We start from the raw sequence: 57671 nt of genomic DNA on the forward strand, positions 1-57671 counted from the left end.
AGGCCAAGCCGTCCATCGCGCCCAAGGGCCTGGCCATGAAGTCCGGCCTCAAGCGCCCCGGCCCGAAGGCTCCGGGCGCTGCGGCTCCGGCCGCTGCTCCGGCTCCGGAAGCGCCTGCGGCTGAGGCGGATTCGGCTCCGGCCGAGACCGCTCCGGCTCAGGTCGCCGAGCCCGCCGCTGCGGCCGCTCCGGCGGCTCCGGAGGGCAATGGCACCTCGGAGGGCAATGGCGCGGCCGAGCCGCCGACCGCCAAGCCGGGCGGCCTGGGGTTCAAGTCGGGGATGAAGGCGCCGGGCCGGAAGAACTAGGCCCCGGCCCGAAACAGCGGGCAGCCGAACCTGATCGACGAGGGCGGCGCTACCAACCCGGTAGCGCCGCCTTCGTCGTTCCCGCCGCGTACCAGCCCGTTCGTGCCGATTCGGCGGGCGCTTCGGCGGCAATTCACGGGCCATTCGCAGCCCGTTGGCTAATCTCAGGCAACATGACGGGCCGGAGTTCGCCATACTGCAAGGTATGACGGATGCGCGGGCGGTGCGGGTCGAGATCGGGGTGGAGTCTCTGGGCGGGGTCCGGATCGCCGAACAGGCGGGGGCCGCACGGGTGGAATTGTGTACGGGGCTGACGGTCGGGGGACTCACGCCCGGGCCGTCGCTCATCGAGGCGGCGGTCGAGGCGGCGGGGCACACCCAGGTGCACGTGCTGATCCGGCCCCGGCCGGGCGACTTCCGCTACTCGGCCGACGAGGTGGCGCTGATGCGCACCGATATCGAGCGGGTGCGGGCGGCGGGCGCGCACGGGGTGGTGATCGGCGTCCTCGACGAGGACGGCCATGTCGATCCGGCCGCCAATACCGAGCTGCTGGCCGCCGCGGACGAACTGGAGGTCACCTTCCACCGCGCGTTCGATGTGTGCGCGGATCCGTATGCGGGTTTCGACCAATTGCTGGAGCTGGGCTTCACCCGGTTGCTCACCTCGGGCCGCCAGGAGTCGGTGCTCGACGGCGCAGCCCTGATCGGCCGGCTGGTGACGCTGGCCGACGGCCGCATCGACGTGATGGCGTGTGGCGGCCTGCGGGCGGACAATGCCCGCCGGGTGATCGAGCTGACCGGAACTCGCGATCTGCATGCGGCCGTGCGCATTCCGGTGCCCGGCCGCCCGCAGTCCGACTCCGAGGTCTCCTTCGCCGAATTCGGAGTGCCCAGTGGCTTCGATCATTTCGTCACGGACGCCGACGGCGTATCGGCGCTCTGCGAGGCGGCGCGGAACACACACTGACGGTCGCCGCCGGAATCAGGGCCGGGAGTGCCGTCCGCCACGCGGCGGCTCGGGCGGCCACCCCTGATCATCGGAGTAGCCCTGATCCTGCTGCCACCCCTGATCCTGCTGCCGGGCCTGGCCCCGCGTTCCCGAATCCGACCACGGCTCGCTCGGATTGAACCACGACGAGGTCGTGTACTGCCGCTCCTCCGGCGGATTCGGATTCGGCTGCACCACACCGGTTCTCGGCACGGTCGGCGGCTCACTCCCACCGGGCTGCGCGCCGGTTCGCGCCACGGGCTGTTCCCCGGACCACGAATCCCGCTGTTGCGCACCGGTTCTCGGCACCGCCTGCTGTTCCCCACTGTACGGTCCGCTCTGCTGAGCACCTCGGCGCACCACAGGTTGCGATCCCGAGGGGTACTCGCCGGTGCGCGGGCCGCCGGTCTCCCCTGCGCGCCGCGCGACCGGCTGAGATCCGCTGCGCGACACGGCCGCCTGGTCGCCGGTGCGCGGATCACCGGCACGACGCATCGCGGGCTGGGATCCGGTGCGCGGCCCACCCGCGCGGCGCGGCGTATTCCGTTGCGCCCCCGCACTTCGCGTCCGCTTGGCGCCCGCACCCGCGCGCACCTCGGCCGGCTTGGCGCCCAGTGGCCGGGCCAGCAGCACCGCGATGGCGGTGGTGAGCGGCACCGACAGGGCCAGCGCGATACCGCCGACCGCCGACCGCGCGATCTCGATGCCCACCGCGTCGCCGGTCAGCACGTCCCGGATGGGCCGCCCGGCCACGCTGAACAGCAGCAGCAGCGGCAGCGCCCCACCGGCGTAGGCGAGCACCAGGGTGTAGACGGTGCTCGCGATATGGTCGCGGCCGACCCGCATGGCCGCGGAGAAGATGCTGCGGCGGTTGGCCTTCTGGTCCAGCGCCGCCAGCTCGAAGGCGGCCGAGGCCTGGGTGATGGTGACATCGTTGAGCACACCGAGCGAGCCGATGATGAATCCGGCCAGCAGCAGCCCGGTAATGCTCACGTGCTGGATATAGGCGGCGACATTGGTGTTCTGCTCTTCGGACAACCCGGTGAGGTGGGTGGCCTCCAACGACGCCCACGACAGCACCGCCGCCAGCACCATCGAGGTCAGCGTCCCCAGCAATGCCGAGCTGGTGCGCAGATTCACCCCGTGCGCCAGATACAACACGGAGTAGAGGATCACCGCCCCCGCGACCAACGCCACCGGTATCGCCGGTTTCCCGTCCAGCAGCGCCGGCAGCAGGAACATCACCAGCACGCCGAACGCGATGACGAGCCCGATCAACGCCCGCAATCCCCGCCACCGCGCCACCGCGATGATGACCACCGCGAAAACGATCCCGATGATGCTCAACGGCAGCCCACGCGCGAAATCATCGAAGGAGTACAGCGTCGCCCCACCCGGATCCTGCGGCGTCTTCGGCGCCGCCTGCGGCACGATCCGAATCTTGTCCCCCACCCTCAAATTCGGCTGATCCGGCGTGGGCGAATTGACGAAGACCGTCCAACTCCCCTTGTCCGCCCCCGAATCGATCGAGATCACACTCCGCGCACACTGCCGCTGAGCCGCCGCGAGCAACTCCGGCTCAACAGTGAAGACCTTCCCATTCGACACATCCCCACAAGGCCCGAGATCCTGCTTGACCACAGTCCCCGCCTCGGAGTGCACCGCACCCCCGCCCCCGTTCTGCATGGGCAACGGAATATCGATGTGCTGAGAACTGGGCCAAAGCCACACCAGCCCGACGACCACCGCCACCCCGATCACCGCCAATAGCCCGACAACGACCCGGGCCGCATTGGTCCCAATAGCAATGGGTCCGGAGTGGTCGTGATGGTGATGATGAGAGTGCTGGTGATCGCTCACCCGCCGAGCCTAAACGAAAACCATTCCTGACATGCTGAGAGGTTCTCCCCGCCCGTCAAACGAAGGTTTCTTCCCGATCCCCAAGGCGACAACTGATTTCGCAATGTTTGGGGGTAACTCACCGGGTACCCCCAAAATCGTCTCGCCTCCCAACGCAGGCACGGATACGAAACCGGCGATGGCTCCAAGCCGTCCGCTGAAGGCCCGGGGAGGCGGGAGTGGGAAGTTTGGGAGGGGCGGCGGAGAGCAGGGGGATGTCTCCGCCGCCCGGGTCAGCGGCCCAGGGGGGGTAGGCCGGCTAACCAGGGCCGGACGGCCCAGGGGGGGTAGGCGGTCCGACCGGGCACTCTGAGTGCCGAGGACCACTGTACACAAAAGACGGTTCTTTGCGCTAGCTAAGTCTCTAAAAACCCAACTTTTTCGTACCAGCGGTTTGTTTTAGCCAGGGTCTCACCCGCGCCATCCACCCCGAGCGCGGGTGTCCACAACCGGACAAGACCGATCAACCGCAGGTCAGACCGGGTATTCGCGAAGGCGCGCCGGTACCACAGCGTACCCCGCGCGTACCCGGTGATCGAGAATTTCCGGCTGGAACTACTGGCGATAGCTCGCCAGGAAGTTCCCGAATCGCTCGATGGCGACCGAGAGATCGCGGGCCCAGGGCAGCGTGACGATGCGCAAGTGATCGTGATGCGGCCAGTTGAACCCGGTCCCCTGCACCATCAGGATCTTCTCCTGCAGCAGCAGATCCAGCACCAGCTTCGAATCGTCGTGGATCTCATGGACTTCCGGGTCCAGCCGCGGGAACGCGTACAGCGCGCCGGTGGGCTTCACGCACGAGACGCCCGGAATGGTATTGAGCTTCTCCCAGGCCACATCCCGCTGCTCGAGCAGCCGCCCGCCCGGCAGCACCAGGTCGTCGATGCTCTGATGTCCGCCCAGCGCCACCTGAATGGCATGCTGCGCGGGCACATTCGGGCACAGCCGGGTGGAGGCCAGCAGGTCGATGCCCTCCAGGAAGCCGCCCGCGTGCTCCTTGGGACCGGTGATGACCAGCCAGCCCGAGCGGTAGCCCGCCACCCGGTACGCCTTGGACAGGCCGTTGAAGGTGAGGCACAGCAGGTCCGGGGCGAGCGTCGCCAGCGAGACGTGCTTGGCGCCGTCGTAGAGGATCTTGTCGTAGATCTCGTCGGCCAGCAGCAGCAGCTGATGCTTGCGGGCCAGGTCCACCACCTGTTGCAGCACCTCGGCGGAGTACACCGCACCGGTGGGGTTGTTGGGGTTGATCACGACAATCGCCTTGGTCTTGTCGGTGATCTTGGATTCCATGTCGGCGATGTCCGGCTGCCAGTCGTTGGACTCGTCGCACAGGTAGTGCACCGGGGTGCCGCCCGCGAGCGAGGTCATGGCCGTCCACAGCGGGTAATCCGGCGCGGGGATGAGCACCTCGTCGCCATTGTCGAGCAGCGCCTGCATGACGATGGTGATCAGCTCGGAGACGCCGTTGCCCAGGTAGACGTCGTCCACATCGAATTCCGGGAAGCCGGGCACCAATTCGTAGCGGGTGAAGATGGCCCGCCGCGCCGGCAGGATGCCCTTGGACTCCGAGTAGCCCTGCGCGTAGGGCAGCGCCGCGATGATGTCGCGCATGATGACGTCGGGCGCGTCGAATCCGAACGGCGCGGGATTGCCGATGTTCAGCTTCAGAATCCGGTGACCCTCGGCCTCCAACCGTGCCGCGTGCGCGTGTACCGGACCCCGGATCTCGTAGAGCACGTTCTGGAGTTTGGTGGACTGTTCCAGGACGCGGGGGGACCGATGCGGAAGGTGACTCGATGGGCTCACCCCGTTAATGGTGCCATTCGCCCGCAACCAGGTTTCTTCGTGTCCAGCACAGGGCTACCGGACGGTAGCGGGGCGGCTACCTCGAGGTATCGGGCGGCAGCACGCTGCGTGCGGCGGTGGAGCCGCAGAATTCCTCGATCCTCTCGTCCAGGTCCTGCGCTTCAGCGGCGTCCCGGAACTCCGGGCCGGCCAGCCGCTGGCGCAGCGCCCTGAGCCGTTCCTCCAACTGCGCGATCCGCTTGTCCTCGTCGAGTTCCAGCACCGGCTCCAGCGCGGCGGCGGCGCCGTCGAGGCTGCCGTTGATCAGGTGGGCGGCCGCATTGTCCACCCGGGCCAGCGACTCCGCGCCGTAGGAGCGCTTGTCGGTCGGGCCGTTCACGTACAGGTCGATGGCCCGGCTGGTGGCGTCCAGGGCGGGCTCGGCCTGGCCCAGGTGGATATAGGTGGCGCCGGCGTAGTAGTGACTCTTGGGCTGGTTGAACCCGAACACGCCGCCGACGTCGTCGTGCAGGTTGTCGCTGGATTCGCTGTCGCGGGCGTCGTCGGCGGCGCGGATGCAGCGCTCGGTGTCGGCGGTGCTGCCCAGCCGCGACCAGATGCGGGCCTCGATGTTCAGCAGCCGCACCCGCGAGGTCGCGGATTCGGCGTAGCGCTGGCCGCTCTGGGCCAGCAGGACCGCGCGGCGCGGCCGCTCGGACCGATACTCGATGAGCGCCTGCATGCCGCGGGTCCAGGCGCGCAGCGGATCGTGCTCGCACAGTTCGGCGTAAGCCCAAGCGGCCCTTGCCTGTTCACCGGCCGCGTCGAAATAGCCCAGATCCGTACTGGCATTCGCCAGCAGACCGGACAGGGTGCCGGCCAGAAGGTACAGGTGGGCCGTATCGGACGGACGCTGATGGCCTTCCAGCAAGCGGTAGACCCGACGCCGCACCCGCAGCATCTCCACCATCATCGGCACCGGCGGCATGTGTACGTAATCGTTGGCGATGCGCGTGACATCCGCATCGAGCTGTTCCAGCAGGGTCGCACCCACATTGGTGCCCTCGGCCCTCCCCGCGTGCTCGCTTGCTTCGTGAGCAGCCGCCATGATCAGATCCCTCTCCGAAATCGCCGCTAACGCATCGCCCCTCATCGCACCCGTATCGACGAGTGCCAGCAGTTCCGCGTCGCTGGAATAACTGGCCTGCGCCGGCATCCCGCTCCGAAACTCGGAACCGCCTTGGCGCACATCGAAACCGGGAACGGCGGGGCGGTCGATCAAGGGCTGGTCGATCAAGGCCGCGAACCGTGCCCGCACAACATCGTCGGACCTGGCAAGGGAAGTATCGAGGGCGGCCTGATTGATGGGACGGGGATGCACCCGATCGCCCCCGGCCTCCCATTTCGAGACCAGTCGTTCGTGCACACCCAGGTGGGCGGCGAACTCCCGGATACTCATGCGTTTGGCATCGCGGAGGGCCCGGGCCTCTTTGCCTGACCAGTGCCGGACCACGGTGCCATCCCTTCCGAACGAACTCCGAACTCCAGGGTACGAGCGGAAAGTGGCCGCGACCACATCCGAAACCTTCTCGGTACCAGGCGTTATACGCACCGGTAATAGTGGCGGCGGAAAGGCAGCGGAATGCGGGTGTGCGGGCGTTCTCACCGCGGCCCCCGGCACGCGACCCTGGTGACCAGGGGAAGGAGGCGGGGACATGAACGCGGACAGGCTCAGAACAGTCGAAGACTGGGTTTCCTACTACCGGCACGAGTTCGGGCTGCCGGTCATCGAACGCGGCGGATTCGTCATGCTTCCCGTCACCGCGCAGATCGGGGTGGTGCACCTACCGGTCGCGCGGGCCGAAATGCTGCGCGGCGCACTGCAACAGCAGCGCCGCGGCGGGCCCATGCTGGCCCGGCAGATTCGCTGGAGCTTTCTGGCCGAACCGGATTCGCGGCCCGGCGACCAGATCATGATGGCGCTCAACCGCCTCGATATCGGCATTCCGGCCATCGGCAGCGCGGTCATGCTCCCCACCGGCCTCGGCCGCTGGACGCGCGAGGGCTGCCACTGGGTGACGCCACCCGCACGTGATTCCAAACTCCCACCCCTGTCGGCGATCATCACGACAGCTCTGGCGGTGGGAGCGGAAAGCGAGGACTGAACGCAGCCGGTCCTCGCGCCACCGAGTCCGCCCCACCTGGCAGTCGACGGGGCGGACTCGGCTCTTTCGATGAGTCTGGCCCACAACGGCTTTCGAGCTCGGCAGGGAGCGTCAGCGCGCTTGCTGGGGCGGGGCGGGTGGGAAGAGCGGAGGGAGGGTGGGAACGACCACGGGTGGGAGGCCCGGGATGATCGTGATGGTGTTCGGGCCGGGCGTGGTGGTGGGGGCCTCGGTGGTGGTGGTGTAGGTGTGGGGCTGGGGTGCGGCCAGGGACTCGTTGGTGGCGTCGGTGGTGGTGGGCGACGCGACCGCCGGTTCGGTGGAGGGGCGGGTGGTGCTGGCCGGGACCGAGCTGGTGACGGCGTCCTGGCGCTGCGAATCATGGGTCAGGACTTGGGATCCCCAGCCGAGGGTGATGCCGATGGCGGCCACCACGACGAGAGCGCCGACGGCGACGCCGGCCAGGCTGACCTCGCGGCGGCGGCCGAATTTCTCCGCCTCACCCGGCCGAGCCGGCCAGGACTGGCTGGGCTCCGGGGGTGCGGGTACGGCGTCCTCGCGCGGGGCGGTGGGGAAGGGCGCGGGTGCGGGCCGGTGCAGGACCGGGCGGGCCAGCATGGCCGCGCCGCGGGTGACCACGGTGTCGGGGGCGGCCGGGACGATGACGGGGACGCCCAGCCAGCGTCGCAAAACCTTTGCCACCAGCGGAATCTGAGCGCAGCCGCCGAGCAGGGCGACCGCCTGCACCGGCTGCTCGGAGCGCAGGATGACATCGCGTGTCATGCGAGCGGAGGATTCGACGGCCAGCATGATGAGGGCCTCGAAGTTCTCCTGCGACAGCAGTACCAGGCCCTCGGTGGAGGGCAGTGCCACCGCGCTGCTGCTGGAGAGCTGCTCCTTGGCCTCGCGGCAGAGCTTGTCGAGCGCGATGAGCCCGGTGTGGTCCGGCGGATGGGCGATCCGCCCGGAGGCGATCTGCTGTTCGCGGATCAGCGCGTCGAGGTAGTCGCCGCTGATATCGCTGGTGCGTTCGCTGAAGCAGACCTGCCGGGTGCCGGTATCGACGACCGTCACCGACAACCCGGACGCGCCTAGGTCATAGAGCGCGACGGTGCCGAAACCCTGCAGCTCCCCGGAGTATTCGAGGAATTCCAGCGCCGCCACCACGTCGGGCACCAGCTCGTAATTGGTGAACTGCCGCCGCGCCAGCTCGGCCCGGATGGCCCGCGCGTGATTCTCGTCCCGGTAGGCGATGGCGGTGGCGCTGATCCGCGAATCCGCGGCGAGCACCGCCCCGACCGCGTCGGCGACCAGCTCGTCGACCCGGCGTTCCCCGACCGGCACCGCCTGCACGTCGAACGCGTCCGGCGGGCCGTCGAATCCGCTGCGGGCCCGGGCGTATCGCTGCTGTGGGGGTGCGCCGACATTGCGTGCGGCCTGTTCGGCGGAATCGCCGGTGAACGGACGTGCGACGCGAACCGCACCCGCCCCCACCGAAACTCCCAGAACCGAACTCATCCGCTGCCCATCTCGTCGACACACACCCGTCGTCGCCACCTTACGACGTACCGGGCCATCCGTACACCCGCTGTACCCGCCCATCGGACGGCGTATTCGCGCCACGGACGACGGTCAACTGTCCAGGCAGCGGCCGAATTACGCCGCGCGCCGGATCGAAACCGCTACCCCGTAATGCAACTCACTTGGACACGGGAAAATTCAGATAGGCCCGCGACGGTGTCGGCCCCCGCTGACCCTGATATTTCGAGCCCGCCGCGGCACTGCCGTACGGGTGCTCGGCCGGGCTGGTGAGCCGGATAAGACACAGCTGCCCGATTTTCATGCCGGGCCACAGGGTGATCGGGAGATTCGCCACATTCGACAGCTCCAGCGTGATGTGCCCGCTGAATCCGGGGTCGATGAAGCCCGCGGTGGAGTGGGTCAGCAGGCCCAGCCGACCCAGGCTGGACTTGCCCTCCAGCCGGCCGGCCAGATCGTCGGGCAGCGAGCACACCTCGAGCGTGGAGCCGAGCACGAATTCACCGGGATGCAGCACGAACGGCTCCCCCTCGGCGGGCTCCACCAGGGTGGTCAGCTCGTCCTGCCGCTGCGCCGGATCGATATGCGTATAGCGGGTGTTGTTGAACACCCGGAAGAGACTGTCCAGCCGCACATCGATACTCGACGGCTGCACCAGCTTCTCGTCGAACGGCTCGACCCCGAGACGTCCATTGGCGATTTCCTTACGGATGTCGCGATCACTAAGCAGCACCGTGCCATTTTGCCCTCCGCTTCGCTCCGGGCGGTTCGCGGCCCCCAAGGTCTCGTTCTTCCCTCCCTGGGCTCCTCCGCTGCGCTCCGTCGCTCCGCTCAGTCCAGAACGAGACGGGCCGCGAACTTTCAGTGCTCCACCGGCGGGTTTTCCGGCGCGAACACCTCGATGACCTGTTTCGGTTTACGCAGACCCCAGGTGGCGTGAGCCTCGGCGCGCATGCGGGGGACCATGTGCGGGTAATGCAGTTCGAATGCCGGGCGCTCGGAGCGGATGCGCGGCAGTTCGTAGAAGTTGTGCCGGGGCGGCGGGCAGGTGGTGGCCCATTCCAGGGAATTGCCGTAACCCCACGGGTCGTCGACGGTCACCACTTCGCCGTAGCGGTAGCTCTTGAAGACATTCCACACGAACGTGACCATCGAGAATCCGAGAATGAACGAGCCGATGGTGGAAATGGTGTTGAGCGTGGCGAATCCGTCGCTCGGCAGGTAATCCGCGTAGCGGCGCGGCATGCCCTGGTTACCCAACCAGTGCTGCACCAGGAACGTGGTGTGGAAACCCAGGAACGTGGTCCAGAAATGCAGTTTCCCGAGCCGCTCGTCCAGCAGCCGCCCGGTCATCTTGGGGAACCAGAAGTAAATGCCGGCGAAGGTGGCGAACACGATGGTGCCGAACAGCACGTAATGGAAATGCGCCACAACGAAATACGTGTCCGAGACGTGGAAGTCCAGCGGCGGCGAGGCCAGGATGACGCCCGAGAGCCCGCCGAACAGGAATGTCACCAGGAAGCCCACCGAGAACAGCATGGGTGTCTCGAAGGTCAGCTGCCCGCGCCACATGGTGCCCACCCAGTTGAAGAACTTCACCCCCGTCGGCACCGCGATGAGGAAGGTCATGAACGAGAAGAACGGCAGCAGCACCGATCCCGTCGCGTACATGTGGTGCGCCCACACCGCGATGGACAGCGCGCCGATGGCCAGCGTCGCGTACACCAGCGTGGTGTAGCCGAACAGCGGTTTGCGGCTGAACACCGGGAAGATCTCGGTCACGATGCCGAAGAACGGCAGCGCCACGATATAGACCTCGGGATGCCCGAAGAACCAGAACAGATGCTGGTAGAGGATGGCCCCGCCATTGGCCGAGTCGTAGATGTGCCCGCCGAGGTGCCGGTCCACCTCCAGGCCCATGAGCGCCGCGGTGAGGATCGGAAACGCCAGCAGCACAAGCACACTCGTGACCAGGATGTTCCAGGTGAAGATGGGCATGCGCCACATGGTCATGCCGGGGCAGCGCAGGCAGATGACGGTGGTGATCATGTTGACCCCGCCCAGGATGGTGCCGACGCCGGACACCGCGACGCCCATGATCCACAGGTCCGCGCCCACGCCCGGTGCGTGTTCGGCCAGGCTGAGCGGGGTGTAGGCGGTCCAGCCGAAGTCCGCCGCGCCGCCCGGCGTGATGAATCCGGCGGTCGCCATGGTGGCCCCGAACAGGTAGAGCCAGTAGCTGAGCGCGTTCAACCGCGGAAAGGCGACATCCGGCGCGCCGATCTGGAGCGGCAGCACCGCATTGGCGAATCCGAAGACGATGGGCGTCGCGTAGAACAGCAGCATGATGGTGCCGTGCATGGTGAACAGCTGGTTGAACTGTTCCGGTGTCAGGAACTGCATGCCCGGCCGCGCCAGCTCGGCGCGCATGAGCAGCGCCATCAGGCCGCCGACCAGGAAGAACGCCATGGCCGTGAACAGGTACATGTTCCCGAGCATTTTGGGATCGGTGGTGGTGATGGCCTTCCACAGATACGACCCCCGGGGTCCCATCCGCCGTGGAAATGGCCGCACGGGTTCGAGCTCGGGAACGTCACGAGCGGGCACCGCGGTCATACGTCCTCCTCGACCGCCGAGCAGGAGCACCGAGCGCACGCTTCAGCTAACGTTCAGCGCATCCAAACTTCCTGTGGTGGACGGGTTTTCGACCCTGCGGGCCAGTCTACGACCGCCCGTAGGCGGAACCAGCTGCTTCCGCGAAAGAGCTCCGCGATCTTCGGCGCGTCGCCTCCGACACGGGGAACCGCCGGGGCCGGACACACCCGCGCTCACTCACCCGCGACCTGCGAGGAGATCCGAGAATTTGCACCGGGCGCGAAGTGGTCTGATAGAGTCGCGTGCGCAAGCAGGACCGCGCCGGTGTGGTGTAGTGGCAACACGCTACCTTCCCAAGGTCGAATTGCGGGTTCGATTCCCGTCACCGGCTCCACAAGGAAAGGCCCCCGTCCATCGGACGGGGGCCTTTCACATGCCACGGCAGGACTTTCCGCATGTCATCGCACTACTTGACGCACTCCGTGGCGATTCGCTTGGTGGCCTTGCCCGCCTTGATCAGATCCTCGGTGCCGAGGCTGACCTTGGCCGGGTTGGTGCCGTTGGCGCTGTCGACGATCTTCTGGATGCCGCTGTCGGACAGGCCTTCCTGAAGGTAGACATTGGCCACGCAATCCGCGGTCTGCTGACTGAGTTTGCCCTTGTCCTGCAAGGCTTTCGAGATCTGCTCGGCGGTCAGCGCGCCGCCGCCCGGGCTGGTGGCCGCCCCCGCCGAGGTGGCCGGCGCGCCGGACACGCTGGTCGCGGCCGCCGAGGTGGCCGTCACCGCGGGCGCGGTCGTGGTGGCGGGGGTGGCCGATTGCTGGTCATTGCTGCACGCGGACAGCAACGGCAGCGCCAGCAGCGCCACCACGACGACGGATTTCCGCATTTGTGATCCCTCCCGGACGCCGGGCCGATCCCGGTCGATTCTGAGATTGCACACCGGCACCCGGGAGTTAACAAGCGGAGATCGAAAACCGCGGGCCGCCAAGGCCCCCGGCGATCGCGGTGACGATCGCGCTACCGCGGTGACCGCCGCGCTACTGCGCCGACTGCATGCAGGCGGTGACGATCTTGGTGGCCGCGGCCTGCGCCTTGTCCGTGTCGTCCTTGCTCATGCCGGCCGACTCCATGTCCGTCACATTGCCGGACTTGGCGTCGTTCTTGATCATGCGACGCAGTCCGTCCTGCGAAATGCCCTGATCCACGAAGACTTTCGCGGCGCAGTCGGCGAACTTGGCTTCGAGACCACCGGCCTGCAGGGATTTGGACACATCAGCCTGGGTGACATCGGCGGGCTTGTCGCCGCTGCCGCCGCACGCGGCCAGCAGGGGAAGCGCGACGAGCGCGGCGGCCAACAAGGAAATGCGCACTGGTGCCTCTACTCTCGAGGTTCGACGGGAGAACTGCCGCAGGCACCCTCTCACAGATCCATGGCGGCGCGCAGCGCTGTGTCGATTCGCTCGGCCGTTTCGCTGTCGACGTCGGCGATGCGACGCTCCAACCAGCCACGATAGATGCGGCCCAGATTGCCGGCGTGGACCCAGCCGTGGCCGGGAATGGGCACGGCCAGGATGTCCCCGGGATCCCCGGCCTCGACCTCGGCGGCGATCAGCCAGGGGCGCGGCGACTCGTTGATGCCGTCGCTCGAGATGAGGATGATGGTGCGGGTTCGGGTGGTGCCGTGCGGGTGGTAGACCCAGAGTTCACCCCTGCGCACGCAGCTCCTTTTCGGCGGCGAGCTTTTCCGCCTCGTCGGCCGCGGCGAGTTCGACCGGGTCCGGCACCGGGCCGCACCCCAGCCGCACGGCTTCGCGGCGCGCGGCGCGGGAAATCCACGCCGACGGCGACATGCCCGCGCGGGCGGCGGCGTCCTGTGCATAGGACCAGGCCGCCTCGTCCAGCGACAGTGTCACTTTCCGGGTTGCCATACCTTTTATCGTACCGCCGGAGCAGAATTTTCCCGCCTGTTGGCGACACGTCAACGACTGTAGGGTGAGATTCGCAGGGATCAGGACAGGGGAGAGTCACGCATGACGAAGTTGAACCATCACCGGACCGGCAGCGGCGACCCTCTCGTGCTCGTGCACGGCGTCGGCAGCCGCTGGCAGGTCTGGGAGCCGATCATCGGAGCCCTGGCCGAATCCTTCGACGTGATCGCGGTGGACCTGCCCGGATTCGGCGACAGCGCACCGATCGAGCACACCACCGTCTCCACCCTCGCCGATGCCCTGGTCGATTTCCTCGATGCCGAGGGCATCGAGAATCCGCATCTGGCAGGCAATTCCATGGGCGGTGGCATCGTGCTGGACCTGGCCGCACGGGGCCTGGCACGCTCGGTCACCGCCTACTCCCCCATCGCGTTCTGGGACACCGCGGGCCGCGTCTGGTGCCAGCAGGCGCTGGGCCGCGCCAAACAGCTCTCCAGGGCGCTGCATCCGGCCGTGCCCGCGGTGCTCGGAAACATCGTCGGCCGTTCCACTTTCCTCGGGCTGGTGTTCGGCAAGCCCTGGGCGATCGACACCCAGGTGGCCGTGGACACCGTCGAGGGCCTGCTCGGCGCGGCGGGATTCGATGCCGCGCTGGCCTCCTTCACCGACTTCCGGCTCCCCGACCGCACCGCCCTCGGCGACATCCCGATCACCATCGCCTGGGGCAACCGTGACATTCTGCTCACGTACGCCACACAGTCCCGGCGCGCCCGCGCGGAACTGCCCGGCGCGCGGCACGTCACCCTGCACGGCAGCGGCCATACGCCCTTCTTCGACGATCCGGCCGGCTGCGCGCGCCTGCTCCTGGACCAGCTCGGATAAGGAGAGACCGTGAGCCACAACGTTTCCCTCACCTTCGACGGCGACCGGGCGTACGTGGCCCTGGACCGGCCGGACAAGCACAACGGCCTGACCATCGACATGCTGAACGAGCTGGTCCGGGTTGCCGGGATCATCGGGAAGCGCACCGACATTCGCGCCGTCATCCTGTCCGGCAACGGGCCCAGCTTCAGCTCCGGCCTGGATATCGCCAAGGCCATGGGCAACCCGCTCGACGTGGTGCGCAACTTCGTGCCGCTGCCCTGGCGCGGCACCAATACCTTCCAGGAGGCCTGCTGGGCCTGGCGGCGACTGCCGCAGCCGGTGATCGCCGTGGTGCACGGGCGCTGCTACGGCGGCGGATTGCAGATCGCGCTGGCCGCCGATTTCCGGTTCGTCACACCGGATTCGGAGTTCGCGGTCATGGAGGCCAAGCACGGGCTGATCCCGGACATGACCGGCGCGGCCACCCTGTCCCGGCTCATCGGCCTCGATCAGGCGCTGCTGCTCACCATGACCGCCGACCCGGTCGACGCCGCCTACGCCGAGCGCATCGGCCTGGTCACCGAGGTCACCGCCGACCCGCGCGCGGCCGCCGAGAAACTGGCCGACCGCATCGCCGCCCGCTCCCCGCAGGCGGTGGCGAGCGCCAAGAAACTGTTCGACCGCTCCTGGCACGCGTCGGTGCGCCGGACCCTCGCGGTGGAACGCGCCACGCAGCTGCCGCTCATCCTGAAGCAGGCGCTCGACCATGGTAGGAATGGAAAGTAAGCCAATTCACGGCAAATAACTCGGTTTGCAAGCCCCGAATTTCGGGTATGGCTGTTAGCATTTTCACACTTTGCCAACGAGTCGAACGCATTGTGCGGCCCGTCACATACGGTGTGGTCCGCGCATTATTCGGCGAGACCCGGAGGAAGCACCGCATTGACCAAGACCGCCCCGCTGCTGCTTTCCGCGATAGCAGGTGCCACGGCCTTGCTCCTTACCGTGACCATGCCGGCTGCAGCCAATCCGAATGCAATCAACCCGATTCCGGTGCTGAACGGCTCGAACGGTTTGCCGCAGCTGCCGGGCCGCACCAAGGCGGTCTTCCAGGTCACCGGAATGGCCAGCCCCAACAACACCCAGACCTACAACGTGCTCGGGACCGACCTGGGCATCATGTGGGACGACGGAAACGGCGAGATGCTCACCGCATTCGGTGACACCGCCGGCCTGGGCCTGCCGAATCTGCTCGTCGGTAGCACCTGGGCGTGGCGTTCGAACATCCTGCTGCGCTCACACACCCAGGACCCTGCGAACGGCATCTACTTCGACTCGGTGGTGCGCGACATCTTCGGCCAGGCAAGGGATCTGATCCCCAGCCCGAAGATCCCGTTCATCGAGATCAGCCGCATCCCCACCGCGGGCATCTCGGTCGGCGGCACCCAGATCATGAGCCTGATGTCGGTGAAGAGCTGGGACGACGTGGGCGAGTGGACCACCAACTACTCCAGCCTCGCGGTGTCCGGCGACAACGGCGAGAACTGGGTGGAGCTGCCCGCCACCCGCCGCCCCGACGACGGCGGCAACGGGAACTTCCAGATGAACGCCTTCGCCAAGCGCGACGGGTTCCTCTACGAGTTCGGCACCGCATCCGGCCGCAACCACCCGGCATACGTCGCCCGCGTTCCCGAAGGGGCGGTCACCGATATGGGCGCGTACGAGTACTGGGACGGCGGCAAGTGGCAGAAGGACGTCAATGCGGCGCAGCCGGTGATCGGCGGCGGCGTGGCGGAGATGTCGGTGCAGTGGAACGACTACCTGGGCCAGTACGTCATGCTCACCACGGATCCGTGGAACTCGGTGGTCATGTACACCTCGCCGAGTCCCGAAGGTCCCTGGAGCGCACCGTCGGTGCTCATCGACACGCGGGAACTGCCGACGGCGTACGCGCCGTACATCTTCCCGTACCAGACCGGGCGTGACCTGTACTTCCTCACCACGGTCCACAGCCAGTACAACGTGCTGCTGATGCACACCACGCTGTAGAAAAATCAATTCTCGGGGAACCCCGATGCGACACTCGGCCGCGAACGCCTCCGCGTTCGCGGCCGAACTCGTCTCGGCGCACAGCTCATAGACTCGTCCCCATGGATGCCGCCGAATGGGACGAGCACTACGCCAATACCGAATTGGTGTGGGGCGCACCTCCGAATGCCACGGTGGTCGAACAGGTCTTCGGGCTGGAGCGGCGGGCGCCGGTCGGCGGCGGGATCGGCGAGCCGCGGCCGGAGCTGCCGCGGGTGCTGGACCTGGGGTGCGGTGAGGGCCGGAACGCGCTGTGGCTGGCCACCCACGGCTGGCAGGTGGACGCCGTCGACTTCTCCCAGACCGGCATCGACAAGGGCCGGACCGTCGCCTCGCGGCTGTCGCGCTCGGTGCGCGGGCGCATCCACTGGATCCACGCGAATGTCATGCACCTGGACGTCGCCGGCATCACCGGACCCTACGAGCTCATCCTGCTCGCCTTCCTGCACCTGCCCGCCGCGGACCGCCGCGCCCTGCTGCTGCGCGCGACCGAGATGCTCTCCCCCGAGGGCACCCTGCTGGTGATCGGCAATGACACCCTGAACCTGGCGGAAGGCTATGGCGGCGAGCAGGATCCGGCCCGGACCTTCACCCCGGCCGACATCCTCGCCGACCTGTCCCCCGCCGAGCCCGATATCCGCATCCGCATCGCCGACCGCGTGCACCGCCCCACCGAGGACCGCGACGCCATCGACGCCCTGGTGGTGGCGACCAGGCTCGCGCCGGAACCCCAGGACGAGCCGCTCGCCCTCGAAGCCCCGCAGCCGCCGGCGCTCGACCTCTCCTGACGGCACCCCGCGCCAGCTGCGGACGCCAATTCCGGTGCTCTGCAGGCCCGGTCGGACAGGCGCAGCGCGATGCGGCGTTCAGCTCGCGGACCAGCGCTCCAGCCACGGCGTGAGCACGGCGACGATCTCCTCGAACCCCGCCCGATACGAATGTGCCTGTCCCGCAATGACATGCACCTCGGCCGCGTCGGCGGCCTCCGGGATGCCGAACGGGTCGCGGGCGCCGTTGACCACGACGACCTCGATATCCCCGGGAGCGAGCAGCTCCTCGCGCCGCGACTTCTCGGGCTTGCCCGGCGGATGCAGGGGGAACGACAGCGCGACCACGCCCCGCGCCCCTGCCGCCCGCGCGGTCCGGCACGCCACCCGCGCGCCATTGCTGCGCCCGCCCTGGACCAGCGGCACCCCGCGCACCTTCTTCCGCAGTGCCGCAATGATTTCCAGCCACGCCGCGTCCTGCACGTCGGCCTTGCCCGGCGCGCGCCGCCCCGCGACCCGGTACGGCTGGGTCACCAGCGCCACCGCGCCGCCCATTTCCACCGCCGAATCCCGCAGGACCAGTATGTCTTTCGCCTCGACGCCGCCACCGGCGCCATGGGTGAGCACGAGCAGGAACCGGGGCTTCGCCCGCCCGCGCCGCTCGATCTCCACCTCCGCCGGTCCGGCACTCGTCTCGATGCGCATGGAGGCACCGTAATCAGAGGCACGGACCGGGCTCGCGCGGCACACCGGCGGATCGCGCCGCCGCCGCCGGACCTCGATCGACCAGGCCGCGATCACCCCGGCCAACCCCGGGTCCCGGCAACTCGCGTGCTTTCAGTCACATTCGGCCGTGATGACCTTGGCGCACCTCTTACCGGTCGGTAACATGGCGCATAAGTTACCCGCCAGTAGCGCTGCTTTACGGTGTCTACCCGGTGGAGACCTAACGGGCGGGAACGGCACACACCGAACCGCACCCATCTCAATGGAGAGTGAGTACGACCATGGGTCACTACAAGAGCAACGTTCGCGACCTCGAGTTCAACCTCTTCGAGTTCCTCGGCATCCAGAAGCTGCTCGACGCGGGCGCCTACGGCGACCTCGACGCCGACACCGTCAAGGAGATGCTGAACGAGGTCCGTCGTCTGGCCGAGGGCCCGCTGGCGGATTCGTTCGTCGACGGCGACCGCAACCCGCCGACCTTCGACCCGGAGACCCACACGGTCACCCTCCCCGACTCCTTCAAGAAGTCCTACCGCGCCCTCGAGGACGGCGGCTGGTCCAAGGTTCCGGTCCGCGAGGAGCTCGGTGGCCTCGGCGCCCCGTCCGTCATCGGCTGGGCCCTGGGCGAGATGATCCTCGGCGCCAACCCGCCGGCCCAGATGTACGCCGCCGGTGCGGGTTTCGCGCAGGTCTTCTACAACAACGGCACCGATGAGCAGAAGAAGTGGGCTCAGAAGATCGCCGACCGCAACTGGGGCGCCACCATGGTGCTGACCGAGCCCGACGCGGGCTCCGACGTCGGCGCCGGCCGCACCAAGGCGATCCAGCAGGAGGACGGCTCCTGGCACATCGAGGGCGTCAAGCGCTTCATCACCTCGGGCGACTCCGACGACCTGTTCGAGAACATCATGCACCTTGTGCTGGCCCGCCCCGAGGGCGCCGGCCCGGGCACCAAGGGCCTGTCGCTGTTCTACGTGCCGAAGTTCCACTTCGACTTCGACACCGACACCCTGGGTGAGCGCAACGGCGTGTTCGTCACCAATGTCGAGCACAAGATGGGCATCAAGGTCTCGGCCACCTGTGAGGTCACCTTCGGCGGCCACGGCGTTCCGGCCAAGGGCTGGCTGGTGGGCGAGGTCCACAACGGCATCGCGCAGATGTTCGACGTCATCGAGAACGCGCGAATGATGGTGGGCACCAAGGCCATCGCCACCCTGTCGACCGGTTACCTGAACGCGCTCGAGTACGCCAAGACCCGTGTGCAGGGCGCCGACCTGACCCAGATGACCGACAAGAGCGCCCCGCGCGTCACCATCACCCACCACCCGGACGTGCGTCGTTCGCTGGCCATGCAGAAGGCGTACGCCGAGGGCCTGCGCGCGGTGTACCTGTACACCGCCGCGCACCAGAACGCCGACATCGCCGAGCTGGTCTCGGGCGCCGACAAGGACACCGCGTTCCGCGTCAACGACCTGCTGCTGCCGATCGTCAAGGGTGTCGGTTCCGAGCGGGCCTACCAGTACCTGACCGACTCGCTGCAGACCTTCGGTGGCTCCGGCTTCCTGCAGGACTACCCGATCGAGCAGTACATCCGCGACGCCAAGATCGACTCGCTGTACGAGGGCACCACCGCCATCCAGGCGCAGGACTTCTTCTTCCGCAAGATCGCCCGCGACCGCGGCGTGGCGCTGGCCCACGTGGCCGGCCAGGTGCAGAAGTTCATCGAGCGTGAGGGTGGCAACGGCCGCCTGAAGGCCGAGCGCAAGCTGCTGGCCACCGCCCTCGAGGACGTGCAGGGCATGGCCGCCACCCTGACCGGGCACCTGATGGGCGCCCAGCAGGACCCGAAGGAGCTCTACAAGGTCGGCCTGGGCTCGGTCCGCTTCCTGCTGGCAGTCGGCGACCTGATCATCGGCTGGCTGCTGCTGGCCCAGGCCGAGGTCGCCATCAACGCCCTCGACAACGGCTCCAACGAGCCGTTCTACCAGGGCAAGATCGCCACCGCGCAGTTCTTCGCCCGCAACGTGCTGCCGGAGCTGACCTCGATCCGCACCGTCCTGTCCAACCTGGACAACGACATCATGGAGCTGGACGAAGCGGCCTTCTGACGCAGGGTCCCGGGGGCTGTGCCCCCGAACCCCCAGTACCACAGCGATGCGGCCCGGAATCTTCCGGGCCGCATCGCTTTCGGCGTTTCTTCGGAGGCGGCCTACCAGTGCTCACCCGAGGCGGAGGCCGAGATGGTGCTGATGAAGCCGAGGATGAAGTGAGCCAGCCAGTCCATGAGGTACCCGTCTGTCGTACTGAAAAATGAATGCCTCAGAACGCTGTCCACAACCGATGCCGAACGGTTGCCCCGAACTTCCCGGGCATGAACCTCACGGCTGCTCGGTCGATGCGGCATCCGATTCCCGCCGCGACCGACAGCACACTGTCGGCAATCTCAATGCGGTGGGCGGTTTTCGTGTTCAGAAGTCAACGAATGCCAGGAGCCCAACGGCTCGCGACCATCCCATTCAGCTGTCAGCGAATTTTCTGCAACGATAGCTGGGGGCAAAAATAGAGCTCCGTGCGGTTGCCGGGTCGGGGGTCTGGCAACAGCACGGAGCCATCCCTTCTATCGACACCCATTCCAGGGCGTTACACACCCGTTCCGCCCGAATGGAAAAAATTTCGCGGCCCACCGCCGGGAGGACAATCGAGACGGATCGAAACCGTACGACGCGAGGAGACCACTCATGGAGCTCGGAATGATCGGACTCGGCCGGATGGGCGCGAATATCGTGCGCCGGATCGTGCGGGACGGGCATACCGCCGTCGGCTACGAACGCCACCCGGAGCACATCGAGGAACTCTCCGCCGAACTGGGCGACAGTTTCCAGGGCAGCACCGAACTCCCCAAGTTCGTGGCCATGCTCACCGCCCCGCGCGTGGTGTGGGTGATGATCCCGGCGGGCGCCACCGGCGCGGTCATCGACACGCTGGCCGGGCTGCTGGAACCCGGCGACATCATCATCGACGGCGGCAACAGCCGCTACCACGAGGACATCGCGCGGGCGAAGGCCCTGCGGCCCAAGGGCATCCACTACGTGGACATCGGCACCTCGGGCGGCGTGTTCGGGCTCGAGCGCGGCTTCTGCCTGATGATCGGCGGCGAGAACGACACCGTCGCCCACCTGGACCCGCTGCTGAAGTCGATCGCGCCCGGCGTGGACGCCGCGCCGCGCACCCCCGGCCGCACCGGTACGCCCTCCACCGCCGAACAGGGCTACCTGCACTGCGGCCCCGCGGGTGCGGGGCACTTCGTGAAGATGGTGCACAACGGGATCGAGTACGGCGCGATGGCCGCGTACGCGGAGGGCCTCAACATCCTCCACCGGGCCGATGCCGGCGAGCACCAGGACACCGAGCACTCCGCGGAGGTCACCCCGCTCGAACACCCCGAGTACTACCGCTACGACATCGACGTACCCGAGGTCACCGAGGTGTGGCGGCGCGGTTCGGTGGTCGCCTCCTGGCTGCTCGACCTCACCGCCGCCGAACTCTACGCCGACCCGAACCTCGATTCCTTCGGCGGCCGCGTCTCCGATTCGGGCGAGGGTCGCTGGACCCTCGATGCCGCCATCGATGAGGGCGTGCCCGCCCCCGTCCTGTCCGCGGCCCTGTTCCAGCGCTTTTCCTCCCGCGGCGAGGGGCTCTACGCCGACAAGATCCTTTCCGCCATGCGCCAGGCCTTCGGCGGGCACCACGAATTGCCGAAACCATGACTGGGATACGAAGGGCGACAACTGATCTCGTAAGTTCGGGGTAACTCGCCGGGTACGCCCCAAATCGGTTCGGCATCCAACCGCCGGCACGGGTGCGAAACAGGCAACGGCCGTCAGCGGGCCGCTAGAGTCGCGGGGAGGCGGAGGAGCTACGGTCGGGACATGCGCCTTGTACCGGGAATCGTCATCGCGGTGACCGCACTCGTGCTGTCCGGCTGTTCCAGCAGCGACAACTCGTCCACTCAATCCGCGCAGACCAGCAGCGGATCCCCGAACAGCACCACCACCATCGCCGCACCGCCGCCGACGACTCCGGCGCAGCAGGATTGCGCGGCCGGCTACCTGTCGCAGTTCACCCTGCGGCAGAAGCTGGCGCAGCTGCTCACCGTCGGCGTCACCGGCGAGGCCGATGCCGAGAACGTGGTGAAGACCGAGCAGATCGGCGGCATCTTCATCGGCAGCTGGACCGACAAGGCCATGCTGGCCCAGCACCAGGTGGACGCGGTCCAGAAGGCCTCGCGGACCCCGCTCATGGTGACCATCGACGAGGAGGGCGGGCGGGTCTCGCGCGCCAAGGACCTGATCGGGGTCGCGCCCTCGTCCCGGGTGATCGCGCAGACCATGAGCCCGGACGAGTTCTACACCTTCAGCCTGGACCGGGCGCAGAAACTGAAGGCGCTCGGCGTGACCGTGGACTTCGCGCCCGACGCCGATGTCAGCAGCCAGCCCGACGATTCGGTGATCGGCGACCGCTCCTTCTCCGACGACCCGGACGTGGTGGTGCAGTACGCGGGGGCGTTCATCCGGGCCTTCAAGGACGCCGGGGTGGGCAGCGTCATGAAGCACTTCCCGGGCCACGGCTCGGGCTCGGGCGACTCGCACACCGGCGCGGTGCAGACCCCGCCGCTGGATCAGCTGCAGAACAAGGACCTGGTGCCGTTCCGGCAGCTGGTCGATTCGGGTGCGGCGGTCATGGTCGGCCACCTGGATGTGCCCGGGCTCACCACCCCGAATGTGCCGGCCAGTATCAGCCCGCAGGCCATGGCACTGCTGCGGCAGGGCACCGGCTACGGCGCAGCACCCTTCGACGGCGTCATCTTCACCGACGATCTGGGCGGCATGGCGGCCATCGCCAACCGCATGAGCATCGAGGACGCGGTGGAGGCCGCCCTGATCGCGGGCGCCGACAACGCGCTGTGGATCACCACGGACGCGGTGCCGAAGGTGCTCGACCGGCTCGTCGACGCGGTCAGCAGCGGCCGCCTACCGGGAGCCCAGGTGGATGCCTCGGTGCTTCGCATGGCAAAGTTCAAGGGCTCCGCGCCGCACTGCTGAGCAAACTTCCGGTTTCGAGTACATCTCACGGATCGGCCCGCCGCGGCGCGAAAGCGCTGTTGAGCGCGGTATTGGCGATGACCGGCAATTCACGCTCATGGAACTTACCATGGAGTAAGATAAGGACTTCGACGCTCGTCGAGAGCGTCGACTGTCCGGTCTTAGGAGAGTGAATGGCAGGCGGAACGAAACGGCTTCCTCGCGCGGTGCGCGAGCAGCAGATGCTCGACGCCGCCGTGGAGGTCTTCTCGCGCAAGGGGTACCACGACACCTCCATGGACGCCATCGCCGCCGAGGCGAAGATCTCCAAGCCGATGCTGTACCTCTACTACGGATCCAAGGACGAGCTCTTCCGCGCCTGCATCCACCGCGAGAGCATGCGGTTCATCGAGGCGGTCGCGGTCGCTGGCAACCCCAAGCTCACCCCGCACGAGCAGCTGCGCGCGGGCCTGGAGGCCTTCCTGTCCTACGTGGACCAGAACCGACTGTCCTGGCAGGTCCTCTACCGGCAGGCACTGGGCCAGCAGCCCTTCGCCTCCGAGATCGCCAACAGCCGCGACCGGGTCATCGAACTCACCGCCAAGCTGCTCGAATCCAGCGCCAAATACGCCGAACCGGGCACCAATTTCGAGGTGGTGTCGGTGGCCGTGATCGGCGCGGGCGAGGCCATCGCCGACCGGGTCGCCAGCGGGCAGATCGATATGGCCGAGGCCGTTGATCTGCTCGACGATCTGGCCTGGCGCGGTCTGTCCGGCAGCAAGAAGAAGACCGAACCGGTCTGACCGGCGTCCGGGCCGTCCGTCGCCCGGCCGACTTGCCGCCACGCCCCTCGCCTGCCACAGTTCGCTGCGATCGTGTTGCAGGACGGCCGCTTCGGCCGGGGATGGGGATCGTCGTTGTTCGGCTTGCTGAAGCCGTGTGCGCACAGTGCGGTGCGGCACGGTATCGACCCGTCGGCCTGGCAGACCCACCTGTGCGGTCTCTGCCTGGGTTTGCGTGACGGCCACGGCCAGCTCGCGCGCGCGGCGACCAATACCGATGCCATCGTCCTCGAAATACTCACCGAGGCACAGCAATCCGAGCCGGCCGCCCGCACCGCCGCGGGTCCCTGCCCGTTGCGCGGCATGCGCCGCGCCGAGGTGGTCGCCGCCGACGCGCCCGGCGTGCGCCTCGCCGCGACCGCCTCACTGCTGCTGGGCGCGGCCAAGATTCGCGACCATGTCGACGACGGCGATGCCCACCGCCTGGCGCGCCGCCCGCTCACCCGCGTCTCCACCCGGTGGCACACCCGGGCGCGCGCCGCCGCCGAGCCCCTCGGTCTCGACGTCGAACCGCTGATCACCGCGATCGAGTCGCAGCTGCGGCTGGAGAATTCGCCCGAGAGCACCCTCGCCGAGCTGACCGCGCCGACCCAGCTCTGCGCGGCGGAATTGTTCGCGCACACCGCGGTTCTCGCGAACCGGCCCGAGAACACCGACGCCCTGCGTGAGGCGGGATGGCATTTCGGCCGGATCGCGCACCTGGCCGACGCGCTCGAGGACCTCGACGCGGACAACGCCCAGGGCCACTTCAACCCGCTGTCGGCCACCGGAACCACCCGGGAACAGGCGCACGCCCTGGTCGCCGAATCGAATTCACTCCTGCGCGCGGCCCTCGCCCGCGTCGCCCTGGACCGCGCCGCCACGGTCCGCTGGATCCTGCTCGACCCGCTGGGAGGCGTGGTCCGCAAGCTGGGCCGGGCCGCGGGCATCGCGCACACCTGCACCACCCACACCTGCCGCACCCACTCCGCGACGGCATCCGAGGCGGCACCGCGCGGTGAGCAGCCCTGGCAGCCGGGCGCGCCGTTCACGCCGCAGCCGGGGCTGGTGCCGCCCGGGCCGGGAGGACCGCCGACACAGCGGCCGAACCCGCTCGAGGGGCTGGGGATCATCGGCGCCCAGTACTGCACCGGCTACGCGTGTTTCAAGTGGCACACCCGCCCGTGCAGCGGGCATCGCAAGGCGCCGTGGATCGATCGCTGCGACTGCGACTGCTGCGATGGCTGCGGCAACTGCAACTGCGGCGGCGGCCATCACCACGCCGCGGGCGGCGGTGGCGGCTGCTGCGACGGCTGCTGCGATTGCGGCGGGTGTGATTGCGATTGCTGCGACTGTGACTGCTGCGACTGTGACTGCAGCTGCTGAACATCGCGAGCCGAGACCGGCGCGGCCGACCCTTCTGGGTCGTGTGATCGCCGTGCAAGGGGCGTGCAAGCGGTCGTGCCCAGGCTGGGGGCATGACAACGGCACATGTTCCGGTCCTGGTGGCCGGCGGCGGTCTGGTCGGATTGTCCGCCGCACTGTTCCTCGAATACCACGGCGTCCCTTACGTTCTGGTGGAGCGGCGAGCGACCGCGTCGCCGCTGCCGCGTTCCCGGGGGCTGCACACCCGCACCGGTGAGATGTACCGGCAGGCCGGGGTCGAGGCGCAGATCCTGAAGGCTGCGGCGAGCGCGTTGCGGGCGGGGAAGTTCGGCGGCGCGTGGACCGGCGAGTCGGTGCGGACCGCGGAGTCGCTGGATCTGTCGGGGCTGGGCGCGGCCATGGCGGCCGCGGATCCGAGTCCGTCGCAGTTCGTGTTCCTGCCGCAGGTGGAGCTCGAACCGGTGCTCGCGCAGGCCGCCCGGAAGCGCGGCGGCGACCTCCGATTCGGCACGGAGCTGGTGGAATTCGAGCAGGACAGGACGGGTGTCAGCGCACTGCTGCGGGACGCCTCGGGTGCGCGGTCGCTGCTGCGGGCCGATTACCTGATCGCGGCGGACGGTGCGGGGAGTCCGATCCGCCGGGCGCTGGGCATCACCGGCCGGGAGCTGCCGCCGACCCACCACTATCTGAATGTGTTCGCCCGCACCGACCTCACCGGCCTGCTCGACGGCCGCGCCTTCAGCCAGTGCGAGATCACCGGACCGGCGGTGCGCGGACTCGTGTTGTCCAAGAACAACACCGACGAATGGTCCTTCCACATCGAATACGACCCGGCCACCGAATCGCCCGCCGACTGGCCGGATGCGCGCTGTGTCGCGGCCATTCGCGCCATGGTCGGCGCACCCGATCTCGAGGCGCGGATCCTGGCCCGCAGCGCCTGGGACACCGGCACTTTCGTGGCCGACGAGTACCGCCGCGATCGAATCTTCCTGGTCGGCGATGCGGCGCACCGCCACGCGCCCTGGGGCGGCTACGGCGGCAACACCGGCGTCGCCGACGCGCACAATCTGATCTGGAAACTGGCGGCCACCCTGCACGGGAACGCTGGTCCGGCGCTGCTGGATTCCTACGCGGCCGAGCGCCGCCCGCGCGCCGAGTTGGCGGTCGAGCAGTCGCGTCTGGGCACCGACTTCCGGACCCGCTACGGCATCGAAACCCCCGGCAATGCCGACGATCTGGCCCGCAGGCTGGATACGGCGACGGTGATGACCCGCTACCGCTATACCTCGACGGCCGTCCTCACCGCGCCCGGCGCAGCCCCGCATGTCGCGACTCTGCAGGGCCGGACGGGAACCCGCCTCCCGCACTGGTGCGTCGACGCCGGCTGGTGGACCCCCTCCACCCTGGACCTGTGCGGCCCCGGTTTCACCCTGCTGGTGGCGGGTCCGGCCGGGGCGTGGCGCACGGCCGCCGCACAGGCGCGGCGCGCCACCGGCATCGACCTGGCCGTGCACGCCCTGCCCGCGGCCGACTGCGCGGCGCATGCCGGGCTGGCCGCCGGCGAGGCCCTGCTGGTCCGGCCGGATCACCACATCGCGGCCGGTCCCGATTCCGGGCTGACGCCGGACTGGCTCGGTGACGTGCTGACGCTGCTGGTGGACGGCAGCCGTGCGCCGATGCGCTCGCCCATCGCCTGACCCGCTCCGGAAATACAAGAGCCGCACACTGTTTCGGGCCGGATGTAGAAACCCCTGCGTGGCGACATCCGAATTCGAAACAGTGTGCGGCTCTTCACCCCCGTCGGGCGGACCGCCGGATGGCGGCCGCGCCCGAACCTTCGGGTGTCAGGCTCGACACTCCCTCGCACTGCGGGTTTTCGACCCTACCCGCGCGGCGAGGTTTCAGCGCAGCGTAGCGGTCAGGTGCGGGTAGCCCTTCTTCGGGTGCTTCAAGGACAGGTCCCACCCACCGGACACCTGGTCCGCGTACAGGTTCACCGTGGACGGCAGGAAGATCGGCTTGCCGAACTTCACCCCGTAGGTGACCTGGTCGGGGATCCGGCCCTCGAGCGCGCCGAGCACGGTGGCGGCCGACCACATGCCGTGCGCGATCGGCTTCGGGAACCCGAAGGCCTTGGCGCCCAATGCCGAGGTGTGGATCGGGTTGTGATCGCCCGAGGCGCCCGCGTAGCGGTTGATCATCTTCTGATCGACGCGCAGCGCGCGCAGCGGCGGGGGCGGCACCTCGTCCGGCTTGGGCTCCGGCTTGGGCCCGCCCGACAGCGAGGTGCGCTGCTGGTGCAGGAAGGTGGTGACCTGACGCCACACCAGCTCCCGGCCCACACTGACCTCCGTGACGGCGTCCACCAGCAGGCCCTTGGGGTGCTCGCGCAGGTTCTCGATGTGGGTCGCGAAGTCCAGCGGCTCGGACACCGAGATCTCACGGGTGCGCTCGATGACGTTCTCCGCGTGCACCGCGCCCACGGCCACGAACGGGAAGTCGCGGGCGACGACCAGCTGCATGGCCAGCGGGAAGCTGAGCACGAACGGGTAGGTCAGCGGCAGTGCGTCGCCGAAGCGCAGGCCGGTGGCCCGGCAGTAGGCGGCGAGGTGGTCCGGGTCGACCTTGAAGCCCTCGAGCCGGACACTGCGGTCCGGCAGGGTGGACTTGCGGGCCGACAGACCCGGCACGGGCAGCGCGCCCAGGGCGGCCTTGACGAACAGGCCGCTGTTCTTGGGCACCTCGGTGAGGTTGATGGTCTGCGTCATCATGCTCCGATCAGGGCCTGGCCGCAGACGCGAACGATATTGCCGGACACCGCGTTCGACGCCGGGGAGGCGAAGTAGGCGATGGTCTCGGCGACGTCCACGGTCTGACCGCCCTGCAGCAGCGAGGACAGCAGGCGCCCGCCCTCGCGGGTGGCCAGCGGGATGGCGGCGGTCATGGCGGTCTCGATGAAACCGGGGGCCACCGCGTTGATGGTGATGCCCTGCTCGGCCAGCTTCGGGGCCTCGGCGTTCACCATGCCGATGACACCGGCCTTGGAGGCGCCGTAGTTGGTCTGGCCGCGGTTGCCGGCGATGCCCGCGATGGAGGACACGTCGATGACCCGGCCACCCGTGCGGAGCGCGCCCGCGGCCACCAGACCCTCGGTAATGCGGTGCGGCGCGGCCAGGTTCACGTTGATGACCGAGTTCCAGCGGCCCTCGTCCATATTGGCGAGCAACTTGTCGCGGGTGATGCCGGCGTTGTGGACGACGATGTCGATGCCGCCGAAGCGCTCGGTGGCGAAGGCGGCCAGCTTCTCGGCGGCGTCGGCGGCGGTGACGTCGAGGGCGAACGCGGTGGCGCCGACCTTGTTGGCGGTCTCCGACAGCGCCTCGCCGGCGGCCGGGATGTCGGCCACGATCACGGTCGCGCCGTCCCGGGCGAAGACCTCGGCGATGGTGGCGCCGATGCCGCGGGCGGCACCGGTGACCACGGCGACCTTGCCCTCCAGGGGCTTGTCCCAGGAGGCCGGGGCGGTCGAGTCGTCCTTGCCGACCCGGAAGACCTGACCGTCGACGAACGCCGACTTGCCGGACAGCACGAAGCGCAGGGTGGACTCCAGACCCGTTGCGGCCGTGGCGGCCTCGGGGTGCAGGTAGACCAGGTTGCTGGTGGCGCCGCGCAGCAGCTCCTTGCCGACCGAGCGGGTGAAGCCCTCCAGCGCGCGCTGCGCGATCTGGGCGTCGACCGAATCGGTGAGCTCGGGGGTGGTGCCGATGACCAGCACGCGGCCGGAGGCGGCGATGCTGCGCATCGCGGGCTGGAAGAACTCGAACAGCTGCTGCAGTTCCTCGATGGTGCGGATGCCGGTGGCGTCGAAGACCAGCGCGCCGAACTTCACGCCCGGGGTGACTGCATCCACGAAGGTGTAGTCGCTCAGCAGGTTCCGCACGGCGTCGGCGACGCGGCCTTTGCCGCCCAGCAGCACCGGGCCCGGGAGCGCGGCCTCGCCGGCCCGGTAGCGGCGCAGCGTCTCCGGCTGCGGCAGGCCCAGTTTCGAGGCCAGGAACGCGCCCGGCGCGGAGTGAACGAACGATCCGTACAGGTTGGGAGCGCCCTTGCTCTTGCTGGCAGCCACGTTTCCTACCTTCTCTTGTGTGGGTGAGTGGTCCTCGCCCGCTCGGGCCTTGCGCACCGGCCTCGGGAGCGGTGTTGCGCACATGTGCGGGGTACGGTGTCGACAATGAACTTACTCCAGAGTAAGTTTAATGTAAACCGAGTGGCGCGCATCCACCGGGATCGCGCGTGCCGGAAATCCCACCGACGAGACACTGGAGACTCGAGTGACCACCAAAGCCCGTTCGGCGAAGGCCGCGGCCAAGACCACCAAGCAGGCGCGCCCGGTTGCCATCCTCGGCGGTAACCGCATCCCGTTCGCTCGTTCCGACGGCAAGTACGCCCACGCGTCCAACCAGGACATGTTCACCGCGGCCCTGAACGGCCTGGTCGCCCGCTTCGGCCTGCAGGGCGAGCGCCTGGGCCTGGTCGTCGGCGGCGCGGTCCTCAAGCGCGTCGGCGAGCACGGCATGATCCGCGAGAGCGTGCTCGGCTCCACCCTGTCGCCCTACACCGCGGCCCACGACCTGCAGCTGGCCTGCGGCACCGGCCTGCAGTCCATCGTCACCGTGGCCGACGGCATCGCCCTGGGCCGCATCGAGAACGGCGTCGGCGGCGGCACCGACACCACCTCCGACGCGCCGATCGGCGTGAGCGAGGGCATGCGCGAGTGGATGCTCGACGCCAACCGCGCCAAGAAGAACTCCGACTACGTGAAGCTCGTCGGCCGGCTGCGGCCCTCGATGGTCGGCATCGAGATCCCGCGCAATGCCGAGCCGCGCACCGGGCTGTCCATGGGTGAGCACGCCGCCATCACCGCCAAGGAATTCGGCATCTCCCGCGAGGCGCAGGACGAGCTGGCCTATCTGTCGCACAAGAACATGGCCGCCGCCTACGACCGCGGCTTCATGGACGACCTCGTCACCCCGTTCCTCGGCCTGACCCGCGACGACAACCTGCGCCCGGGCTCCACCATCGAGAAGCTGGCCACCCTGAAGCCGGTCTTCGGCACCAAGCTGGGCGACGCCACCATGACCGCCGGCAATTCCACCCCGCTGACCGACGGCGCGTCCGCGGTGCTGCTGGGCTCCGAGGAGTGGGCGGCCTCGCGCAACCTGTCCCCGCTGGCCTACCTGGTGGACTCCGAGGTCGCCGCGGTGGACTACATCCACGGCCCCGACGGCCTGCTGATGGCCCCCACCTACGCGGTGCCGCGCATGCTGGCCCGCAACGGCCTGACCCTGCAGGACTTCGACTACTACGAGATCCACGAGGCCTTCGCCTCCGTGGTGCTCGCCACCCTGCAGGCGTGGGAGTCGGACCAGTACTGCAAGGAGCGCCTGGGCCTGGACGGCGCGCTCGGCAAGATCGACCGCGCGAAGCTGAACGTGAACGGCTCCTCGCTCGCCGCGGGTCACCCGTTCGCCGCGACCGGCGGCCGGATCATCGCCCAGACCGCCAAGCAGCTGGCCGAGAAGGGTGGCGGCCGCGCGCTGGTCTCCATCTGCGCCGCGGGCGGCCAGGGCGTCGTCGCCATCGTCGAGCGGTAGTACGCCAGGGGCTTCGACCCTGAAAACCCTTGGAGGATGGGGGCATTGCCCCCGAACCCTGTTTCTGTGTTCGAGGGCGGTGACCGGCCGGGACGACGGCCGGGCACCGCCCTCGCCGCTGTCGGGGATCACCGCCACGACCCAATTCGATGTCAGCGCACCAGATTCAGCGTGCGGTGCGCCAGGTCGGAGATGCGGGTTCTGTCGTAGCCGACGACCGAGCTGTGGACGGTGTCGTGGAACGGGGCGGTCCAGTGGGCGGGGATGGCGGCGGCCCCGGTGAGGATGCCCGCCACCGAGCCGGCGGTCGCGCCGTTGGAGTCGGTATCCCAGCCGCCCTGGACGGTGAGGGCGATGGTGCGGGTGAAATCGCCTTCGCCCCAGAGCAATCCGGCGGCGATGAGGCAGGCGTTGCCGATGGCGTGGACCCAGTTGTAGTGGGAGTGGCGGGTGTGGATGGCGGTCACGGCCCGGTCCCAGGACATGCCGCCGCGGTGGTCGCCGGTGACCTCGGCCAGGGCCAGTGCCAGGCGGGAGCGGGCGGGGATGACCGAGTGCGCGACGGCCAGCGCTGCGGCGGGGCCGGGGGCGGTGAAGGCGGCGGCGATCAGCGCACCCGACCACATGGCGGCCCATAAACCATTACCCACGTGGGAGATCGAGGCGTCGCGGGCCGCCGCGGCGGCCGCGCGGCGGGGTTGTCCGGGGTGGGTGTAGCCGTGGATGTCGGCGCGGATGAGCGCGCCGATCCACTCGCGGTAGGGGTTGCGGTAGGTGGCGGTGTCGGGCGGGGCGAAACCGTCGATGAGGTTGCGGTAGGCGACGCGTTCGGCGGTGTAGGTCTGCAGGAACGGCAGGCGCTCGAGCCAGAGGGCGGCGACGTCATCGGGGATGAACGACCTCCCGTGCCGCTCCAGCAGATGCAGACCGAGAATCGGGTAGTCGACGTCGTCGTCGCGGGGACAGCCGTCGATCCGGCCGAGAGTGGCTGTGTGCCAGGACCTCAGGTCATCGGCCTCGGGCGGCAGCGGGTCGGTGACGGGGACGTAGTCGCGCAGCGGATAGGCCCCGCTCGCCTCCAGATACCCGCGGATACGTGCGGGTGTCCAGACGAAGCCGTTCTCCAGGGGTTTGCCCAGCGTGCAGCCGGTGCAGCGGCCGAGCCAGCCGCCGTGGATACGGTCCAGCAGCTCCGGCTCGCCCAATGCTGGAATCGAATCCTCTTCGATGTCAGCCGGATTCGCATGCCGCGGCGCGTCCACCCATTCGGTGTAGGGCCAGTCCGGCAGTCGCGGAGCCCGCTCGACCCGATCCAGCAGCCGCCAGCAGGCCCCCGGAACCGTCCGCTCGGTGTGCGTGAGATCGCGCACTTCCTCCGCGAAATCGTCTACCGCGTAACCGGATTCGGCACGCTGACACCACTCGTAGTACAACAGGGCGCGCGGATCGGCCTCATGATGGCCGAAGAAGGCCGACTCTATGGTCACAACACCGCCTGGGTGGCCGCGACCACCTCGGAGAGCAGGGGCAGGGATTCCTCGCGCTGCGGCGCGCGCGCCCACCAGCGGCCCTCATGGGTGTGACGGCCGAATCCGGTGGGCAGGATGACATTACTGCGATGCGGGCCGATGTCGACGCTGTTGCGCTCGAGCAGCGCGAGGCATTCATCGGACGGGTAGCCGTCGAAGACCGCCAGGAAGGTGCGGCGCGGCGGCTTGTCGCGCACCAGCACCGGGCCGGCCAGGCCGCGGCTGACCAGTTCGTCAAGGATCAAGGCCCCCAACGGTTCCGGGGTATTCAGCGCCGCGATGGTGTCGACCAGCGGTAGGACCACGAAGCCCGGTGTGGTCACATGCACGTGGGGGAGACCGAACAGGGAGCGGTACACACGCGCCCACTCCTGCGGGGTCGTCAGCTCGTCCAACCGCACAATCCACCCCTCGTCCGGGCTCTGCTCCAACGACGGCGATGTCGATCGTCGGCGAGAGCCGACGTTTTCAGTGAAAACCCGTCCCCCGCATCGCACCACCGGTTTGGGTGAATCGTGAGCGAACTGTGGAGAACTTGCGACGCGACGAAGAGTGCCTAGTCCACTGAACGGTCTGTTTCGGGGGTAGCCTCGGGGGTACAGCCAGGCGTTCCTACCAGGAGGTTCGTCATGCCCTGCGATTTGATGCTGATTGCCTACGACGGCTCCGAGAATGCCCGGCGGGCCGTCGAATACGCGGGACGGTTCCTGGCCGCCGACAGAGCCGTGGTGCTGACGGCGTGGGAGCCGATGGTGCGCCAGGCCGCGCGGTTGTCGGGACTGTCCGGGGTGATGCAGCCGGAGTGGATGACCGACGACGAAATAGAGGACATCGCGCTGGTGGACGCCCGGAATATCAATGCCGAAGGCGTGCGGCTGGCCAAGCTGGCAGGCCTGAACGCCGAGGCGCGCACCGCCGAGTGCACCACGACCATCTGGAACGCCATCGTCGAGACCGCCGACGAGCTGAACGTGGACGTCATCGTGGCGGGCACCCGCGGGGCCACCGGCATCCGGGCCCTCATGCATTCGAGCGTCGCCGACGCCGTGCTCAAGCACTGCCATCGCCCGGTGCTCATGGTGCCGCCGGGCCGCGAACCCGCCGAAAAACAGGCCTGACGCCGGGAAACCCCGGACGGCCGGGGTCCACGCGCCCCCGGCCGGAGCAGGGCATTGCGGGAAAGATGCTGGGCCGCACCGGAATACCCGCACCTGCCCACCGACCCGGTGAGAGATGCGTCGCTCCCCCGTCCTGGTCGTCCGGCCCCGGGGCTATGGTCGAACCATCATGGACGGATTTCTGCTCGCGACGCCGGACGGTGTCGTACGCACCTCTGGCACCCGCGCCGCCTTCGATTCGGCGGACGCCGCGAACGCGGCGCTGCGGTCCGGGGCAGCCGAGCTGATCGTGGGCGCGCTGCCGTTCGATCCACGCCGTCCCGCCGCCCTGGTGACGCCCGAGCAGGCCGCGCACACCGCCGGACCGTGGCGTCCGGCCGCCCTGCCGGACCTGCCCGAGGTCCGAATTGTCTCCGAAATGCCCAGTGCCGCAGAGCATGTCGCGCGTGTGACGAGACTCGTGGAGCAGCTGAGCGATCCGGAGCAGCCGCTGCGCAAGGTGGTGGCGGCCCGGTCGCTACTGGCCGAGGCACAGGCCCCGCTGGAGCCCGAGGTGATTGCCGCGCACCTGGTGACCCGGCATCCGCGGGCCGCCGTCTACGCCGTCGACCTGTCGGCGGCGGGCCGCCCCGGCGACACGCTGCTGGGCGCGACGCCCGAGGTGCTGATCTCCCGGCACGGCCGCGCGGTCACCCTGCACCCGCTGGCCGGCACCCTGCCCCGGCTCGCCGATCCGGAGGCGGACGCGGCCCAAGCCCGGGATTTGCTGGCCAGTACCAAGAATCGCGACGAGCACGCCTTCGTCATCGACTGGATCCGCGAACTGCTGACACCCGTCTGCGCCGAGCTGACCATCCCCGACGGGCCCGAACTGCTGTCCACGCCCGAGGTCTGGCACCTGGCCACCCCCATTCGCGGCGTGCTGCGCGATCCGGCCACCACCGCCCTGGACCTCGCGGTCCTGCTGCACCCCACCCCCGCGGTCTGCGGCACCCCGACCGCCCTGGCCCTGGACGCCATCGCCGACCTCGAGGGCGACCGCGGCTTCTACGGCGGCGCGGTCGGCTGGTGCGACGCGGCCGGCAACGGCGACTGGTTCGTCGCCATCCGCTGCGCGGAACTCGCCGCCGACGCCTGCTCCCTGCGCGCCTTCGGCGGCGGCGGCATCGTGGCCGCCTCCGACCCGCACACCGAACTCCACGAAACGACCGCCAAGCTCCGCACCTTCCTGGGCGCGCTCACCCGCCTCCCCGAGACTTCCGCGCACGGCTGGGAGACGTAAGCAGTGAGCACGCGTGCCGGCTGGGAGCCGAACCCATTCTGGAGGTCCCCGGCGAGTTACCCCGACCGCCACGAAATCAGTCGCCACCATGGCATCCGACAACATGCGCGCCGAAGGCTCGGGGTTGCGGGGAGCCCGAGGGGCAAAACCTGCTAGGTTGGCCCGGTTACGCATGCGTCCGATGTTGGGAGTACCGCGATGAAGTTTGCCGTTCCTGGTGCAGCGAGTGCTGTCGGTGGAGCCCTGGTCGGGCTGGCGGCGGTCCTGGTCATCACAATGGCGGCTTCGCAGGACAAGCGGCCCGAGATCGATCGCAGCGGCGAGGCTGGCTCGTCGCTATTGAACAACGTTGAGTACGGCTCACGCTGACCGGACGACCTCCGAACCAGGCCAACCCGAAGACTCACAGTCCGATGTGACCGGTCCGGGCGAGGACCGGTCTCCGACGACACTTCAGGACTCTGCCGGCACGGCCCCGCTGGGCCGCCGCTGGCTGCTCGGCAGTGTCATCGCCGCCTTCCTGCTGACCTTCCTGCAGGTGCCCGGGCAGACCGTCGCCGATACGAAATACGATCTGGCGCAGAATCCGCTGGGCTTTCTCGCCCGCGCCTCCCATCTGTGGAGCAGCCAGGCCCCGATGGGGCAGGTGCAGAACCAGGCCTACGGCTACTTCTTCCCGCACGGCGCCTTCTTCTCGCTCGGGCATCTGCTCGGCCTGCCCGGCTGGGCGACCCAGCGCATCTGGTGGGCGCTGCTGCTGCTCGCGGGATTCTGGGGCATCATCCGGCTCTGCGAGACCCTCGGCATCGGGAGCCGGGGCTCGCGGGTGATCGCGGCGGTCGCGTTCGCGTTCTCGCCGCGCGTGCTCACGACACTCGGCTCGATCTCCTCGGAGACGCTGCCGATGATGCTCGCGCCCTGGGTGCTGCTGGCTCCCGCCGCCCTGGGCGTCGCGATGCAGCGCCCCGCGCGGCGTGGCATGGCGACTCCCGCGGGCAGCGCCCTCGCGCTCGCGCTGATGGGTTCGGTGAACGCGGTGGCCACGGCCGCGGCGTTCCTGCCCGCGGCGCTGTGGTGGTTGTCCTACCGGCCGGATCGAGTGTGGTGGCGCTTCACCCGCGCCTGGATTCCGCTGCTGGTGCTGGGCACCTTCTGGTGGGTGGTGCCACTGCTGTTGCTGGGCAAGGTGAGTCCGCCGTTCCTGGACTACATCGAATCCTCCGGCGTGACGACGCAGTGGGCCTCGCTGGGCGAGGTGCTGCGCGGCACCGACAGCTGGACCCCGTTCGTCTCCCCGGAGCGCATCGCGGGCGCGGTGCTGGTGACCCAGCCCGCGGCGGTGCTGGCCACCGGCCTGCTGGCCGCGGCGGGCATGGCCGGTCTGGCCATGCGGTCCATGCCGAATCGCGGGCGGCTCGCCCTGATCCTGATCGTCGGACTGGCCGGCATCTGCGCGGGTTACGCGGGCGAGCTGGGCGGGCCGTTCGCGGAACAGGTGCGGGTCTTCCTGGACTCCGGCGGCGCGCCGCTGCGCAATGTGCACAAGCTGGAACCGCTCATCCGGCTGCCGCTGGTGCTGGGACTCGCGCATCTGCTGAGCCGGGTGCCGCTGCCCGCATCGGTGCCGATGCCGGTGTGGCGCAGGGCTTTCGCGCATCCCGAGCGCGACCGCATGGTGGCGGTCGCCGCGCTCATCCTGACGGCGCTGACGCTGTCGACCTCGCTGGCCTGGACCGGCAAGCTCGCCCCGCGCGGCAGCTACGACCGGGTCCCGGCGTACTGGCAGCAGACCGCGGATTGGCTGGCGCACAACGCCTCCGACACCCGGGCACTGGTGGTGCCGGGCGCGCCGTTCGGCAGCCAGGTGTGGGGTCTGACCCGCGACGAGCCCCTGCAGGCGCTGGCGAGCACCCCGTGGGCGGTGCGGGATTCGGTGCCGCTCAACCCGCCCGGCGCGATCCGCGCCATGGATTCGGTGCAGCGACTCATTGCCGACGGACGGCCGTCGGCGGGGCTGGCGGCGACGCTGGCCGGGCAGGGCATCGGAATCCTGGTGCTGCGCAACGACCTCGACCCGGAGACCTCGCGCTCCACCCGGCCGATGCTGGTCCACCGCGCGCTCGACGGCTCGCCCGGATTGACCAAGGTCGCCCAGTTCGGGAATCCGATCGGGACCGGCAGGGCGGAGGGCCTGGTCGCGGACGGCGATCTGCGCCCGGTATACCCGGCGATCGAGATCTATCGCGTCGGGTCGACCGTGCCCGGCACCCCCGCCCAGGTACGCAGCGGCGTCGGCGCGCCGACGTCGTTCCCGGGCGCGTTCACCGTCCCGCTGGACAGCGTCCCGGTGATCCAGGGCGGTCCCGAGGTGGTGGAACGGCTGCGCCGCAATCCCGCGGCGCCCGCCGGGCCGGCCGTGCTGACCGCCGACGCCGCCACCGCCGGACTGCCGGTGGACGGGGTCACCATCACCGACACACCGATGGACCGGGAGACCGACTTCGGGCGCGTCGACAACCACAACTCGGCGCTGCGGGCCCCGGGCGACGCCCGCCGCACCCACAATCTGGTGCCCGACTATCGGGTGCCCGGCGCCCAGCTGGTGGCGGGCGAATGGTCCGGCGCGACCATCACCGCCTCCAGTTCCGCCGGTGACGCCACCCAGCTGGGCGGTGCCGCGCCCGGCAGCTCGACCGCGGCCGTGGTGGACGGCGATCCGGCCACCGCGTGGATCAGCAATGGCGCCGAACACGCTGTCGGGCAATGGCTCCGGCTGGATCTGAACAAGCCGATCAGTTCCGCGGTGTTGCGGCTGACCACCAGCGCGGCCGCCATCGGCAGCCCGGTGAAGTGGGTGGAGGTGGAGACCGCCAAGGGCACGGTGGCGGCCCGCATCACCGAACCTGGTACGCCGGTGGCGATCTCGCTGCCGCCGGGACGCACCGACTGGATCAAGATCACCGCAGTGCACACCGAGGACGGCAGCGCCGGCGGCCAGTTCGGGATCAGCGAACTGAGCCTGGACGATTACGCCGACCGCGAGAACCCGGTGACCGTGGACATCCGGCACCGCACGGTACTGCCGCCCGCCCCTGCCGACACGCAGGTGCGCGGCTGGGACCTGGGACAGGAATTCCCCGGCCGCAGCGCCTGTTTCGACTCCCCCGACCGCGTCCGGTGCAGCAAGGGCCTGGCCCTGGCCGCCGAGGAGCCGGGCCTGTTCGAACGCACCCTGCAGGTGCCGCAGCCGGTCACCGTGTCCCCGGACCTGATCGTGCACACCCGTCCCGGTCCGGCGCTGGAGGCGCTGCTCACCGATCAGGACCGGCCCATCGCCCGGGGCCGCGCCGATGTCGGCGACCCGCGCGGCTCCGCCCTCGCGGCCACCGACGGAGACCCGAGCACCAGCTGGACCGCGCCCGAGACCAGCGTCCGCAATCCGGCGGGGCCCAAACCCACACTCACCATCGAACTTCCGGCCCCGACCCTGGTGACCGGCCTCGAGGTGACGCCGTCGCGCGGCGATCTGCCCGCGCACCCCACCTCCGTCTCGGTGAATCTCGGCGACGGCCCGCAGGTGCGCACCGTGAATCCGGACTCCGGCGCGACCAGCCGGGTGGATCTGCACCCCTACGTCACCGATCGCATCGAGGTCAGCATCCAGACCTGGGACGGCGTACTCGACCGCACCGCACTGGGTTTCGCGCAGGAGCAGCCGCCCGGCCTGGCCGAGGTGAACGTGCTGGGCCCCGACTACCCCGCCCCCGCCGATCCCGGCCGGCTCCTCACCATCGACTGCGCGCACGGGCCCACCATCGCCGCCGCGGGCCGCACCGTGCACACCACGGTGACCGGCACCGCCGCCGAATTGCGTTCCGGCGCACCGCTGCCCGCCACCGTGTGCGCGGCCGACGCGAACAGCGCCAACGATGCGACGAGCGAGAGCGGATTCGACTTCCCGTCCGGCCGTGTGGATGTCGCGGTCGCGCCGACCGAACTGTTCACCGTCGACGAACTGCGCCTGGACCGCACCCCGCCGCTCGCCCCGGTGGCCGATCCGAACGGTAGTGCCGGCACGCAGGTGCTGGTGCTGCCGCTGAGCACCAATGTCGGATGGCAGGCCAAGTCCGCCGACGGCCACACGCTGCAGCCCGTGGTGATCAACGGCTGGCAGCAGGCGTGGCTGGTGCCGCCCGGCGCCACGGGCCCGATCACCGTCGCATTCCCCACCGATCGCTGGTATCGCCTGGCCATCTTCGGCGGCCTGCTGTTGCTGATTCCGCTGATCGTGCTGGCGTTCCGGGGTGCGCGCTCGCCCGTCCGCGACGATGGGCCGCCGCCGCGAACCTGGCGCAGTCGCACCGTCGCAGGGCTGGGACTGGCCGCCGGGGCCGGTCTCATCGCCGGACCGGTCGCCCTCGTGCTCACCCTGTTCGGCCTGATGGCCGACCGGCTCCGGCCGCACGTGCTGCCGCGGACGCTGGTGGCGATCGCGGCCGGCGGTACCGCCATCTCCGCGGCCGCGCTGTCGACCGGGCCCTGGCGTTCGCTGGAGGGCTATGCCGGCGGTTCGCTGTGGGTGCAGTTCCCGGCGCTGGTCGCGGTGATCGCGGTGGGGATCGCGGCCCTGCCGCCACGCCGCTGAATCGGAGTGCCGCCGCGCCGATGAATCGTGCTGCCGCTCAACCGGAGCGGCGGCGCGTCCACTGCCGGACGGGTTCCTCGACGAGGGCGTAGCTGGCGGCCGCCAGCGGCAGCGTGAAGGCCACGGTCAGCAGGTAGACCGCCACGAAATGCCCGTGGAACGGCACGATGCCGAACACCGGGAAGATGATCGACAGCACGGCGAGATGCCAGATGAAGATGCCGTACGACCAGCGTCCGAGCGTCGCGGCGACCCGGCCCTCCAGCACCCGGTGCCGCCGATCGGGCCGCAGCACCAGCGGGGCCAGCAGGCCGAACCCGATGACCGCGCCGAGCGCCATCTTCATGACGTACTGCCACGGCTGCCCGTGCACGAGACCCGCCGGCCCCGCCAGATCGGTGGCCGCCAGCAGCATGGCCACGAACGCGAGCGGCCACATCAGCCACTGGTTCCCGGCCACCCGCCGCCAGCGCGGGGCAGGCAGGTCGGCGAGTTCGGCCAGCAGCATGCCCGCCGCGAACCACGGCAGATAGCCCGGCAGCCAGTTGTCGGCGTGAATGCCCTCGGGTGTGGGCACCGGCAGGAAGTTCCAGCCCAGGCACAGCAATCCCAGCCCCAGCACCACCGGCACCCGCAGCCGCGCCCGTTGCCCGCGCAACCAGACCAGGGCGAACGCCAGCAGCGGAAGCACAAGGTAGAAGGCGACTTCCACCGAGAGGCTCCACATCTGGGTGAGTCCGTCGGTCAGGGTAAAGGGCACGAACACCTGCAGCAGACCGAGATTCGACAGCCACACCCGCAACCCCGCGGTGTGCGCCGCGCTGGGCAGCAGGATCAGCACCACGCCCACGACCACCCAGTAGGCGGGCAGGATGCGGGCCGCGCGATGCAGTAGATATCGTCCGGCGCTCGGCGCGCGACCCTGTCCCCGGGCCGCGGCGGCGTGCGGGCGCCACAGCAGGAATCCCGACAGCGCGAAGAACACCGCGACCGCCATGTCGAATCGCTCCCATACCCGGCCCAGCACCGGCTGTCCGGTGGCGCCGGTCTGGAAGGCCACGTGGGTGAGCACCACCCCCAGCGCCGCCAGCGCACGCATGCCCTCGAGTGCCGGAACGAAGCGACCCAGACGGGCCGCGGGCGGCTCGGCCGGGATCGGGTTCGTCTCGGGATTCAGGGTGGTCGTCATCGCGCCCCAGTCTGCCCTGTCGCCGTTCGCCCGAGCGCCTGGCCGTCTCCGCACGACCGCACCGGGCGGCTATTTCGGGGAGTTTTCCGGCCTCGGCCACACTCTGGGACCGCTCGGACTGTTAGTGTCTGGGCTCACGAGTGCTGCGCGGCGACCGCAGTACTGGAGGAAACACGTGTTCGACGACGAGGAGAACCTGCATGGCACTCAGTGCCGGTACCAGAAGGACGGTGGCCTGCGTACTCGTGGGGCTCGGTGCGATGCTGCTCGTCGCCGCGATCATGGTCCCCACCTATACGGTCAGTCGGCTGGCGAAGACCCCGCTGGACCTGGAGATCACGACCGTCGCGACCAATCCGCAGAACGGCGCTCCCAGTGAGGTGCTGGACTCCAAGTCGCTGACCTCGGGAACGGGCTCGGCGAAGGTGGACCAGAACGTCCCGCTCGTCTCGCAGCGCTTCCTCACCGTCGAAGACCCGTCGGACGCTTCGGAAATGACCATCCAGGCCGGTCAGACCCTGCGCCGCACCGACAAGCAGGGCGACACCGGCCTGCTGACCGCGACCATCGACCGCGTCACCGTGGACCGCAAGACCGGTGAGCCGGTGGAGTCGGTGGACGGCGGCCCCAACGGTGCGATCGGCGTGACGGTCGACAAGAAGGGCGAGAGCGTGATGGACCCGGTGCAGCACACCGGCCTCCAGTACCGCTTTCCGATCGGCACGGACAAGAAGACCTACCCGTACTTCGATCTGAACGTGCGCAAGACCTACGACATCAACTACGTCGAAGAGACCGAGATCAACAATCTGAAGGTCTACCACTTCCAGATGGCCGTGCCGGTCACCGATCTCTCCACCGTCGCCAACTCGCCGACCAACAAGCTGACCCTGCCCGCCGAGAAGTGGGGCGTGGAGGGCGACGGCGACGTCACCATGGCGCGCTTCTACACCAACACCCGCGACCTGTGGGTCGAGCCGCAGACCGGCACCGTCATCAAGGGCCAGGAGCAGATCCACCTGTTCTACGCCCGCAGTGGTGACAAGCCCGAGGTGACCGCCCTGAAGTCGACCCTGGTATTCGACGAGAACACCATCGAGTCGCAGATCTCGGTGGCCAAGGACAACATCGACAAGCTGTCGCTGTACGGCCGCATCCTGCCGATCGTCCTCGGCGTCCTCGCCCTGGTGTTCCTGATCGTCGGCCTGCTGCTCGGCTTCCTCGGCAAGAACGGCAACGGGCGCACCCCGGTCCGCCGCGTCGCCCCGGCCCCCTCCGGCGGTCCCGGCAACTTCGACGCCCCGACCCAGCAGATCGACATGAACAAGAAGCCCTAGCGGCTCCCGGTTCACCGCGGCCCAGCACCTGTGAAGGTGCTGGGCCGCTTCCGTTTCCGCCCGAGGTGCCGCTGACGGTCCCGCGCTGGTCGATGGCGGCGGCACAGGGGCGGGAGCGTGGCGCAGGGGTGCGCGGCCGGGGTGGTCGAGACGGATGGGAGCATTGCGGGCGTGCCCGTTGTACGCCGTCTGCCCGTGGTCAAGGACCTGACCTTGGTGACGGCGGGGGCGATGACCGCGAACGTGGCGGGATACCTGCTGCAGCTGCTCGCCAGCCGATGGCTGGGGGTGTCGGGATACAGCTCGTTCGCGAGCCTGCTGGCGGTGCAGATGCTGTGCGCGGTGCCCGCGCTCGCACTGCAGAACGTGGTCGCGCGGGAGGTGGTGCGGGGTGCACCGGTGCGCGCCGCGCGAGAGTTGACCGCGCGCTGCGCCGGCCTGGTCGCGGTGGTGGCGCTGGTGCTGGTTCCGGTGGTCGGCGCGGTGCTGAAGGTCGGTGTGGCGGCGTCGGCGGGTGCGCTGTTTTCCGCGCCGGCCTTGGTGCTGCTCGCGGGCGAGCAGGGAATCCTGCAGGGGCGCAGCCGGTTCCGGGAGCTGGCCACCGTACTGGGCGGAGCGACGATCGTCCGGGTGACGCCGGCCCTGATCGTGCTGGCCTGCGGTTTCGGTTCGGCGCCCGCGCTGTGGGCCGGCGCGGGTGGTGCGACCCTGGCGGCGATCGTGGCCCGCCGGATCGCCGATCGCGCGCTGACCGGCCACGGCCGCGAGGCCGGCGCGACCCTGCCGAACGCCAGCGACGACAGCACCTCCGGCTCGCCGACTTGGTCGAGTCCCGCTGTCACCGAGGAAGTTCCGGCCGTAGCCCCGCGTCCGGGAGCAGATTCCGGATCCGCGGCACCGCGCCGGACGGCGGCCGTGGGGCTCGGCGTCGCGGCGGTGTTCCGGGCCGTGCAGGTGCAAGCGGCCTTGACGGCTTTGTCGGCGGCGGATCTGCTGGTGTCGCGAATCATCCTGGACGAGAACGACGCCGGGCGCTACGCCCTGGGGGCCATTGCCGCGAAGATCGCGTTCTGGCTGCCGCAGGCGGTCGGCGTGGTGCTGTATCCGAAGATGGCGCACCCGCAGCACTCCGTGCGCGCCGTGCGGTCGGCGCTGGCGGTGCTGGTGGGGATCGGGGCCATCACGGTCCTCGGGGCGGCGGTGGCCGCACCCCTGGCCCCGTTGTTCGCGGGGCGCGATTACGCACCGATCGAGGGACTGCTGTGGCTGTTCGCGCTCGAGGGCGCGCTGCTGGCGGTCCTGCAGGCCGCCCTGCTGTCGGCGATCGCCGCCGACCGGACGGCACCGGCCGCTATCACCTGGGTCGGGCTCGGCGTGGGGATCGCGGTCATGCTGACCTGCGCGCACTCGGTGCTGTCGCTGATCGTCATCGCCACGGCGACGGCTGCCCTCACGACGCTGGTGATCACCGGTCTGGCCCTGCGGGGCGCGCGCGACGAGACCGAGAACCCAACGCGGGTCCCCGAACTCGGGCCGAACGGAACGTAGGGTGCCGGTGTGAGTTCGCAGGGCCGGGAGCGGGGTTGGGTCAGGTTGGTACCCGCTGGGTACAGCCTGGTGCTCGCGCTGATCGTGCTGGGGCCACTGCTCGGGTCCGGATACCTGCTGCTGCGGGACGCGGTCAGTACACCGCGGTCGTATCTCACCGATTCCGCGCTGGGGCTCGGCGATGCCGCGCCGCGCGCCGTGCCGCAGGACGCGCTGATCGCCGTCGGATCGACGGTGGTGGACGGCGGCCTCCTCGTCAAAGCGATACTGCTGACCGCGCTGTGGCAGGCCGGCTGGGGTGCGGCCTGCCTGGCCCGCGACCTGCTCCGCGTATCGCTGGGCCCACAGCTGGTGGCGGCGACCGTCGCCATCTGGAATCCCTATGTGGCCGAGCGCCTTTTACAGGGCCATTGGAGCCTCCTCACCGGTTATGCGGCGCTGCCCTGGATTGCCCTGCTCGCCACTCGCTTACGTGCGCGCTCCGCAACCGCCGGGTGGGCGGGCGGGCTCGGTGCGTGGGCCGGGCCGGCAGGGTTTCTCGCCGCGGCGGGGCTCACGCCGACCGGATCGCTGCTCGCGGGGCTGGTGGCACTACTGCTGGTCGGCAAGCGGAATCTGCCTGTCACGGCGGCACTGTGGATCCTGTCCGCGGCCCCGTGGCTGACAGCGACGGCACTGTCGGGTGCGGGCGCGGAACCCTCGGATCCGGCGGGCATCGCCGCCTTCGCGGCCCGCGCGGAACCCTGGCTCGGCACCCTCGGCAGCCTCGCCGGTCTGGGCGGCATCTGGAACAGCACCGCCGTACCCGGGTCGCGCACCACCTTCTTCGCCCTGGTCGCAACCGTGCTGCTGCTCGCTCTCGTGGCAACCGGCGTACGCGCGGTCCTCGACGCCGGCACGGACTCCGAATCCCGTTCAGGCGCAGCGGCCCACAACCTGGATCGCACCGACGTACGGCCAGACGACACGGCCGAACCAGGCAGCGTGTCGGATGCGGACGTCGAATCTCGTTCGGGCACAGCGGCCCACGACCCGGATCACACCGACGTACGGCCAGACGACACCGCCGAACCAGGCAGCGTGCCGGATACGGACATCGAATCTCGTTCGGGCACAGCGGCCCACGACCCGGATCACACCGACGTACGGCCAGACGACACCGCCGAACCAGGCAGCGTGCCGGATACGGACATCGAATCTCGTTCGGGCACAGCGGCCCACGACCCGGATCACACCGGTGTTCGTCCGAACGGCTCGGCCGAACCAGGCAGCGTGCCGGATGGTGAATCTTCCCGGGATCCGAGGCACGACGAGGCGCGGGTTGCGCGGCGGCGGCTGGTCTGGCTGGCGGTGGCGGCGATCGTGCTGCCCGCGCTGGGGGCTACCGGGTGGGGGTTGTCGGCGGGCGAGTTTCTGGTGACGAGGGTGCCCGGGGCCGGGCTGCTGCGGGATACGCAGAAGTTCGTGGCGCTGGCCGTTCCTGCGTATGCCCTGTGCGCGGCCGCCGGATGCCGGGTGGTGGGGCGCTGGATTTCCACCATGGTCGTGGATGGTGCGAGCACCGCGTCGCCGCGGGCGCGAACCGGAGGGGCCGCAGTGCTTTTCCTCGCGATCCTGTTCCTCACACTTCCGGATCTGGCGTGGGGAGTCGGGGGCGCGCTGCGGCCGGTGCATTATCCGGCCGGATGGCAGCGGGTGGCCGGCGCGGTCGACGCGCCGGGTGATGTCGCGGTGCTGCCGGGCGGGATGTTCCGGAAGTTCCGGTATTCGGGGAGTGCGCCGGTCCTGGATCCGGCTCCGCGCATGCTGAAGCGAGATGTGCTGCAAACCGGTGAACTTCCCGTGCGCGGCGGCGTGGTGTCCGGCGAGGGCGAGCGGGCCCGGAAGGTGGAGAACCTGTTGTTGCAGGGCGGATCCGCGAACCGGCTGGCCGAGCTGGGGGTCGGCTGGGTGCTGGTCGAGGGCGGTACGCCCGGACCGATGGGTGAATCGAAAACCACACTGGCGCAGTTGAATCCGGTGTACGCCGACCGGGATGTGCAGCTGTACCGGGTACCTGGTGATATCGCCGCCCACGACGCCTCGGCCGCGAACCGCCGCCTGTCGGGCGCCGCACATCTACTATGGGCCGCACTGCTGGCCAGCGGATTCCTCACCGCCGCAATCCATTCCGTCACACGGCGGTCAGTCCCGGGGGAAGCCGAGCGCGAATCCCACCCCGATCACGACAATGCTGATTAACGCAATGACGAGAATGATCCACATGCCTCGATGCTATGAACCATAGGAGAAACGCGTCGCGGCTTTGCCGAATCGCGATGCCCGCGAATCACACTCGCGCGGGCGCGATCAATCCGCTCACCCGGTCGCCGCGCGTCACCGCGGACAGCACCTCGTAGACGCCGTTCCCGGTCTGTTCCCAGGAGAATTCCCGCGCCCGCGCCCGCGCCTTCTCCCCCAGCACCATCCGCGATTCCGGATCGCCGAGCAGTTCGCCCACGGCCTCGACGAGCTGGGCCGGATCGTCGACCAGCAGCCCGGTCACGCCGTCCACGATGGAGTCGGTGAGCCCGCGTGAACTGCGGTACCCGACCGTGGGCACCCCGTGCTGGGCCGCCTCGATGACCGCCAGCCCCCAGCCCTCCTTGCGCGAGGGCAGCACATGCACCCAGGCGCGGCCCAGCAGCCGGTGTTTCTCGTCCTCGTCCACGTGGCCGTGGAAGGTGACCGCGTCGGCGATCCCGAGCTGGTGCGCGTGGGCGCGCAGATTGGGGGCCCACCAGCCGTCGCCGACCACGTCGAGGTGCAGGCCCGGGATCCGCCCGCGCAGCCCGGCCACCACGGCCATGGCGTCCTCGATCTGCTTGTGCGGCACCAGCCGCGAGAGCACCACGATGCTGGGGTGCGCGGTGCGGGTGGCGTCGTCGCCGGCCGGCACCTGCGCGGGAATCGGTTCGGCGCCATTGCGCACCACCGCGATCCGCGTCCCGGCCACCCCGAGCGCGGTCAGTTCCTCGGCCGACGGCAGCGAAACCGTCAGGTACTGATTGCCGCGGTGCACACGCGGCGACACTCGCGATTCGATCCACCAGCCGATCCGCCCGACCAGCCGCCCGGCCACCGGCCACTGCTCGCGGTGCCCGTGATGCACGAGCACTACGGTCGGCGCGGCCGTCGCGGCCCGGGCGAAGAAGGGGATGCCGTTCTGGGTGTCGATGACCGCGTCGGGCCGCAACCCCTTGAGCGGGCCGATCCCGAACCGGCCCAGCGCGATGGCCGCCAGCGCCCGCGGATACACCGTGAACCGCCCACCGCCCCGGCTGATCTCGATGCCGTCGATCGACTCCCGCTTTGCCGCACCGGGATAGCCCGCGGTCCGCAGCGTGACCTTGACACCGCGTGCGGCCAGCTGTGCCCCGACCTGCTCCAGATACCGCTCACTCCCGCCGCCCTGCGGATGCCCGGTGTCGCGCCAGCACAGCAGCAGCACTTCACGCACGGGCGGATCTCCAGGGGGTCAGGGTCGGTCGGGGACAGGCGGACAATGGGCTCCACCATATAGCGCGCCCGCCCGTTCCGGGCCAGCAGTGGTCATCCGACCTGCGCGTGCCGCGAATCGATGCCGTGGTGCGAGGTTGTGAGCGGGTGTCCGGGCCGGTGCGCGGCTGTGCGAAACTTGCCGCCGTGCTTCGAGCCGATCAGACCAGACCGCGTCGCCCGCGATTCGCCCGCCGGGCGACGCTGCGCCGGTCGCTACGGCTGCTGAGCAGTTTCCGGTTCGAGCAGTCCGATCCGGCCGTGTTCTACGGCGGGGTGGCGGCCGATACCGCCGATCTGGTGTCGGACTTCTACCGGGATCTGACCGGGAAGTCGCTGCGCGGGACGATCGTGCTGGATGTGGGCGGCGGTCCGGGCTATTTCGCGGAAGAGTTCGGCCGGGCGGGGGCCCGCTATCTGCCGGTGGAGCCGGATCCGTCGGAGATGCACGCGGCCGGTTTGCGGGTCGCGGGCTCGGTGCGCGGGTCGGGGATGGCGCTGCCGTTCCGCGATGACGCGGTGGAGATCTGTATCTCCTCGAATGTGGCCGAGCACGTGCCGCAGCCCTGGGTGATGGCCGCGGAGATGCTGCGGGTCACCAAACCCGGTGGCCTCATGGTCTTTTCGTACACGGTGTGGCACGGGCCGTTCGGCGGCCACGAGACCGGGCCGTGGCATTACCTGGGCGGGGAGTACGCGGCGCGGCGGTATCGGCGCACGCACGGGCGGGAGCCGAAGAACCGTTTCGGGCGTTCGCTGTTCGCGGTGCGGGCTGCCGAGGGGGTGCGGTGGGCGCGCGAAACTCCGGACGACATCAGGATTCTCGCGGTGTTCCCGCGCTATCACCCGCGCTGGGCCTGGTGGATGGTGCACGTCCCGCTACTGCGGGAGCTGCTGGTCAGCAACCTGGTGGTGGTGGCGACCAAGCTGCCGCGGTCAGCGTATGGAGAGTCCGCGCCGCCAGATCCGGCGTAGACCGGTGCAGGGTTCGGGTTCGCCCCACGGTGACTCCTGGGTAGCCAACCCGACCGTCTCCAAGGCGGTCAGGCCGACCTGACCGGCGAGTGCGTTCACGGTGGCAACCGCTTCGGCCGCTTGTAATGCGGCGGCGGCTTGCTCGGTGGTCAGGGTCCGGCCCGGCAGGAAGGACACCACCCAACCGCCTGCGCCGACGCTTTTCGCCTGATGCGGCGTGAGATCGCTGGTCATCAGCGATCTGCCGACCACTTGCACCGCCATGACTCGGACTCCCCTGTGCGGTAACGGTTCATGAATCGAGCGAGCTATCCACGGTAGCTATAAAGCATGCTCGCTGCGGCTGCCGAATGCAATAGTGCGTTCGGTGAAAAGCGAACCAACAGGTCGGAATTCGATACTGCGGACTGCTACCAGTTTGCCGCAAGGATGCGGAATGACTTACACCCCTGCACATCCGGAGCGGATCAGTCCTTGGGCAATCGAAGTCGCAGGACGGGTTGCCCCTTCCGGACCGTCGGATAGGTCGCCTCCACCACCTCGACGCGCCACCCCGGCGGCAGCACCCGCTGCAACTGACCCGCAGCCCGCTGCATGGGAGTGCTGGTATCCGGTGAATCGACATCGGACAGCTCACCGAGCAGGAAGTCGTCGAGGCGCACATCGGACATGCGGGGATCTACCTTTCGAAGAGCTATTAGATAGCAACCGACCGGATTGGTGGAGAAAGGCGTACCGAGCCGAGCATAGGCCACTGCCGGGCAACCCCGAATCCGAATCAGGTTTCGCCGCGCCGGTAACCGGACGACTTAGAAACCGAGGAGTCCAATTTCAAAGAAGATCCCGGTCAGCGGGACATTTGCCCCACATGCGGGGGACAGCACCGAGCGCAAAACTGTAACGTGTTCTCATGGAGTACCAGAGTCTGTTCATCGGTGGCCGCTGGACCGCGCCGGCCGGCGCCGACACCCTGCCCGTCGTCTCGCCCGCAACCCTGGAAACCGTCGGCAGCGTGCCCGTCGTCACCCGCGCCGACGTCGACGCCGCGGTCGCCGCGGCCCGGCGGGCCTTCGACAGCGGACCCTGGCCGGCCACCCCGCCGGAGGAGCGCGCCGCCCTGCTGACCCGCGTCGTCGCCCTGCTCGATCAGAAGGCCGGCGACCTCACCGCCGCCCTCTCCGCCGAGATGGGCGCGCCCGCCCTGGCCGCGAGCACCCTCAACTACGTCCCCGCCCGCGCCACCCTCGACTTCTACGCCGGGCTCGGAAAGTCCTTCCCCTGGACCGAATCTCGCACCGGCCTGTTCGGCACCACCCGGGTCTCCCGCGAACCGGTCGGCGTGGTCGCCGCGGTGATCGCCTGGAATGTCCCGCTCTTCCTGGCCGTCAACAAGCTCGCGCCCGCCCTGCTGGCCGGCTGCAGCGTCGTCCTCAAGCCCGCGCCGCTCACCCCGCTGGCCGCCAACCTGCTCGCCGACATCTTCGCCGAGGCCGGCCTGCCCGAGGGTGTGCTGTCGGTGCTGCCCGCCGAGGCCGACGCCGCCGAATACCTGGTCTCCCACCCGGGCGTGGACAAGGTCACCTTCACCGGCAGTACCGCGGTCGGCCGCAAGATCGCCGCCATCGCGGGCAGCCAGCTCAAGCGCTGCTCGCTGGAACTGGGCGGCAAGTCCGCCGCGATCCTGTTGCCCGACATGGACATTGCCGACATGCCCAAGCTCGCCTTCGCGGGCCTGATGAACAGCGGCCAGGCCTGCGTGGCCCAGACCCGCATCCTCGCCCCGCGCGGCCGCTACGACGAAATCCTCGACGCCCTCACCGCTTCCGTGGGCCTGCTCCCGGTCGGCCTGCCCGACGACCCCAATGCCCAACTGGGCCCGCTCATCTCGGAGAAGCAGCGCGAGCACGTCGAGGGCTACATCGCCAAGGGCCAGGACGAGGGCGCGCGCCTGATCCTGGGCGGCGACCGCCCCGCCGACCTCCCCGGCTGGTACGTCCGCCCCACCGTCTTCGCCGACGTCACCAACGCCATGACCATCGCCCGCGAGGAGATCTTCGGCCCGGTCCTCTCGGTCCTCCCCTACGACACCGAGGAGGAGGCCGTCGCCATCGCCAACGACAGCGACTACGGCCTCGCCGGCTCGGTCTGGACCACCGACATCGAACACGGCGCCGCCATCGCGGCTAAGGTCCGCACCGGCACCTACGCCATCAACTGGTACGCCTTCGACCCCTGCGCCCCCTTCGGCGGCTACAAGACCTCCGGCATCGGCCGCGAGAACGGCCCCGAGGGCCTCGACGCCTACTGCGAGCAGAAGTCCCTGCTCATGCCGCCCGCCTCCCCGAGCCTTTAGCGGGCGGCTCGGGTGCCGTTTCCAGACGTGCACCCGTGCCGGCGGTTACGAGCCGACACAATTTCGGGGGTACCCGGCGAGTTACCCTCGCCACCCGAAATCAGTCGTCCCGTCCCATAACACAAACGGCTCACCCGCAGTCTCAGTGCGGGCGAGCCGTTTTCGTCATGCCCCTAGGCGAGACGCTGCTTCAGGGCCTCGAACTCGTCGCGGATGCCGGAGGGCAGCTTGTCGCCGATGAACTCGAACCACTCCTCGATCAGCGGAATCTCCCGCTTCCACTCCTCGACGTTGACCGCGAGCGCCTCGTCGACGTCGGCGGTGTTCACGTCCAGGCCCTCGAGGTCGAGGTTGGCGGCGGTGGGGACATTGCCGATCGGGGTGGCCTCGGCCTCCGCGGTGCCCTCGATGCGGTTGACGATCCACTCCAGCACGCGGGAGTTCTCGCCGAATCCGGGCCACAGGAAGCGGCCGTCCTCGCCGCGGCGGAACCAGTTGACGTAGAAGATCTTCGGCAGCTTCTGGGCGTCGGCGTTCTTGCCGAGGTTGATCCAGTGGCCGATGTAGTCACCCACGTGATAGCCCATGAACGGGATCATGGCCATCGGGTCGCGGCGCACGGTGCCGACCTTGCCCTCGGCGGCGGCGGTCTGCTCCGAGGACAGGGTGGCGCCCATGAACACGCCGTGCTGCCAGTCGAAGGACTCGGTCACCAGCGGGACGGTGGTCTTGCGGCGGCCGCCGAAGAGGATGGCCGAGATCGGCACACCCTGCGGGTCGTCCCACTCGGGGGCCAGGGTCGGGCACTGCGACATCGGGGTGCAGTAGCGCGAGTTCGGGTGCGCGGCCAGGGTTTCCGACTCGCGCTCGTACCAGTCGTTGCCCTTCCAGTCGATCAGGTGATCGGGCTGGCCCTCCAGGCCCTCCCACCACACGTCACCGTCGTCGGTCAGCGCGACATTGGTGTAGACGGTGTTGCCCGCGTCGATGGTGGCCATCGCGTTGGGGTTGGAGGAGTGGTTGGTGCCCGGCGCGACGCCGAAGAAGCCGAACTCCGGGTTGACGGCATAGAGTTGCCCGTCCTTGCCGAAACGCATCCACGCGATGTCGTCGCCGAGGGTCTCGGCGCGCCAGCCCGGAATGGTCGGCTGGATCATCGCGAGGTTGGTCTTACCGCAGGCCGACGGGAACGCGGCGGCCACGTAGTACGCCTTGTTCTCCGGCGAGATCAGCTTGAGGATGAGCATGTGCTCGGCCAGCCAGCCCTCGTCGTGCGCCATGGCCGAGGCGATGCGCAGCGAGTAGCACTTCTTGCCCAGCAGCGCGTTGCCGCCGTAACCCGAACCGTAGGACCAGATTTCGCGGTCCTCGGGGAAGTGGGTGATGTACTTGGTGTCGTTGCACGGCCACGGCACGTCGGCCTGGCCCTCGGCCAGCGGCGCGCCCAGCGAGTGCAGCGCCTTCACGAACGGCCGGTCGGCGCCGAGCTTCTCCAGGGCGGCCTTGCCGGCGCGGGTCATCACGCGCATCGACACCACGACGTACTCGGAGTCGGTGAGCTCGACGCCCAGCTTCGGGTCCTCGGCGCCCAGCGGGCCCATGCAGAAGGGCACCACGTACATGGTGCGGCCCTTCATGGAGCCGCGGTACAGCTCGGTCATGGTGGCGCGCATCTCGGCCGGGTCGACCCAGTTGTTGGTCGGACCGGCGTCGGCCTCGGTCTTCGAGCAGATGTAGGTGCGGGACTCGACGCGGGCGACGTCGGAGGGGTCGGAGAGCGCGAGGAACGAGTTGGGCTTCTTGCTCTCGTTCAGCTTCTTGAAGGTGCCCGCCTCGACCAGCTTGGTGGTGAGGGCGTCCCACTCCTCGTCGGAACCGTCCGACCAGACCACGCGGTCGGGCTGGGTGAGTTCTGCGACCTCCTGTACCCAGGCAAGCAGTTCCTTGTGCTCGGTGGGCGCGGTGCCATCGTGAAGACCAGGAATGGTCGCTGAGGTCATGAAAACTCTCCTGAGATGGGCGGCCCCGAGGTCATCGAGCCGAGGACCACGGCTCGCGACACCGAGTGCCACCAATTGCGGCAGGGCTCCCACTGGTCTCGACGCTTGCCCGTACCGGCTGGACGCGCGTACAAGAACGCAACGGATGCCCTGGTTCCTGCCATAGAGGTTAACGCCATATATCGGGGTGTACGGAATCGGGTTGTCCACTCGGTACCGGGTCGAAACCTCCGACCAGCCGCTGAGCGAATTCAAGTGCGGCCAGGTCACGGTCGCATGCCAGCAGTAAAGCGGGGCGCCGCTGCGCCGCCTGCCGCAATTGCGCCTCCAATTCACCGACCCGCAGATCGGTTTCCACCATGCGCGCGGTGGCACTGCCGAGCACCTCGTCGGTGAGCCGTTCCTCGGCGTCGACCAGGGCCGTGGCGACCCGCTGTTCCAGCTGCGCCCGGGCGTCGACCAGCATGTCCGCCACCCATTGCCGCAGGTGAGCGCCATCGGCGAGGTGCCGGCGGGCACGCACCACCCAGCCCGCGGCGGCGGCACCGAGGAGCAGACTGACCGGCACGATCGCGAAGTCGAAGGCCTGCAGCAGGGCCAGCGGAGCCACCACCAGCCGGCCCAGTCCGAAGCCGGCCGAGGCGCCGAGCGCGATCACCAGGTGGTCCTCCGCACCTCGCAGCCGCGGACCCGGCGCGGGAACCGCCCTCGACGCCCGTTCCGCGGGTGCCGGAAAAGATATATGCCATTCCTCCGCGACGGATTCTTCGACCTGACGGCACAATTCGCCGATCCTGGAGCGAATCGACCGATCCGTCTCCTGTGTGAGTTTTTCCACAGAATCGCTCACATGCCGCGGAAATTCGGCGTGTGCGCTGCGCGGCAGGCGTTCGATTTCGGCCCGTAGCTCCCCGTGCAGTGCCCGGATTCTGGCTCCGACCTCGTGCAACAGATCCACTCGCGCCAACTGCAGCCGATTCCGCACGATCGTCATGGCCGAGCCCCGCCCGCCGTCACTCACCGCCAGCAGCCGCGCGCGCTCCTCCCGCAGCCCCGCCACATCCCCGCCGTCCCGCAGCTTCCCGAGCTGCGCCCGAATCCGCCGCCGCGTCTCGGTCATCACCCGCTCCCGCACGATCGCCACCTGATCCCCCACCGCTCCCGCCCCGGCCGCCGCGACCAGCCGCGCGTGCAACAGCCCCACCCCCGACCGGTCCAGCAGCGCCGGATCCCCCGCCGCCCGCGCCACCGCCGCCATCCGCGCCGACACCGGCACGATCTCCGCCCCGCTCTCGCCACCGGCCTTCGCCAGCAGCTCGACGTCCAGCTTCCGCACCTCCCGCCACTGCCGATGCGCGTGAATCCCATCCAGCGCGAACACGATCCGCGTCCCGTCCGCCCGCAGCGCCCGCACCCGCGCCAGCATTTCGCCCCCGATCAGCGCCCCGGCGTCGAGCACGACGAGCGCCACGGGACATGGGCGGGCCCCGGGTCCCGCGGCGGTCGCGGCCGATGGATCGGCGTCCTCGGCGCCGGCTCCGGCCGCTGTGACGACGATGAGGTCGATACGCGGCTGGAACCGAGCCAACTCGACCCGCAATGCCGCCGCGTGCGACTCGTCGCCGCCGAGGAGCGCGATCGCGGTGACTCCGGTCCGCGGCTCCGGGACAATCGCCCGCAGCAGGGCCAGACCGTGCGGATTCCAGCGCATGACAACGGCTTCCACCGCCGCGGGCAGCTCGGCCGGCGATGCGGGAGGTTCGGCGACGGGTGCACCGCCCCGGACGGACCGGTCCACATCGGCCGGGGCCGGCCGCTGCAACGGCGGCAGTTCGAGCCCGTGCAGCGGCGGCGAGTCAGCGGGGCGGGGTTCGGGGATCAACACCGCTGATTCGTATCCGGCGGCGTATTCGGCTTGGCCCCGGGCGAATCAATCGCCGCGCGCGGCGGCGACTGCCTCGTAGCGGCGGTGGAGTTCGTGGTGGAGGGGGTCTATTCCGCTGGCGCAGTGGAGGATTTGCAGCAGTAGCTGCGGAGGCAGGGCGGGGTGGCGGCGGAGGGCCGCGAGGGCGCAGGAGACGCCGAAGAGGTCCCAGCGGTCCAGCAGGGCTCGGCGGGATTCCAGGTCGGGGGCGAGATCGGGAGCGGTGAAGAGGTCGTGCGAAAGGGTGAGGGGTGGGTCGGGGCGGTCGCGATGGCGGTGGAGGGTGCGGAGGTCGGCGTCGGTGAGGGTGCCCGAGCGGGTGCGCGCGGCGAGGGACGCGACCACCGGGAAGACGGGCAGACCGAGTTCAGCGGTGAGGTCGGCGGCCGCCGCGGCGGCGTCTGGCCAGCGGACGCCGATGGCATCGGCCTTGTTGAGTACCACAAGGGTGCGGTCCGGGTGGACGGTGGCGAGCAGGCGGCGGTCGGCGTGGCCGGCCAGGCCGGGGAGAACATAGAGGACGAGATCGGCGTCGAGTGCGGGGTCCGGTTGCCCGGGCTGGTCGACCGGTCGGGTTTCTTCAGCGGTGAGCAGCGACAGTGCATGTCGCAGGGTGGTTTTGCCCGCACGGGCCCGGCCCGTCACCTGGATGCGCGGAGATCGCCCGACCGGCACGCGGGCAGCCTAGCCGGAAGCCCCTGGGCGCGTGGGCATTTCGGATCACAAACGCGCTGGCCGGGCGGTGAGGAAGCAGACCGGTCCGGGTCCTTCTGTGCGCCCGCACAATTCGGCGCAACCGCTCTTCACAGACACCTGCGATTGCCCTACTCTGGCGATTCGGTCGGCATCAGGGCCGATGCACGGCTGCGGCGATCCCTCTCGGTCCACGGCCGGGCGCGACGAGGGGAGGTGGCGATGACCGTCAATGCGGACGTCATCGAATCATCCGGGACACCGGGCCCGAAAGGGACACTACGACCGGCAGCGGCCGGGCAGCCGAGCAGCCGCCCGCTGCCGCCCGGCCGGGACCCCTTCTTCCATCCGCCGCGCGGGTTCGCCCGCCACGCGGCGGGCACGATTCTGCGCAGCCGTCCGGTCGACATCGCGCTGTTCGGCCTGGTGCCGCAACACGTGACGGCCTGGCAGCTGCTGTACCGCAGCCAGGATCTGCACGGCCGGCCCGAGGTCGCGGTCACCACCGTGCTGCTGCCCGAGGGCGCCGAACCGGATGCGGAGCGCCCGCTGCTGGCCTTCCAGACCGCCATGGACGCCGTGACCGACCGCTGCGCCCCGTCCTACGCGCTGCAGCGCGGCGCCCTGTCCCCCGGCTCCATCACCCAGCTCGAATGGCTGCTGGTCGCGAACGCGCTACGCCGCGGGTGGGCGGTCAGCATCGCCGATCATGAAGGGCCGCAGGGGAATTTCGGCGTGGCGCGCGAGCCCGGCTACCGCGGCCTCGACGGTGTCCGCGCCGCACTGCGTTTCGCGCCGCTCGGTCTGCGCCCGGACACCAGGGTGGCCGTATGGGGCTATTCCGGTGGCGGCATGGCCAGTTCGTGGCTGGTGGAGATGGCTCCCGAGTACGCGCCCGAGCTGAATATCGTCGGGGCGGTGCTGGGCGCGCCGGTCGGTGATCCCCGCCACGTGTTCCTGAACCTGAACGGCGGCCTGTTCGCGGGCTTTCCGGCGATCGTGATCGCCGCGCTGCAACAGGTCTACCCGGCGCTGGCCGAGGTGGTGCGCCGCGACTTCACCCCCGAGGGCCGTCGCCTGCTGGACCGCGCCCGCTCCCTGGGCCCGATCGCGGTGCTGCCGCTGCTGGTGGGCCGCCGCATGGACGACTATCTGCGGCGTCCGCTGGCGGAGATCCTGCCGGATCTCGAGGACATGTTCGACGAGCTGCGCCTGGGCAATCGCACGCCCGCGTGCCCGGTGCTGGTGGTGCAGCCGGTGCACGACCAGGTCATCGACGCCGCGGGCATCGACGGTCAGGTCGAGCGGTACCGGGCGGGCGGCGCGGCGGTCTGGTACGTCCGCGATCGCCTCAGCGAGCACTTCTCACTACTGCCGCTGGCGACCCCGATGAGCCTGGACTGGCTGGCCGATCGGCTGGCCGGGAAGACTCTTACCGAACCCACAACCAAGACCGTCTGGTCGGTCGCGCTGTCCCCGGCACATTGGCGCGGCATGGTGGAAATGGCAACTACCGCAATGCGAGTCACCCTCGGACTGCCGCTGCGCCCGGCCGCCGCGCCGGCGTCCGGCGAGGTCTCGGGCCTGGCAGCCTGAGTGATCGCGGTCGCCGCAACCGTGGTCGATTGCTGCGCGAACTATCCGGTACTGGACAATGGACGCCGTGAACGACGCCGCGAACCACACTGCCGAGCCAGTTCCCGGGCCGCGGCCCGCCCAGTCCAACGGTGACGCCGATCACTCGGAAGCCGCCATCGGCCGGCCGGATCGGCCCGCGGGCAACCGCCTCTACCCCCGGGTCACCAGCTTCCGCGCCCGCCGCGGCGCGGTATCGCCCGCGCGCCAGGACGCCTGGGATCGGGTGTGGCCGGTGATCGGCAAGGACGTCTCCGACGAAAAGCTGGACGCCGACGCCTGGTTCGGGCGCTCGGCGCCGCTGATCATCGAGATCGGCTGTGGCACCGGCACCGCCACCGCGGCCATGGCGCAGGCCGAGCCGCAGTTCAACCTGATCGGCATCGAGGTCTACAAGCCGGGTCTGGCCCAGCTGGTGCAGCGCGTCGAGCGCGAGGGCATCGACAACCTCCGGCTGCTGCGCGGCGATGCCGTGGATGTCCTGGAAAATATGATTGCTCCCGAATCGCTGACCGGGGTGCGCGTGTTCTTTCCGGACCCGTGGCCGAAGGCGCGCCACCACAAGCGGCGGCTGTTGCAGCCGGAAACCTTCGCACTCATCGCAAGTCGGCTGATTCCGGGCGGCGTGTTGCACGTGGCGACCGACCATGCGGACTACGCCGAGTGGATCGGCCAGCACGGAAATGCGGAACCCCAGCTCATCGGCATGAACGAGCCGACCGGAGGGGATCCCGAGGCCTACCGGAACAAAGCACCGATTGGTTTCGAACGCCCGATTACCAAGTTCGAAAGCAAAGGACTCCGCGCGGGTAGCGCCATCACCGAGTTCATCTGGGGGAAGATCGAATCATGAGCGTCAGTGAGATGGCCCACGGTGTGTCGGAAGTTGCCGGAATAATGCACGGCGCCGATTCGACCGAACTATCGGGCACCACAGGGCTCCACGGCAATGCCGGGGTCGCCCTGGGCGGCACCGCCACCGATGTGCGCCGCGTCCTATTGGTCTGGGATGCGCCGAACCTCGACATGGGCCTGGGCGCCATCCTCGGCGGACGCCCGACCGCCGCCTATCGCCCGCGCTTCGACGCGCTGGGCCGCTGGCTGCTGGCCCGCACCGCGGAACTGTCGGTGGGCAGCACCACCCGGGTCGAACCCGAGGCCACGGTCTTCACCAATATCGCCCCCGGCACCGCCGATGTGGTGCGCCCCTGGGTCGAGGCGCTGCGCAATGTCGGCTACGCCGTCTTCGCCAAACCCAAGATCGACGAAGACTCCGATGTGGACAGCGACATGCTCTCCCACATCGAAC

General features: G+C 69.3%; 47 protein-coding genes, 1 tRNA gene and 2 pseudogenes (1 of these 50 running past the window's edge). 28 read left to right on the plus strand and 22 right to left on the minus strand.

Translation table 11 applies throughout. The features are described from left to right. Together ACFXKA_RS27485 and ACFXKA_RS27490 are read left to right on the plus strand one after the other, a co-directional pair. Window positions 1-308: pseudogene (locus tag ACFXKA_RS27485) on the plus strand (Fe-S oxidoreductase); the annotation flags it as partial. A gap of 205 nt (window positions 309-513) precedes the next feature. Then, complete coding sequence (locus ACFXKA_RS27490) at window positions 514-1275, plus strand: copper homeostasis protein CutC (protein ID WP_354841312.1); 762 nt, start codon at window positions 514-516, stop codon at window positions 1273-1275. Between the two features lie 588 nt (window positions 1276-1863). On the opposite strand, the pseudogene ACFXKA_RS27495 reads toward ACFXKA_RS27490, so the two are convergent. The 3 genes and pseudogenes from ACFXKA_RS27495 to ACFXKA_RS27505 form a co-directional block, all read right to left on the minus strand. Then, window positions 1864-3156 (minus strand): annotated as a pseudogene (locus ACFXKA_RS27495) (YibE/F family protein); the annotation flags it as partial. A 594-nt stretch (window positions 3157-3750) separates the two neighbouring features. Further along, window positions 3751-5010, minus strand: coding sequence for a pyridoxal phosphate-dependent aminotransferase (locus tag ACFXKA_RS27500; RefSeq protein WP_354841363.1), 1260 nt, complete (start codon window positions 5008-5010; stop codon window positions 3751-3753). 67 nt (window positions 5011-5077) lie between these two features. Then, window positions 5078-6088, minus strand: coding sequence for an ABC transporter C-terminal domain-containing protein (locus ACFXKA_RS27505; protein WP_379429490.1), 1011 nt, complete (start codon window positions 6086-6088; stop codon window positions 5078-5080). Between the two features lie 132 nt (window positions 6089-6220). Here ACFXKA_RS27505 and ACFXKA_RS27510 point away from each other — a divergent pair, with 132 nt between their 5' ends. Further along, a complete protein-coding gene (locus tag ACFXKA_RS27510) occupies window positions 6221-6478 on the plus strand; it encodes a hypothetical protein (RefSeq protein ID WP_379429491.1) in 258 nt (85 codons plus the stop codon). 217 nt (window positions 6479-6695) lie between these two features. Further along, on the plus strand, window positions 6696-7145 hold the full coding sequence (locus ACFXKA_RS27515; RefSeq protein WP_379429492.1) for a hypothetical protein: 450 nt from the start codon (window positions 6696-6698) through the stop codon (window positions 7143-7145). Between the two features lie 111 nt (window positions 7146-7256). Here ACFXKA_RS27515 and ACFXKA_RS27520 read toward each other — a convergent pair whose 3' ends face one another. The 3 genes from ACFXKA_RS27520 to ctaD all read right to left on the minus strand — a co-directional run bounded on the left by ACFXKA_RS27520 (window position 7257) and on the right by ctaD (window position 11300). Continuing rightward, on the minus strand, window positions 7257-8663 hold the full coding sequence (locus tag ACFXKA_RS27520; RefSeq protein WP_379429493.1) for an Hsp70 family protein: 1407 nt from the start codon (window positions 8661-8663) through the stop codon (window positions 7257-7259). 181 nt (window positions 8664-8844) lie between these two features. Continuing rightward, window positions 8845-9417, minus strand: a complete 573-nt coding sequence (gene dcd, locus ACFXKA_RS27525; protein WP_354841295.1) for a dCTP deaminase — start codon at window positions 9415-9417, stop codon at window positions 8845-8847. Window positions 9418-9545: 128 nt separating this feature from the next. After that, window positions 9546-11300 (minus strand): cytochrome c oxidase subunit I, encoded by a 1755-nt coding sequence (ctaD, locus tag ACFXKA_RS27530; RefSeq protein ID WP_379429494.1) that lies wholly within the window; start codon window positions 11298-11300, stop codon window positions 9546-9548. A gap of 299 nt (window positions 11301-11599) precedes the next feature. Between ctaD and ACFXKA_RS27535 the strand changes: the two genes are divergently transcribed. Then, a tRNA-Gly gene (locus tag ACFXKA_RS27535) sits at window positions 11600-11673 on the plus strand. Between the two features lie 72 nt (window positions 11674-11745). Here ACFXKA_RS27535 and ACFXKA_RS27540 read toward each other — a convergent pair. The 4 genes from ACFXKA_RS27540 to ACFXKA_RS27555 all read right to left on the minus strand — a co-directional run bounded on the left by ACFXKA_RS27540 (window position 11746) and on the right by ACFXKA_RS27555 (window position 13210). Then, on the minus strand, window positions 11746-12168 hold the full coding sequence (locus ACFXKA_RS27540; RefSeq protein ID WP_379429495.1) for a hypothetical protein: 423 nt from the start codon (window positions 12166-12168) through the stop codon (window positions 11746-11748). Window positions 12169-12319: 151 nt separating this feature from the next. Then, on the minus strand, window positions 12320-12652 hold the full coding sequence (locus ACFXKA_RS27545) for a hypothetical protein (protein ID WP_354841288.1): 333 nt from the start codon (window positions 12650-12652) through the stop codon (window positions 12320-12322). A 50-nt stretch (window positions 12653-12702) separates the two neighbouring features. Then, window positions 12703-12999 carry a hypothetical protein gene (locus tag ACFXKA_RS27550; protein WP_379429496.1) on the minus strand — a complete coding sequence of 99 codons (297 nt, stop codon included), beginning with the start codon at window positions 12997-12999 and terminating at the stop codon, window positions 12703-12705. Beyond that, on the minus strand, window positions 12986-13210 hold the full coding sequence (locus ACFXKA_RS27555) for a hypothetical protein (RefSeq protein WP_040862373.1): 225 nt from the start codon (window positions 13208-13210) through the stop codon (window positions 12986-12988). The genes ACFXKA_RS27550 and ACFXKA_RS27555 overlap by 14 nt, the downstream gene beginning before the upstream one ends. A gap of 102 nt (window positions 13211-13312) precedes the next feature. On the opposite strand from ACFXKA_RS27555, the gene ACFXKA_RS27560 reads away from it, so the two are divergent. From ACFXKA_RS27560 to ACFXKA_RS27575, 4 genes are all read left to right on the plus strand, one after another. Beyond that, entirely contained in the window at window positions 13313-14092 is a 780-nt protein-coding gene (locus tag ACFXKA_RS27560; protein ID WP_379429497.1) for an alpha/beta fold hydrolase, read from the plus strand. Between the two features lie 9 nt (window positions 14093-14101). Further along, window positions 14102-14860, plus strand: coding sequence for a crotonase/enoyl-CoA hydratase family protein (locus tag ACFXKA_RS27565; protein WP_354841277.1), 759 nt, complete (start codon window positions 14102-14104; stop codon window positions 14858-14860). A 156-nt stretch (window positions 14861-15016) separates the two neighbouring features. Beyond that, window positions 15017-16123 carry a DUF4185 domain-containing protein gene (locus ACFXKA_RS27570; protein WP_354841274.1) on the plus strand — a complete coding sequence of 369 codons (1107 nt, stop codon included), beginning with the start codon at window positions 15017-15019 and terminating at the stop codon, window positions 16121-16123. 101 nt (window positions 16124-16224) lie between these two features. Then, window positions 16225-16950, plus strand: a complete 726-nt coding sequence (locus ACFXKA_RS27575) for a class I SAM-dependent methyltransferase (RefSeq protein ID WP_379429498.1) — start codon at window positions 16225-16227, stop codon at window positions 16948-16950. Window positions 16951-17028: 78 nt separating this feature from the next. Here ACFXKA_RS27575 and ACFXKA_RS27580 read toward each other — a convergent pair whose 3' ends face one another. Next, on the minus strand, window positions 17029-17634 hold the full coding sequence (locus tag ACFXKA_RS27580; RefSeq protein WP_379429499.1) for an alpha/beta family hydrolase: 606 nt from the start codon (window positions 17632-17634) through the stop codon (window positions 17029-17031). Window positions 17635-17936: 302 nt separating this feature from the next. Here ACFXKA_RS27580 and ACFXKA_RS27585 point away from each other — a divergent pair, with 302 nt between their 5' ends. From ACFXKA_RS27585 to ACFXKA_RS27610, 6 genes are all read left to right on the plus strand, one after another. Beyond that, window positions 17937-19763 carry an acyl-CoA dehydrogenase gene (locus tag ACFXKA_RS27585; protein WP_379429574.1) on the plus strand — a complete coding sequence of 609 codons (1827 nt, stop codon included), beginning with the start codon at window positions 17937-17939 and terminating at the stop codon, window positions 19761-19763. A gap of 630 nt (window positions 19764-20393) precedes the next feature. Further along, window positions 20394-21422, plus strand: a complete 1029-nt coding sequence (gene gnd / locus ACFXKA_RS27590; RefSeq protein WP_379429500.1) for a phosphogluconate dehydrogenase (NAD(+)-dependent, decarboxylating) — start codon at window positions 20394-20396, stop codon at window positions 21420-21422. A gap of 162 nt (window positions 21423-21584) precedes the next feature. Next, window positions 21585-22757 carry a glycoside hydrolase family 3 N-terminal domain-containing protein gene (locus ACFXKA_RS27595; protein WP_379429501.1) on the plus strand — a complete coding sequence of 391 codons (1173 nt, stop codon included), beginning with the start codon at window positions 21585-21587 and terminating at the stop codon, window positions 22755-22757. A gap of 173 nt (window positions 22758-22930) precedes the next feature. Next, the gene (locus ACFXKA_RS27600) at window positions 22931-23539 is read left to right on the plus strand and encodes a TetR/AcrR family transcriptional regulator (protein ID WP_354841260.1); all 609 of its coding nucleotides are present in this window, start codon (window positions 22931-22933) and stop codon (window positions 23537-23539) included. A 114-nt stretch (window positions 23540-23653) separates the two neighbouring features. After that, window positions 23654-24943, plus strand: coding sequence for a DUF5685 family protein (locus tag ACFXKA_RS27605; RefSeq protein WP_379429502.1), 1290 nt, complete (start codon window positions 23654-23656; stop codon window positions 24941-24943). Window positions 24944-25035: 92 nt separating this feature from the next. Beyond that, window positions 25036-26640 (plus strand): FAD-dependent monooxygenase, encoded by a 1605-nt coding sequence (locus ACFXKA_RS27610; RefSeq protein WP_379429503.1) that lies wholly within the window; start codon window positions 25036-25038, stop codon window positions 26638-26640. 204 nt (window positions 26641-26844) lie between these two features. On the opposite strand, the gene ACFXKA_RS27615 is transcribed toward ACFXKA_RS27610, so the two are convergent. Beyond that, complete coding sequence (locus tag ACFXKA_RS27615; RefSeq protein WP_379429504.1) at window positions 26845-27714, minus strand: MaoC family dehydratase; 870 nt, start codon at window positions 27712-27714, stop codon at window positions 26845-26847. Beyond that, window positions 27711-29069: a 3-oxoacyl-ACP reductase gene (locus ACFXKA_RS27620; RefSeq protein ID WP_379429505.1), complete on the minus strand. Its 1359-nt coding sequence runs from the start codon at window positions 29067-29069 to the stop codon at window positions 27711-27713. Before ACFXKA_RS27620 ends, ACFXKA_RS27615 begins: the two co-directional genes overlap by 4 nt. A gap of 205 nt (window positions 29070-29274) precedes the next feature. On the opposite strand from ACFXKA_RS27620, the gene ACFXKA_RS27625 reads away from it, so the two are divergent. Next, window positions 29275-30597 carry an acetyl-CoA C-acetyltransferase gene (locus tag ACFXKA_RS27625; RefSeq protein ID WP_364609612.1) on the plus strand — a complete coding sequence of 441 codons (1323 nt, stop codon included), beginning with the start codon at window positions 29275-29277 and terminating at the stop codon, window positions 30595-30597. A 152-nt stretch (window positions 30598-30749) separates the two neighbouring features. Here the strand turns inward: ACFXKA_RS27625 and ACFXKA_RS27630 are convergent, their stop codons facing one another. Both ACFXKA_RS27630 and ACFXKA_RS27635 read right to left on the minus strand, forming a co-directional pair. Next, entirely contained in the window at window positions 30750-32084 is a 1335-nt protein-coding gene (locus tag ACFXKA_RS27630; RefSeq protein WP_379429506.1) for an ADP-ribosylglycohydrolase family protein, read from the minus strand. After that, a complete protein-coding gene (locus ACFXKA_RS27635) occupies window positions 32081-32521 on the minus strand; it encodes a hypothetical protein (protein ID WP_354841241.1) in 441 nt (146 codons plus the stop codon). Before ACFXKA_RS27635 ends, ACFXKA_RS27630 begins: the two co-directional genes overlap by 4 nt. 234 nt (window positions 32522-32755) lie before the next feature. Between ACFXKA_RS27635 and ACFXKA_RS27640 the strand changes: the two genes are divergently transcribed. The 4 genes from ACFXKA_RS27640 to ACFXKA_RS27655 all read left to right on the plus strand — a co-directional run bounded on the left by ACFXKA_RS27640 (window position 32756) and on the right by ACFXKA_RS27655 (window position 39171). Then, on the plus strand, window positions 32756-33244 hold the full coding sequence (locus ACFXKA_RS27640; protein WP_379429507.1) for a universal stress protein: 489 nt from the start codon (window positions 32756-32758) through the stop codon (window positions 33242-33244). 169 nt (window positions 33245-33413) lie between these two features. Continuing rightward, window positions 33414-34526 carry an isochorismate synthase MenF gene (locus ACFXKA_RS27645; RefSeq protein ID WP_379429508.1) on the plus strand — a complete coding sequence of 371 codons (1113 nt, stop codon included), beginning with the start codon at window positions 33414-33416 and terminating at the stop codon, window positions 34524-34526. A gap of 198 nt (window positions 34527-34724) precedes the next feature. Beyond that, the gene (locus ACFXKA_RS27650; protein WP_354841234.1) at window positions 34725-34895 is read left to right on the plus strand and encodes a DUF2613 domain-containing protein; all 171 of its coding nucleotides are present in this window, start codon (window positions 34725-34727) and stop codon (window positions 34893-34895) included. A 46-nt stretch (window positions 34896-34941) separates the two neighbouring features. Further along, window positions 34942-39171: an alpha-(1->3)-arabinofuranosyltransferase gene (locus ACFXKA_RS27655; protein WP_379429509.1), complete on the plus strand. Its 4230-nt coding sequence runs from the start codon at window positions 34942-34944 to the stop codon at window positions 39169-39171. Window positions 39172-39208: 37 nt separating this feature from the next. Here the strand turns inward: ACFXKA_RS27655 and ACFXKA_RS27660 are convergent, their stop codons facing one another. Beyond that, window positions 39209-40360 carry an acyltransferase family protein gene (locus tag ACFXKA_RS27660; protein ID WP_379429510.1) on the minus strand — a complete coding sequence of 384 codons (1152 nt, stop codon included), beginning with the start codon at window positions 40358-40360 and terminating at the stop codon, window positions 39209-39211. Window positions 40361-40560: 200 nt separating this feature from the next. On the opposite strand from ACFXKA_RS27660, the gene ACFXKA_RS27665 reads away from it, so the two are divergent. The 3 genes from ACFXKA_RS27665 (at window position 40561) to ACFXKA_RS27675 (ending at window position 45486) form a co-directional block, all read left to right on the plus strand. Next, window positions 40561-41697: a DUF3068 domain-containing protein gene (locus ACFXKA_RS27665; protein ID WP_379429511.1), complete on the plus strand. Its 1137-nt coding sequence runs from the start codon at window positions 40561-40563 to the stop codon at window positions 41695-41697. A 171-nt stretch (window positions 41698-41868) separates the two neighbouring features. Then, on the plus strand, window positions 41869-43245 hold the full coding sequence (locus tag ACFXKA_RS27670; RefSeq protein ID WP_379429512.1) for a polysaccharide biosynthesis protein: 1377 nt from the start codon (window positions 41869-41871) through the stop codon (window positions 43243-43245). A gap of 9 nt (window positions 43246-43254) precedes the next feature. Continuing rightward, window positions 43255-45486: a hypothetical protein gene (locus ACFXKA_RS27675; RefSeq protein WP_379429513.1), complete on the plus strand. Its 2232-nt coding sequence runs from the start codon at window positions 43255-43257 to the stop codon at window positions 45484-45486. Window positions 45487-45574: 88 nt separating this feature from the next. Here ACFXKA_RS27675 and ACFXKA_RS27680 read toward each other — a convergent pair whose 3' ends face one another. Then, the gene (locus ACFXKA_RS27680) at window positions 45575-46744 is read right to left on the minus strand and encodes a glycosyltransferase family 4 protein (protein WP_379429514.1); all 1170 of its coding nucleotides are present in this window, start codon (window positions 46742-46744) and stop codon (window positions 45575-45577) included. Between the two features lie 185 nt (window positions 46745-46929). On the opposite strand from ACFXKA_RS27680, the gene ACFXKA_RS27685 reads away from it, so the two are divergent. After that, on the plus strand, window positions 46930-47757 hold the full coding sequence (locus tag ACFXKA_RS27685; RefSeq protein ID WP_379429515.1) for a class I SAM-dependent methyltransferase: 828 nt from the start codon (window positions 46930-46932) through the stop codon (window positions 47755-47757). Here ACFXKA_RS27685 and ACFXKA_RS27690 read toward each other — a convergent pair. Both ACFXKA_RS27690 and ACFXKA_RS27695 read right to left on the minus strand, forming a co-directional pair. After that, on the minus strand, window positions 47719-48021 hold the full coding sequence (locus ACFXKA_RS27690) for a hypothetical protein (protein WP_379429516.1): 303 nt from the start codon (window positions 48019-48021) through the stop codon (window positions 47719-47721). The two genes, ACFXKA_RS27685 and ACFXKA_RS27690, sit on opposite strands and share 39 nt — an antisense overlap. Window positions 48022-48224: 203 nt before the next feature. After that, window positions 48225-48428, minus strand: a complete 204-nt coding sequence (locus ACFXKA_RS27695; protein WP_354841214.1) for a hypothetical protein — start codon at window positions 48426-48428, stop codon at window positions 48225-48227. Window positions 48429-48667: 239 nt separating this feature from the next. Between ACFXKA_RS27695 and ACFXKA_RS27700 the strand changes: the two genes are divergently transcribed. Next, window positions 48668-50110, plus strand: coding sequence for an aldehyde dehydrogenase (locus ACFXKA_RS27700; RefSeq protein ID WP_379429517.1), 1443 nt, complete (start codon window positions 48668-48670; stop codon window positions 50108-50110). A gap of 173 nt (window positions 50111-50283) precedes the next feature. Here the strand turns inward: ACFXKA_RS27700 and ACFXKA_RS27705 are convergent, their stop codons facing one another. From ACFXKA_RS27705 to ACFXKA_RS27715, 3 genes are all read right to left on the minus strand, one after another. Beyond that, the gene (locus ACFXKA_RS27705; RefSeq protein ID WP_379429518.1) at window positions 50284-52110 is read right to left on the minus strand and encodes a phosphoenolpyruvate carboxykinase (GTP); all 1827 of its coding nucleotides are present in this window, start codon (window positions 52108-52110) and stop codon (window positions 50284-50286) included. Between the two features lie 169 nt (window positions 52111-52279). Next, on the minus strand, window positions 52280-53995 hold the full coding sequence (locus ACFXKA_RS27710) for a hypothetical protein (RefSeq protein ID WP_379429519.1): 1716 nt from the start codon (window positions 53993-53995) through the stop codon (window positions 52280-52282). A 45-nt stretch (window positions 53996-54040) separates the two neighbouring features. Next, entirely contained in the window at window positions 54041-54709 is a 669-nt protein-coding gene (locus ACFXKA_RS27715; protein ID WP_379429520.1) for a hypothetical protein, read from the minus strand. Between the two features lie 240 nt (window positions 54710-54949). On the opposite strand from ACFXKA_RS27715, the gene ACFXKA_RS27720 reads away from it, so the two are divergent. The 3 genes in view from ACFXKA_RS27720 to ACFXKA_RS27730 are tightly spaced (at most 58 nt apart) and all read left to right on the plus strand, a layout consistent with a single transcriptional unit that may run on beyond the window. Then, the gene (locus ACFXKA_RS27720; RefSeq protein WP_379429521.1) at window positions 54950-56323 is read left to right on the plus strand and encodes a lipase family protein; all 1374 of its coding nucleotides are present in this window, start codon (window positions 54950-54952) and stop codon (window positions 56321-56323) included. A gap of 58 nt (window positions 56324-56381) precedes the next feature. Beyond that, window positions 56382-57215, plus strand: coding sequence for a tRNA (guanosine(46)-N7)-methyltransferase TrmB (gene trmB, locus ACFXKA_RS27725; RefSeq protein WP_379429522.1), 834 nt, complete (start codon window positions 56382-56384; stop codon window positions 57213-57215). Continuing rightward, window positions 57212-57671 carry the 5' portion of an NYN domain-containing protein gene (locus ACFXKA_RS27730; protein WP_354841194.1) on the plus strand. Its footprint extends 311 nt past the window's final position, so 460 of the gene's 771 nt are visible here — the first part of the coding sequence; the start codon lies at window positions 57212-57214; the stop codon falls past the right edge of the window. Before trmB ends, ACFXKA_RS27730 begins: the two co-directional genes overlap by 4 nt.

The sequence above is a fragment of the Nocardia sp. NPDC059228 genome, assembly GCF_042754245.1.
In the GTDB taxonomy this organism is placed as follows: domain Bacteria; phylum Actinomycetota; class Actinomycetes; order Mycobacteriales; family Mycobacteriaceae; genus Nocardia.

Excerpts from the sequence above, each read along its gene's own strand:
- ACFXKA_RS27555 (WP_040862373.1), bottom strand. The coding sequence starts at position 13,210 with ATGGCAACCCGGAAAGTGACACTGTCGCTGGACGAGGCGGCCTGGTCC.
- ACFXKA_RS27650 (WP_354841234.1), top strand. The coding sequence starts at position 34,725 with ATGAAGTTTGCCGTTCCTGGTGCAGCGAGTGCTGTCGGTGGAGCCCTG.
- ACFXKA_RS27695 (WP_354841214.1), bottom strand. The coding sequence starts at position 48,428 with ATGTCCGATGTGCGCCTCGACGACTTCCTGCTCGGTGAGCTGTCCGAT.
- ACFXKA_RS27595 (WP_379429501.1), top strand. The coding sequence starts at position 21,585 with ATGCGCCTTGTACCGGGAATCGTCATCGCGGTGACCGCACTCGTGCTG.
- ACFXKA_RS27540 (WP_379429495.1), bottom strand. The coding sequence starts at position 12,168 with ATGCGGAAATCCGTCGTCGTGGTGGCGCTGCTGGCGCTGCCGTTGCTG.
- ctaD (WP_379429494.1), bottom strand. The coding sequence starts at position 11,300 with ATGACCGCGGTGCCCGCTCGTGACGTTCCCGAGCTCGAACCCGTGCGG.
- ACFXKA_RS27575 (WP_379429498.1), top strand. The coding sequence starts at position 16,225 with ATGGATGCCGCCGAATGGGACGAGCACTACGCCAATACCGAATTGGTG.
- ACFXKA_RS27600 (WP_354841260.1), top strand. The coding sequence starts at position 22,931 with ATGGCAGGCGGAACGAAACGGCTTCCTCGCGCGGTGCGCGAGCAGCAG.
- ACFXKA_RS27520 (WP_379429493.1), bottom strand. The coding sequence starts at position 8,663 with ATGAGTTCGGTTCTGGGAGTTTCGGTGGGGGCGGGTGCGGTTCGCGTC.
- ACFXKA_RS27640 (WP_379429507.1), top strand. The coding sequence starts at position 32,756 with ATGCCCTGCGATTTGATGCTGATTGCCTACGACGGCTCCGAGAATGCC.
- ACFXKA_RS27645 (WP_379429508.1), top strand. The coding sequence starts at position 33,414 with ATGGACGGATTTCTGCTCGCGACGCCGGACGGTGTCGTACGCACCTCT.
- ACFXKA_RS27515 (WP_379429492.1), top strand. The coding sequence starts at position 6,696 with ATGAACGCGGACAGGCTCAGAACAGTCGAAGACTGGGTTTCCTACTAC.
- ACFXKA_RS27665 (WP_379429511.1), top strand. The coding sequence starts at position 40,561 with ATGGCACTCAGTGCCGGTACCAGAAGGACGGTGGCCTGCGTACTCGTG.
- trmB (WP_379429522.1), top strand. The coding sequence starts at position 56,382 with ATGGACGCCGTGAACGACGCCGCGAACCACACTGCCGAGCCAGTTCCC.
- ACFXKA_RS27705 (WP_379429518.1), bottom strand. The coding sequence starts at position 52,110 with ATGACCTCAGCGACCATTCCTGGTCTTCACGATGGCACCGCGCCCACC.
- ACFXKA_RS27505 (WP_379429490.1), bottom strand. The coding sequence starts at position 6,088 with ATGGCGGCTGCTCACGAAGCAAGCGAGCACGCGGGGAGGGCCGAGGGC.
- ACFXKA_RS27490 (WP_354841312.1), top strand. The coding sequence starts at position 514 with ATGACGGATGCGCGGGCGGTGCGGGTCGAGATCGGGGTGGAGTCTCTG.
- ACFXKA_RS27560 (WP_379429497.1), top strand. The coding sequence starts at position 13,313 with ATGACGAAGTTGAACCATCACCGGACCGGCAGCGGCGACCCTCTCGTG.
- ACFXKA_RS27610 (WP_379429503.1), top strand. The coding sequence starts at position 25,036 with ATGACAACGGCACATGTTCCGGTCCTGGTGGCCGGCGGCGGTCTGGTC.
- ACFXKA_RS27660 (WP_379429510.1), bottom strand. The coding sequence starts at position 40,360 with ATGACGACCACCCTGAATCCCGAGACGAACCCGATCCCGGCCGAGCCG.
- ACFXKA_RS27700 (WP_379429517.1), top strand. The coding sequence starts at position 48,668 with ATGGAGTACCAGAGTCTGTTCATCGGTGGCCGCTGGACCGCGCCGGCC.
- ACFXKA_RS27615 (WP_379429504.1), bottom strand. The coding sequence starts at position 27,714 with ATGATGACGCAGACCATCAACCTCACCGAGGTGCCCAAGAACAGCGGC.
- ACFXKA_RS27720 (WP_379429521.1), top strand. The coding sequence starts at position 54,950 with ATGACCGTCAATGCGGACGTCATCGAATCATCCGGGACACCGGGCCCG.
- gnd (WP_379429500.1), top strand. The coding sequence starts at position 20,394 with ATGGAGCTCGGAATGATCGGACTCGGCCGGATGGGCGCGAATATCGTG.
- ACFXKA_RS27690 (WP_379429516.1), bottom strand. The coding sequence starts at position 48,021 with ATGGCGGTGCAAGTGGTCGGCAGATCGCTGATGACCAGCGATCTCACG.
- ACFXKA_RS27580 (WP_379429499.1), bottom strand. The coding sequence starts at position 17,634 with ATGCGCATCGAGACGAGTGCCGGACCGGCGGAGGTGGAGATCGAGCGG.
- ACFXKA_RS27585 (WP_379429574.1), top strand. The coding sequence starts at position 17,937 with ATGGGTCACTACAAGAGCAACGTTCGCGACCTCGAGTTCAACCTCTTC.